The organism is Streptomyces sp. NPDC056486 (assembly GCF_042795295.1).
Taxonomy (GTDB): Bacteria; Actinomycetota; Actinomycetes; order Streptomycetales; family Streptomycetaceae; genus Streptomyces.
On the sequence record NZ_JBHTSF010000005.1, the window covers coordinates 1 to 57,671 of the forward strand.

Sequence of the window (57,671 nt, forward strand, 5' to 3'; positions counted from 1 at the left end):
GTGTGCGGCGAACGCGTCGCACACCCCGCTTCGGCATCTGCGCGTCAGCGCCCCACCGCGTACCCCTGCATCCCGCGCGGGTTGGCCGCCGCCGAGAGCACCCCGGTACGCGGATCACGCGCCACCGCGCACAGCCGCCCCTCCGACCAGGGCTCACCGACCGTCACGTCGTGCCCGCGCCGCCGCAGCTCCTCGATGACGGCCTCGTCCATGCGGGACTCGACGGTGACGCTCCCGGGGCGCATGCCGCGCGGGTAGAAGGAGCCGGGGAAGCTGTCGTTGTGCCAGTTCGGGGCGTCGATGGCGCCCTGGAGGTCGAGGCCTCCGCGTACGGAGCCGCGCAGCGCGACCGCCAGGAAGAAGTGCACCTGCCACTGGTCCTGCTGATCGCCGCCGGGCGTACCGAACGCCATCACCGGTACGCCGTCCTTGAGCGCGAGCGACGGTGTCAGGGTGGTGCGTGGACGGCGGCCCGGCGTCAGGGAGTTGGGCAGCCCCTCCTCGATCCACGCCATCTGGAGGCGGGTACCGAGCGGGAAGCCCAGTTCGGGGACGACCGGGTTGGACTGCAGCCAGCCACCGCTCGGCGTGGCCGCGACCATGTTGCCCCAACGGTCGACGATGTCCAGGTGGCAGGTGTCGCCGCGGGTGGCGCCGTCCGCGGAGACGGCCGGTTCGCCGGGCACGGGTGAGGTACCGCTCTTGGCGACGGTCGGCTCACCGGCGCCCGCTCCGGGCAGGCCGAGCGCGTCGAAGCCGGGCTCTCCCGCGGCCACGGCGCGTGCGTGCTCGGAGATCTTCGCGGTGCGCCCGCGGGGGCTTCCCGGGCGCAGCTCGTGCGACGCCTTCTCGCCGATGAGCGTCCGCCGCTCCTCGTTGTACTCCGAGGACAGCAGGTCGGCGACAGGGACCGTGCCGGCGCCTTCCGCATCCCCGTACCAGGCCTCGCGGTCCGCCATGGCGAGCTTGCAGCCCTCGATCAGCAGGTGGACGTAGTCGGCGGAGCCGTAGGCGGGCAGGTCCGCGAGTGCGGAGGGGAGCACGGCAAGCTGCTGGAGGAAGGCCGGGCCCTGGCTCCAGCCGCCCGCCTTGCACAGGGTCCAGCCGTTCCAGTCGTACGTGGCCGGGGCCTCGTAGCTCGCCTCCCATCCGGCGAGGTCGGCGGCCGTCAGCGTGCCGGTGTGCCGGGATCCGCTGGTGTCCATCGTGGGGATGGCCGCCTGGCGGATCAGCGCCTCGGCGATGAACCCTTCGCTCCAGATCTTCCGCGCGGCCTCGATCTGCTCGACGCGCGAGCCGTCTCCCGCCTCCTCGATCACGCGGCGCCAGGTCGCGGCGAGCGCCGGGTTGCGCAGGAGTTCGCCGGGGCGCGGGGAGTGACCGCCGGGCAGGTACACCTCGGCCGACGAGGGCCATTCGGCCTCGAAGAGTTCGCGTACCGTCTCGACGGTCTCACCGACGCGCTCCACGGGCGAGTGCCCGTCCTCGGCGTACCCGATGGCGTACTTGAGGACATCGGCGAGGGACTTGGTCCCGTGGTCGCGCAGGAGCACCATCCACGCGTCGAAGGCGCCCGGCACGGCGGCGGCGAGCGGACCCGTGCCCGGCACGAGCTCAAGGCCGAGCGAGCGGTAGTGGTCCACGGTCGCGCCCGCGGGCGCGACGCCCTGCCCGCACAGGACCCGCACCTCGCTCTCGGCGGGCGCCAGGATGATCGGCACCTCGCCCGCCGGGCCGTTGAGGTGCGGCTCGACGACGTGCAGGACGAAGCCCGCGGCGACGGCCGCGTCGTAGGCGTTGCCGCCGTCCTCCAGGACGGCCATCGCCGACTGCGAGGCGAGCCAGTGGGTGGAGGACACCATGCCGAAGGTGCCTTGGAGGGTCGGCCTAGTGGTGAACACGAGTGCTGCTCCTAGCGTGCGGTGCGGGTACTGGGGATCGTACGTAGGGTCGGCGCGGCGGCCGCGTCCGGAGCCGTGCCGTCGTCCGCGACCAGGTGGCAGGAGACCTCACATCCCTCGCCGCCGGGAAGCACGCGCAGCTCGGGCACCTCGACCCGGCAGCGGTCGACGGCCAGCGGGCAGCGCGTGTGGAAACGGCACCCCGGCGGCGGGGCGAGCGGGCTCGGCAGTTCGCCGCTGAGGACGATGCGCTCGCGGGTGCGCTGCAGCGCCGGGTCGGGCACGGGCGCGGCGGAGAGCAGGGCCTGCGTGTAGGGGTGTTTGGGGGCGGCGAACAGCTCGGCGGTCGGTGCCTGTTCGACGATCTGGCCGAGGTACATGACCGCGATGCGGTCGGCGAGGAACTCCACGGCGGCCAGGTCGTGCGTGATGAACAGGCACCCGAAACCGCGGTCCCGCTGCAGATCGGCGAGGAGGTTGAGGACCGAGGCCTGGACGGAGACGTCGAGGGCGGAGGTGGGCTCGTCGGCCACCAGGAGGTCCGGCTCGACGGAGAGAGCGCGGGCGATGGAGATGCGCTGGCGCTGCCCGCCGGAGAGTTCGTGCGGATGCCGGTCGGCGTGCTCGGGGCGCAGGCCGACCTGGGCGAGGAGTTCCGCCACGCGCGCGCGTGCCGCGTCCTTCTTGGCGATGCCGTGCAGGCGCAGGGGTTCGGCGATGATCTGCCCGACGGTCATGCGCGGGTCGAGCGAGGAGGAGGGGTCCTGGAAGACGAGGTGGAAGTCCTTGCGCAGGGGCCGCAGGGCGCGCCGCGAAAGGCGGGTCACATCCGTGCCGTTGATGCGGACGGTGCCACCGGTGGGCTCGTCGAGCCGTACGGCACACCGCCCCACCGTCGACTTGCCGCTCCCCGACTCCCCTACGAGTCCCACGACTTCACCCTTGCCGACGGTGAGCGTGACACCGTCGGCGGCGCGCACGATGCCACCGCTACCCGCGAAGTGCCGCTCCAGACGGGTCAGTTCAAGAACGGGTGTCGGGGTCACTGTCCGGCCTCCTGGGTGGTGGTGGGCGTGAGCGCGGGGCTCTCCTGCGGGTGCCAGCAGGCCGCCCGGTGTACGGCATCGGCTCCGGCGTCCAGGGAGACGGCCTTGAAGCCCGGCCTGCTCGTCGTGCACCGGTCGTCGGCGTGGGCGCAGCGCGGGGCGAAGGTGCAGGCGTCCGGCTGCGCGTCGAGGCTCGGCACCAGGCCGGGTATCTCCGGCAGGCGCCGCTTGCCCTCACCGCCGGGGCGCAGGACCGCGCCGAGCAGACCGCGGGTGTAGGGATGGCGCGGTTCGGCGAACAGCTCGTGCACCGGGGCCTGTTCGACGGGGCGGCCCGCGTACATGACCAGGACGCGGTCGGCGGCGTCGGCCACCACGCCCAGGTCGTGGGTGATCAGCACGATCGCGGTGCCGAGCCGTTCGCGCAGGGACTGCAGGACTTCGAGGATGCCCGCCTGGACGGTGACGTCGAGCGCGGTGGTCGGCTCGTCGGCGATCAGTACGGACGGGTCGCAGGCGACCGCGATGGCAATCATGACGCGCTGCCGCATGCCGCCGCTGAGCTGATGCGGGTACTCGTCGACACGCTGGGCGGGGGCGGGGATGCCCACCAGGTCGAGGAGTTCCACGGCACGCGCGCGTGCCTCCTTCTTCGACAGGCCCTGGTGGCGCCTGAGCACCTCTCCTATCTGCCGGCCGATGGTCAGGACCGGGTTCAGCGAGGTCATCGGCTCCTGGAAGATCATCGCGATGTCCTTGCCGCGGACCCTCCCGAGCTCCTTCTCGCTCGCGCCCGCGATCTCGGCCCCGCCGAGCCTGATCGACCCCTCGATGTGCGCGGTGGGCGGCAGGAGCCCCATCACGGCCATCGCCGTGACGGACTTGCCGCATCCCGACTCGCCTACCACCGCGAGCACTTCGCCCGGTGCGACGTCGTACGACAGATGGTCGACGGCGTGCACGGTGCGGGTGTCCGAGCGGAAGGAGACGGACAGGTCGCGCACACTCAGTACGGGCTCGGTCATCGGGTGGCTCCTCGGGGGTCGAGGACGTCCCGCAGGCCGTCGCCGAGCAGATTGAACGCCAGGGTGGCCGCGACTACGGCGAGTCCGGGGAAGACCGCCATCCACGGCGCGGGCGCGAGGAAGGACTGGGCGCCGGAGAGCATCACGCCGAGCGACGCGTCCGGTGGCTGCACGCCGAGGCCGAGGAAGCTGAGCAGCGCCTCACCGATGATCGCGGCGGGGATGCCGACGGTCGCCTGGACGGTCAGCGCGGACGTGGCGTTGGGCAGGATGTGCCGGAAGAGCACGGTGGCGTCGCCGCCTCCGTTGGCGACGGCGGCCGCCACGTAGTCGACGTGTCGCAGCCGCAGTGTCTCCGCGCGGGTGATGCGGATGACGGCCGGGATCTGCGAGATCCCGATGGCGATGGTCGCGTTGGTGAGCGAGGGGCCGAGCACGGCGGCGAGCCCGACGGCAAGGACCAGGAAGGGGAAGGCCAGCATCGTGTCGGTGAGCCGCGAGACGACGCTGTCGGTGAACTTGCCGTAGTAGCCGGCGAGCAGCCCGAGGGGTACGCCGACGACGAAAGCGAGCGCCACCGCCAACACGCCCACCTGCATGGACGCCCGCGCCCCGTACACGACGCGGGAGAGCTGGTCGCGGCCGAGGTCGTCGGTGCCGAGCCAGTGCGACCAGCCGGGCGCGGCAAGGGCGTTGGCGAAGTCGGGGCGCGCGGGATCGTAGGGCGCGACCAGTGGCGCGAGGAGCGCCGCGAGGACGAACACGGCGGCGATGATGCCGCCGGTCATGGCGAGCCGGTTCTTGCGCAGGGCGCGCAGCTTGCCGCTGCCCGCGCTCGCGGAACGTATCCGCCCCAGCGTGGTGAGCACTGCTGTCGTCACCGGGCACCTCCGAGCCGGATGCGCGGGTCGATGACCGAATACGCCACGTCGACCAGCAGGTTGATGAGGATGTACGCGGCGGATGTGCAGAGCACCACGCCTTGCAGGGTCGCGTAGTCGCGGGTGAAGACGGCGTCGATGGTGAGCTTGCCGAAGCCGGGCAGGACGAAGATCTGCTCGGTGACGACGGCGCCGGAGATGAGGTGGCCGAGCTGGAGCCCGAGCACGGTCACGACCGTCACCAGGGAGTTGCGCAACGCGTGCCCGCCGATGACCTCGCGCCGGGAGAGCCCCTTGGCCCGCGCGGTGCGCACGTAGTCCGCGGAGAGCGAGTCGAGCATCGCCGCCCGCGTCTGGCGCATCACGACGGCCGCGAGACCGGAGCCGAGAACGATCGAGGGCAGCACCATGCGGCGCAGGTTGTCGAGCGGGTCGGTGGCGAACGGTACGTATCCGGAGGCCGAGAAGACCGGCACGGCGATGGCGAGTCCGAGGACAAGGACGATGCCCAGCCAGAAGGTGGGGATGGAGAGGCCGAGCAGGGCGAGGGCGTTGGCCAGCCACTCCTCCGGCTTGCCGCGCCGCACGGCGGCGACGATGCCCGCGCCGATGCCGACCACGACCGCGAGCAGCAGAGAGAGGGCGGCCAGTTCGAGGGTGACGGGCAGGGCGGCGGTGATCGCGCCGGCGACGGGAAGGCCGGTGCGTGAGGAGGTCCCGAGGTCGCCGGTGACGGCATGCCCGATGAACCGCCCGTACTGGACGACGATGTTGTCGTCCAGGCCGTAGCTCGCGCGGATCGCGGCAAGCGCCTCAGGGGTGCGCTCCTCACCGGCCAGCGCGAGCGCCGGATCGCCGGGCAGGGCGCGGATACCGGCGAAGACGACCATGCTGACCAGGACGAGCGTGATGAAGGACTGCCGGACCCTGGTGACCAGATAGGAAGCCATGGGACTGAGGCGCACCGGGCTCAGCCGAGCGACGCGCAGACGCGCAGAGTTCAGGCTCATCGGGCGTACCCCGCAGTCGTGACGCGGACCAGGCCGTCGCTGTAGACGCGCACGCCGGCGACGTTCTTGCCGGTGACGACGTAGTTCTTCTGCCGGTAGAGGTAGATGAGCGCTCGCCGCTCAATGGCGCGGTGGGTCAACTCTCCGTAGATCTTGGTGCGTTCGTCCGGGTCGGCCTCGGCACGCCCGCGCTCGACCAGCCGGTCGATGGCCGGGTCCGAGAGTCCGTAGGCGTTCATCGCGCCGCGCGTCTGGAGGAAGCTGGCGATGTTGCCGTCCGGGTCGAGCCGCCCCGACCAGCCGCTGAGGAAGGCGTCGTAGTGGCCGGAGTCGGTCTCCTCCAGCATCGTCGCGTACTCGGTGGGGCGGAGCGTGACGGCGAACCCGGCTTCCTTGGTCATGGCCTGGATGACCTGGCCGAGGCGGCTGAACTCAGGTGCCGTGGACACCTTCAACTCGATGCGGACGGGGGTCTTGACCCCGGCCTCCTTGAGGAGCTGCTTGGCCTTGGCGACGTCCCGCTCGGGGCAGGTGGACGCTTTGACGCCGGGCGCGATGGCGGACTCGGGCGATACGGGGCCGCAGGCGGGCTCGTACATGCCCTGGAAGACGACCTTGTTGATGAGGTCGCGGTCGACGGCGAGCTCGAAGGCCTCACGGACCCGCGGGTCACGCGCGAAAGGTGTGTCGATGCGCCCCGGCTTCTTCCCGAGGCCCTTGACGTTCCCGACGTTGAAGCCGATGCCCTGATAGCCGAGCGAGGGCGAGCTGAAGAGCTGGAGCTTGGGCTCGGTCAGCGCGCTGCGTACGTCGACGGGCGTCATCTGGTCGCCGACCTGGATGTCGCCGGAGCGCAGGTTGGCCAGGCGGACGTTGCCGTCGGGTATCGGCTTGTAGATCACCTTGTCGAGGTGGACCTGGTCGGCCGCGTAGTAGTCGGGGTCCTTGGCGAGCACGATGCGGTCGCCGCCGACGCGCTCCACGTACTTGAACGGGCCCACGCAGGAGGGGTGGTTGGTGAAGTTCTTGCCGTACTTCTTGAGCGCGGTGGGCGACATCACCATGCCGGAGCGGTCCGCCAGGACGGCCGTGAGCGGGACGTAGGCCTGCTTGAGCGTGAGCTTCACCGTGTACGGCCCGGTCGCCTCCGCGTCGGCGAGCGGCGCGAGTTCGGTGGCGCGCGCGGAGCCCGCGAGGTCGCGGTGCCTCAGCAGCGAGGTGACGACGGCGTCCGCGTCCAGCTTGGTGCCGTCGCTGAACTTCAGGTCCTCGCGCAGGCCGAAGGTGACGGTGCGGCCGTCCTTCGACGTCTTGGGCAGGGCCCTGGCCAGCTGCGGGATCACGGTCCCGTGCTCGTCGATGTCGTAGAGCTTCTCGCACATCCCGGCGAAGACCGTGCGCCCCACGAGGGTCTGCGCGAGGGTCGGATCGAGCTTGTCCGGGTCGGAGAGGAGGGCGACGGTGAGCGTGCCGCCGTCGCGCACGGGACGGTCGTCGGTCATGCGCGGACCGCCGACCTCGGTGGCCGAGGACTGCAAGGAGCCGCAGCCCGCCGTTGTGGACATCACCAGGGCAACTGCCGCCAGGGCAACCGCTTTTCGGCGCACGGGTAGGTACCTCCGCCAGGGTGGTTCCGGGCTGATCGTGGACGATCAAGGAATACGGCAGAACGTATTTCGCATACAGTCCGCACACAAGAGGCCCGTCCGGATGCCGGACCGGATTTGATGAAGATTGAATAACCGGGTGCGACAAATGGATGGGCGCTACATGCAGCGGACTTTCCGTCCATCAGGGGACGACGTGCGCATCCCCACATCCCCTCGCGACCGGCCTCGCCGGGCCGTTGTCAGTGCGCCGCGCTACTCTCCGCGCAACTGACCGTTCACCCCGTTCCGGGAGGTTTTCATGGCCTCGCGCCTCAACCCGTACCTCAGCTTCGGTGGCGATGCCCGCCAGGCTCTGGAGTTCTACAAGGAGGTCTTCGGCGGCGACCTCGCCCTCAACACGTTCGGCGAAGCCGGGCACCCGGGCACCCCGGTTGCCGACAACATCATGCACGGCATGCTGGAGGCCCCGAACGGCTTCACCCTGATGGGCGCCGACACCCCGCCGGGCATGCAGCACAACCCGGGCAACAACTTCTCGGTGAGCATCAGCGGGGACGACGAAGCCGAGCTGCGCGGCTACTGGGAGAAGCTCTCCGCCGACGGCTCGGTGGCCGTGCCGCTGGAGAAGCAGATGTGGGGCGACGTGTTCGGCATGTGCACGGACCGCTTCGGCATCCCCTGGATGGTCAACATCAGCCAGCCGCAGAGCTGATCGTCCACGCTCGTGACGGGCGGCTCCGGCGACCGGGGCCCGGCCCCGCCGGGAGCCCCGGTCGCGGGCTCTGAGCAGCGCGCCTACGGTGTGACGGGGATGTCTTGTGTGGCGGGGGCGTCTGGAGGCACCGATGGACCGCTCGCCCGCGCCGGACCCCTTCGATGCGGTGGACACCGCAGGATCCACCGCATCCGCTCCCCCACATCCCAGCGGCGGGAGCCACGAGCACCGCTGGCTGATCCTCGGCGTCGTGGGGATCGCCCAGCTGATGGTGGTCCTCGACGCCACGATCGTGAACATCGCACTGCCGTCGGCCCAGCGGGACCTAGGGTTCAGCGACGGCAACCGCCAGTGGATCGTCACCGCGTACGCACTCGCCTTCGGCAGCCTGCTGCTCCTCGGCGGGCGGATCGCCGACCTGGTGGGCCGCAAAGTGGTCTTCCTCGCCGGTCTCGGCGGCTTCGCGCTCGCCTCGGCCCTCGGCGGCGCGGCGACCAGCTTCACCATGCTGGTGGTGGCCCGCGCCCTCCAGGGCGTCTTCGGTGCGCTCCTCGCGCCCGCCGCGCTCTCCCTGCTCACCACGACGTTCACGGACCCCAAGGAGCGGGCCAAGGCGTTCGGCATCTACGGCGCCATCGCGGGCGCGGGCGGCGCGGTCGGCCTGCTCCTGGGCGGCGTACTGACCGAGTATCTGGACTGGCGCTGGTGCCTGTACGTGAACCTCATCTTCGCGGTGCTCGCCATGCTGGGCGGCGCCCGGCTGCTGCACGGCGGCAGGCCCGCGGACCGGCCGAAACTGGACGTCCCCGGCACGGTGCTCGTCTCCGCGGGTCTCTTCTGCATCGTCTACGGCTTCTCGAACGCGGAGTCGCACGCCTGGGGCGACGTACAGACCTGGGGATTCCTGGTGGTCGGTGCCGTACTGGTGGCCGCCTTCGCCTGGTGGCAGACGCGGGCCGCGCATCCGCTGCTTCCGCTGCGCGTGGTGCTCGACCGTGACCGTGCCGCGTCGTTCCTCGCCATGTTCATCTCGGGCGCCGGCATGTTCGGTGTCTTCCTGTTCCTGACGTACTACCTCCAGCAGATCCTCGGCTACACACCGGTCAAGACGGGGCTCGCGTTCCTGCCGATGGTCGCCGTCATGGTGGTCATCTCGGTCGTCACGACCAACTCGCTCGTGCCCCGGTTCGGCGCGCGGCCGATCGTGCCCCTCGGCATGGGCCTCGCGGCGGCCTCGATGGCCTGGCTCACCGCCCTCGACGTGCACAGCACCTACGCGGCGCACGTACTGCCGCCGCTGCTCGTCGCCGGTCTCGGCCTCGGTCTGGTCTTCGCCCCTGCGATGAGCATGGCGACCGCGGGCGTCGCCGCGCATGACGCGGGTGTCGCGTCGGCGATGGTCAACACCAGCCAGCAGGTGGGCGGTTCGATCGGCACGGCCCTGCTCAACTCCCTCGCGACCAGCGCCGCGGCCAACTACCTCGTGGGCAAGCAGCCGACACCCGAGGTACAGGCCCAGTCGGCGATGGAGAGCTACTCGACCGCGTACTGGTGGTCGGCGGTCTTCTTCGCGGTCGGACTCCTCGTTACGGTCGTGCTGTACCGCCGGGGAGCTCCGGTCCACTCGGACGCGGACGGCGCAGCGGTGCACATGTAGGGCGGTGGGGCGATGGCATCCGTATCGGAGGCGACCGAGAACGACGGCGCCGACGGCGCCGACGGTGGTGTCGCGCTGGCGTCGGCACGGGGCCGCTGGGTCCTTGCCTGTGCCGTCCTGGCGTCCGGAATGGCGATGCTGGACGGCACGGTGGTGAACGTCGCCCTGCCCACGCTCGGCCGCGACCTGAACACCTCGATCGCGTCCCTGCAGTGGGTCGTCAGCGCCTACATGCTCACGCTCTCGGCTTTGCTGCTGCTCGGCGGGGCGCTCGGCGACCGCATCGGGCGGCGGCGCACCCTGGTCATCGGCGTCGTGTGGTTCGCCGTCGCCTCCGCCCTGTGCGGGCTCGCTCAGAACGTGGGGATGCTCATCGCGGCGCGGGCCTTGCAGGGCATCGGCGGTGCGCTGCTCACGCCGGGTTCGCTCGCCCTCGTGCGGACGTCGTTCCGGCCGAAGGACCAGGCGCGTGCGGTGGGCGCGTGGTCGGGGCTCGGCGGGGTCGCGGGCGCCATCGGGCCGTTCCTCGGCGGCTGGCTGATCGACGGTCCTGGCTGGCGGTGGATCTTCCTGATCAATGTGCCGCTGGCCGCGCTCGTGCTCTTCGCGGTCCGCCATGTGCCGGAGAGCCGGGCCGAAGGCGCCATGGAGAAGCCGTTCGACGTGACGGGGGCGTGTCTGGCGGCGCTGTTCCTTGCGGGCATCAGCTTCTCGCTGATCGGCGCATCGGGCGATTCGTCGAAGGCTGCGGCCCTCCTGCCCGGCCTCGGCGGCCTCGCGGCGGGCGTCGCGTTCATCGTGGTAGAGCACCGCCGCCGCAACCCGATGCTGCCGCTCTCCCTCTTCCGCTCCCGCCTGTTCAGCGCCGCCAACGTCATGACGCTGTGCCTGTACGCGGCCATCGGCGGGCTCTTGTTCATGCTGCCGGTGCAGTTGCAGACGACCCTCGGCTACGACGCGCTCCAGGCGGGCACGGCGACGCTCCCGATCACGGTCCTGATGCTGCTGCTCTCAGCCTCCGCGGGCGATCTGTCGCGGCGGGTCGGCCCCACGCTGCCGCTGGTCGCGGGCCCGTTGATCGCGGGCGCCGGAGCGCTCCTGATGCTGCGGATCGAGCCCGGCGCCTCGTACGTCACTGCGGTTCTGCCCGCGGTCGTGGTCCTGGGCCTGGGGATGGCCGTTTTCGTGGCACCACTGACGGCCACGGTGCTCGCCTCGGTCGACGCGGGGCGCGCGGGCCTGGCGAGCGGCGTCAACAACACCGCGGCACGGGTCGCCCAGATGCTCGTCGTCGCCGCGCTGCCGCTCGCGGTGGGCCTCTCCGGGACGGCGTACACGGATCCGGCCGCGCTGAACACGGCGTTCGGCAAGGCGGCCGCGGGCTGCGCGGGCCTGTTCGTCCTCGCGGCGGCGACGGCGGCGGCCTTCATCCGCCCGCGTCCGGACTCCTGGCACGAGGAGACGGGGAACACGCCGCGCTGTAAGGCCCATCTGGGTCTCAACGCGCCGCCGTTGGAGCCGGGGAAGGACTGTGCGGGATGAGCGTCCCTGCCAGGCAGTTTCAGACCGTCGCGTCGGGCGCGTCACGCACGAAGAGAGTGACCGACACACTCTCCTCGAAGCCGTTGCGCCGCATCAGCGCGGCGGACGCGGTGTTGCGTGACTCGACGTCCGTCACGACGGCGGTGGCACCGGCGGCGGTCAGCGTCGCACAACAGGCCTGCACCAGATGGCTGGCGACGCCCTGCCCCTGATAGGCGGGGGCGCTGGCGATCCACTCCAAGTTCCCCCAGTCCGTACGCTGATCGAATCCCATCGAGCCGCAGACGAACCCGGCGAGAGCGTCACCGTCGAGCGCCACCCAACAGGAGGACGCGTCCGCGTCCATGTGCCCGGCGATCGCCGAGAGGGACCAGGACGTGTACGGCTTCACCGAGGTGTCGTACAGCTCGCGTCCCAGGGCGAGGACGTCGGCCAGATGGGTGGCAGCCATCCGTTCGAGGGCGATCGGGGACTGCTGGTGGACGGCGGCGGCGGACATGGGACCTCCCAGGGGACTGACGCCGGGACCTGCACAGAGGCGGGCACGGTGGCCGACTGCCTCTCACGCTATGAGGGCCCGGGGCGTGGCGCACGCCGGGAACGGCCGCCACCAAGCCCCCGGCCGAACCGAGGAGCCCTTTAACAGGCCTCTGCCGCAAGCGCCTATCGTGGGGCGCATGTCCGCTCCTGAGCTGATCCGCATCGTCTCCCGTTCCTCCCCCATGGCCCTGGCCCAGGTGGAGCGCGTACGCGCCGAACTCGCCGCGCTGCACCCCGGCATCCGCACCGAGGTCGTGCCGGTCACGACCTCCGGAGACCGCTGGATGGGGGACCTCGCGAAGCTCGGCGGCAAGGGTGCGTTCACCAAGGAGGTCGACGCGGCGCTGCTCGCGGGCGAGGCGGATCTCGCGGTGCACTGCGTCAAGGACGTACCGGCGGACCGGCCGCTTCCTGCGGGCACCACCTTCGCCGCGTTCCTCAAGCGGGACGACATCCGCGACGCGCTCATCCACCCCGGCGGTCTCACCCTGGACGAGCTGCCCGCGGGAACCCGCATCGGCACGTCCTCGGTGCGCCGCATCGCCCAGCTCGCCGCCTCGCACCCGGAGTTGGAGTGCGTGCCGATGCGCGGGAACGCCGGGCGCCGGATGGAGAAGCTGGCCGCGGGCGACGCGGACGCACTGCTGCTCGCGGTGTCGGGGCTCGAGCGCATCGACCGCATGGACGTGGCCACCGAGGTCCTTTCGGTGGAGACGATGTGCCCGCCGATCGGCGCGGGGATCCTGGCGCTGCAGTGCCGCGAGGACGACACGGAGACCATCGACGCCGTGTCGGGACTCGGCGACCCCGAGGCCTGGCGGGAGGCCACCGCCGAGCGCATGTTCCTGCATGTGCTGCAGGGGCACTGCAACTCCCCCATCGCCGGGTACGCGCGCTGCGAGCGGGGCGGCGACCTCTCGCTGCGCGCCCGTGTCTTCACCCCGGACGGCAAGACGGTCCTCAACGCCCACGAGTGGGCGGGTCCGCTCGACCCGGCGACGCTCGGCACGTCCGTGGCGGTGACGCTGCTCCGCCAGGGCGCCCGTGAACTGATCGACTCCATCGCGCACTGACGGCGCTCGTACGGCGACTCAACCGGCGTCCCCTGCGAGGGCTCACACGACGGTGACCTGCACGCCGACGGCGGCGATGGCGTCGAGTTCTCCCCCGGGCGCACCGGCATCGGTGACGAGGGTGTGCACACCGACCGTCGGGCAGATCTTGGCGAACGTCGCCCTGCCTATCTTGGTGTGGTCGGCGACCACGACGGTGCGGCCGCTGTGCCCCGCGAAGGCACGGTCGGTGGCCGCCTCCAACTGGTCGTGCGTGGTGCACCCGTGGGCGGCGCTGATGCCGTCCACGCCGAGGAACGCGATGTCCGTGTGGTGGTCGGCGAGGGTCTTCTCGGCGATGGGGCCGACCAGTTCGTAGCTCTCGCTGCGGGCGGTGCCGCCGACCACGATCAGGGTGACGGTCGGGCGCAGGACGAGGGCCGCCGCGATGTTGACGGCGTTGGTGACGATCGTGACGGGGCCGCGGTCCGCGAGCAGACGGGCCACTTCGGTGGTGGTGCTGCCGCCGGTGAGACCGACCACCGCACCGGCGGGGACCAGGTCGGCGGCGGCCTGCGCGATGGCCTGCTTCTGCGGGGAGCGCTGGTCGACCCGGTGCTGGAGCGGCACCTCGATGCTCAGGCCGCCGAGGACCGCGCCGCCGTGCGTGCGCTCGAGCAGCCGCTGATCGCTCAGCTGCGCCAGGTCACGGCGCACGGTGGCCTGCGAGACCCCGAGCAGCCCGGCCAACTGCTGCACGTCCGCGCTGCCCTGGGCAGAGACGTGCTCAAGTATCCGCGCATGGCGGTCGCTTCTCAGCACTGGGCGAGCATAGTCCCCCATCGGCGTTCCGAGCAGACTCTCGCAGAACTACTGCGCGTTTCTGCGCGATTTCGCCAAGTGCTCCTCAGTCCCCTTCTCTTGACATGACTGAAGCTGCTCGATTAACTCCCTGCACGCCGATGTCGAGCACTCGGCGCAGAGGTACGCCTAGCCGGTAGTTGGCCTCGGCCATGAGCCCGGACTAAGTCGCCAGGACCCTTTTGTGTGTCCGAGGCGGGGACGTGCCCTCAGATATCTGGAGCTCTGAGATGAGCCTCAACCGTGTTACGCGCAGGGGTATCGCCGCGTCAGCGGCCCTCACCGCCACCGCTGCCGCTTGCCTTCTCGCCCTCCCTTCGACGGCGTCCGCAGGCCCGTCCGACGTCGCACTGCCGCCGGCCCATGCCGGGTTCGACTACCAGATAGGCGGCGCGTACACGCCGCCGTCAGGGGTCAAGGTCGTCAGCCGGGACCGGACGGCGGCCCCGGCGCCCGGCCTGTACAACATCTGTTACCTCAACGCCTTCCAGGCCCAGCCCGGGGCCGAGGGCGACTGGGACGCCGACCTGCTGCTGCAGGACGACAACGGCGACGTCGTGTACGACGGCGACTGGGGCGAGGCCGTCCTGGACATCCGCACCGCCGACAAGCGCAAGCGGATCGCCGCCAAGGTCGGCGGCTGGATCGACGGCTGCGCCGACAAGGGCTTCCAGGCCATCGAGCCGGACAACTACGACACCTTCACCCGCTTCCCGGACCTGCTCACCGCCTCTCAGGCCAAGTCCTTCATCAAGCTGCTCTCCGCGCGCGCCCACGAGCAGGGCCTGGCCGCCGCGCAGAAGAACACCCCGCAGCTGGCCGACGCGCGCGACGAGACCGGTCTCGACTTCGCCGTCGCCGAGGAGTGCGGCGTGTACGACGAGTGCGGGGACTACACCTCCGCGTTCGGCGACGACGTCGTGGTCATCGAGTACACGGCCGACGGTCTGCGCAAGTCCTGCGCGGGCTGGGGCGACAAGCTGAGCATCGTGCGCCGCGATGTCGACGTGTCGCCCGCGGGCAGCAGCGGATACGTCCGCAAGACCTGCTGACCCACACCTTCCCTGCCGTGTGACGTCCCGTCCCATGGCCTTCCCGCGCCACGGGCGCTCCGATCCCTCTGGAGGTAGTGATGGCTGCAGTACCCCGAGCGCCGGGAGAACCCTCGCGGCGCAATGTGCTGCGCGCAGGTGGCGCGGCGGCGTTCGTGGCCGGGGGCGGGGGCGCCCTGGCCGGCTGTGGGACGGGGCCCGCCGACGGGGTGGGCCCCGACGGGCGGGTGACCATTCAGCTGTGGCACGGCCAGACGGACTCCGCCGCCAAGGTCATCAAGGGCCTGGTCGCCCAGTTCCACCGCGCCCATCCGGACATCAACGTCGACATGGGCGGCGGCGTGCTCGCCGACGCCATGCTGCAGAAGATCACGGCTGCGCTCGCCTCGGGCTCGTACCCCGATATCGCCTACGTCTTCGGCTCCGACCTGGCCAGCGTCGCCCGGAGCCCCGAGGTCGTCGACCTGACATCGCACGTGCGCGACGCGCCGACGCCGTGGCGCAACTTCTGGGCGCCGGCCCGCCAGGCCGTCACCATCAACGGCCGGGTCAGGGCGGTGCCCGCGGTCCTGGACTGTCTCGCCGTGGTCTGCAACAAGAAGCTGTTCGCCGAGGCCGGGGTCGACCTGCCCGAGGCGGGCTGGACCTGGGAGGAGTTCACCGACACCGCGCGCCGTCTGACGGATGCCTCCGAGGGACGGTTCGGCACCGGCTGGCCCGGCACAGGGGACGAGGACACCGTGTGGCGGATGTGGCCGCTGGTATGGGACCTGGGCGGCGACGTGATCGGCGAGGACGGACACAGCATCGGCTTCGCGAAGGAAGGCGTGCGCGCCCTGGAGGTCGTACAGGACCTGGTGCGCGACAAGAGCGTCTACATCGACCCCAAGCCGGGCAGCGAGCAGATGTACCAGGTCTTCCTGTCAGGGCGGATGGGCATGGTGCCGACCGGGCCCTGGCAGCTGCCGGACATCACCCAGGCCAAGATCGACTACCACGTGGTGCCCCTGCCCAGCTTCAGCCGTCGTCCTGTGACCATCTCGGGCCCCGACACCTGGACGGTGTTCGACAACGGCTCGGCCCGGGCGGCCGCGGCACGCACCTTCGTCACCTGGCTCAACCAGCCAGGACCGGACAGCCGGTGGGCCGTCGAGGCGGGCAGCCTTCCGCTGAGCCGCCGCAGCCAGGACCGCCCGGCCTGGCGCGAGCACACCGCGCAGATGCCGGGGCTCCCGGTGTTCACCAAGGCGCTCGCCTCCGCGCGCGTACGTCCGGTGCACCCGGCCTACCCCCGTATCTCCCAGTCCCTCGGGCAGGCGGTCGTCTCCGTGCTGCTCGGCCGCAAGAGCCCCGCCGACGCGGTGCGTTCCTGCGCGAGCGAGGCCAACGCCGCCCTCCTGATACCGCGTTGAGGACACCGACATGCCATCAGCTCCCCGCCCGCTGACCCTGCCGCCGGATCCGGACGGCCAACGCGCCCTGCGTCGCAAGCGCCGCGGCGAGACCGCCACCGCCTGGGCGTTCGTCTCCCCCGCGGTGCTCGTCATCCTCGGCCTGAGCGTCCTGCCGGTCGTGTGGTCGCTGCTCCTTTCCTTCCAGGCCAACGACCTGGTCACGCCGAGCCGTTGGGTGGGACTCGACAACTACCGCGCCCTTGCCCAGGACCCGAACTTCAGCCAGGCCGTGCGCAACACCCTGCTCTACACGGTCCTGTACGTGCCGCTGAGCATCGTCATCGGACTCGCCCTCGCCCTGGCCCTGAACCGGCGGATCCGCTTCGTCGGCCTGTACCGCACCCTGTTCTTCGTGCCGTTCGTCATCTCGGCCACCGCCCAGGGCGTGCTGTTCTCGTTCATCCTCGACCCCGACTTCGGGGCGGCCAACTCCGTCCTTCACCGCCTGGGGATCTCGCCCCAGGGCTTCCTCACCGACTCGTCGCAGGCGCTGTTCGTGCTGGTCGGCATCACTCTGTGGAGCGGCACAGGCCTGTGCACCGTCATCTACCTGGCCGGGTTGCAGGACGTCGATCAGTCACTGGTCGAGGCGGGCCGCCTGGACGGCGCGGGGCGGTGGCAGCTGCTGCGGCACGTGACGCTGCCCACGCTCACCCCGGTCAGCACGTTCCTGCTCCTGTGGCAGACCATCCAGGCCCTTCAGGTCTTCGACCTGGTCTATGTGACCACCAAGGGCGGCCCCCTCGGCTCGACGACGGTGATCGTCTACTTCATCTGGGAGCAGGCCTTCAAGAACTTCACCGCCGGGTACGGGGCCGCGTCCGCCTACGTCCTGGCGCTGGCCCTGTTCGTCGTGGCCGCCGTGCTGCGCGTGGCCCGCGGCCGTGAGCGCACTCCTCGTACGAAAGCAGCCGCCTGATGACCGCGACCACCACCGCGCCCAAGGCCACCGCACGCCGGGCCGCCGCGCCCGCCGCCCTGCCCCACCGCAGATTCCGCCTGCCCTTCAGCGCCTGGCACGTGGTGCTCGCGCCGCTTGCGCTGCTCTTCGCGGTGCCGCTGATCTGGCTGCTGCTCAGCTCGGTGATGAGCAACGCGGAGATCAACCGGTTCCCGCCGGCGCTGTGGCCCTCGCGCATCGACCTGGGCGGCTACAGCTACGTCCTTGGCAACGCCATGTTCCCGCGCTGGCTCCTCAACTCGGCGATCGTCTCCGCCGTCGCGGTCTCCTCGAACCTCGTCTTCGGCGCCCTTGGCGGGTACGCGTTCGCGCGGATGCGCTTTCGCGGCTCGCGGGCGCTGCTCGTCCTGATGCTCGCGACGATGGCGGTGCCCTTCCAGCTGACGATGATCCCCACCTTCCTGGTGATGAAGAAGCTGGGGCTCATCGACACCCTCGGCGCGCTGATCGTGCCGTCCCTCGTCACGCCGTTCGCGGTGTTCCTGCTGCGGCAGTTCTTCCTCTCCCTGCCCAGGGAGCTGGAGGAGGCCGCCTGGATCGACGGCTGTTCGAGGCTGCGGGTCCTCTGGTCGATCGTGCTGCCCCTTGCACGGCCCGCGCTCGCCACGGTGGCCGTACTGACCTTCCTCACCACGTGGAACGACCTGACCTGGCCGCTGATCGCGATCAACCACGACACCCAGTACACGCTGCAGCTGGGTCTCACCACCTTCCAGGGGCAGCACCACACCCGCTGGTCCGCGGTGATGGCGGGCAACGTGATCACCGTGCTTCCGGTCCTGATCGCGTTCCTCTTCGCGCAGAAGGCCTTCATCCGCTCGGTCACCTCCAGCGGCCTCAAGGGCTGACCGCCCCGCCTCCTCTCCCCCGCACGATCCGAAGGAACTCAAGGAACTCGATGCCGTACTCGTACGACCTCCTCGTCATCGGGGACGCCAACCCCGATGTGATCCTGGGCCCGCTCACCGGCCCACTCGCCTTCGGCCAGCACGAACAACTCGTCGACACCGGGTCCCTCACCCTCGGCGGCTCGGCCGCGATCATGGCCTGCGGGGCCGCGCGCCTGGGCCTGAAGGTGGCCTTCGCAGGGCGTGTCGGCGACGACGACGCCGGCCGCTACATGCGCGACGCGCTCAATGCCCGCGGAGTCGACACCCGGGCCCTGAAGGTGGACACCTCCCTGCCGACCCCGCTCACCGTCGTGCTCACCCAGGACGACGACCGCGCCATCCTCACCTCTCCGGGCACCCTGACGGCCGTCAGCGGCGACGACGTCCCCGCTGAACTCCTCGCGGACGCCCGCCACGTCCACACCGCCTCGTACTTCCTGCAGCCCCGCCTCGCCGCCGATCTGCCCCGGCTCCTTCGCACCGCGCGCGAGCACGGCGCGAGCACGTCCCTGGACACCCAGGACGACCCGTCGGGGCGGTGGGACCCGGCAGCTCTCGAAGCGGTCCTCGCCCAGACCGACATCCTGCTGCCCAACGCCCAGGAAGCCCTGCACCTCGCCGGAACGCCCTCCGGCAGCCCGCAGAAGGCGGCCGAACTGCTCGCTGCCCGCGTCCCGTTGGTGGTCGTCAAGAACGGCGCCGATGGCGCCCTGTGCCACGACGGCCGGACGCTGCTCACCGCACCGGGCCTCCCCATGACTCCCCAGGACACCGTCGGCGCCGGAGACAGCTTCGACGCCGGTTTTGTCGCCGCCACCCTCGACGGCCGAACCCCGCACGAGGCACTGCGGTTCGCCGTCGCCTGCGGATCCCTCTCGACCCGCGCCCACGGCGGCACCCGAGCCCAGCCCACACGGGACGAAGTCCTCGCCCACACCACTCCGAGCGGAGCGCACGCCTCATGACCCACCCCAAGATCACCTTCATCGGCGCAGGCAGCGTCGTCTTCACCCAAGGCCTGCTCGCCGACCTCTTCGCCTTCCCCGAGCTGAAGGGCGCCCACATCGCCCTGCACGACATCGACTCCGAACGCCTGGCCACCGCGCAGGCCGCGGCCGAATACATCGCCGACCACCTGGGCGCGCACGCCGTCATCTCCAGCCACTCGGACCGCCGCGAGGCCCTCGCGGGCTCGGACTTCGTCATCAACATCGTGCAGGTCGGCATGGGCGAGGCCACCCGTACCGACTTCGATGTCCCCGCAAGCCACGGGGTGCGCCAGACCATCGGGGACACCCTCGGCATCGGCGGCATCTTCCGTGCGCTTCGCACCTTCCCGCTCCTGAAGGCACTCGGCGAGGACATCACCGAGGTGTGCCCCGACGCCTGGCTCCTGAACTACACCAACCCCATGGCCATGAACATCCAGTACCTCACCGAGGCCACGGGACTGACCAAGGTGGTGGGACTGTGCCACTCCGTGTACTGGACCATGCGCGACCTGGCCGAGCTGGTGGGCGTTCCGTACGAGGAGATCACCTACCGGGCGGCGGGCGTCAACCACCAGGCGTGGGTCCTTCGCTTCGAGCACCAGGGCAAGGATCTCTACCCCCGGCTCGACGAACTGATCGCCAAGGACGAGCAGTTGCGGCGCCGGGTGCGCGTCGACATGTACCGGCGGCTCGGCTACTACCCCACCGAGACCAGCGAGCACTCCTCCGAGTACGTCCCCTGGTACCTGCACCACGACAGCGAGATCGAGCGCCTTCGCCTGCCGATCGGCGCCTACCTCGGCATCGTCGACGAGAACGTCGCCGCCTACCACCAGACCCGTGACGCCCTGGCCGCGGGCGAACCGCTCACCGTCGAGGGCACCATGGAGTACGCCCCTCAGATCATCCACAGCATCGTGACCGGGACCCCGCGCACCGTCTACGGCAACGTCCCCAACCACGGCCTGATCGACAACCTCCCGAGCCACGGCGTGGTCGAAGTTCCCTGCCTCGTCGACGCCTCCGGCATTCAGCCCACCCGCGCGGGATCCCTGCCCCCGCAGCTGGCCGCGCTCAACCGCACCTACCTGAGCATGAACGACCTGGTCGTCCGCGCCGCCGTCGACGACGAGCCGCGCCACATCCGGCACGCGGCGATGACCGACCCGGCCACTGCCGCGACGCTTCCCGTGGAGCAGATCTGGCGGCTGTGCGACGACATGGTCCGCGCCCACGGGGACCGGCTCCAGCCCTCCTTGCGACGGCTCCTCGGCGACTGACCGGCCGCCACCGACCTCCACTTCCTCCATCCCCCGGACCGAGAAAGCACCCTCGATGTCACTGACAAGCCAGGAAATCGACACACAGCCGCAGTGCTGGGAGTACGCGCTGAAGCAACTCCCCGAATACGCCCAGGCGTTGCCCGCCAAGGGCGAGCGGGTCGCCGTGATCGGCTGCGGTACGTCGCTGTTCATGGCCCAGGCCTACGCCCACCTGCGGGAGGAGCTGGGGCACGGCCCCACCGACGCGTTCCCCGCCTCCGCGGCCTGGCTGCACCGCCCCTACGACCGCATCCTGGCCCTGACCCGCTCCGGCACCACCACCGAGATCCTCACCGCCCTCGCGACGGCCCCCGCGTCCACGCGGGTCACCACCCTCACGGCAGTGCCCTGGTCGCCTGCCGCGCACGCCGCCCACGACGTGATCATCCTCGACCACGCCGACGAGCAGTCCGTCGTACAGACCCGCTATCCGACCACGCAGCTGGCGCTCATGATGGCCCACCTCGGCCACCACCTCGACCAGGCGCTGACCGACGTGACCACGGCCCTGAGCGCACCGCTGGATCCCCAGCTGCTCGCGGCGGAGCAGATCACCTTCCTCGGTGCGGGCTGGCACACCGGGCTCGCGCACGAGGCGGCGCTCAAGGTGCGGGAGGCCGCGGCCCATTGGACCGAGTCCTACTCGCTGATGGAGTACCGCCACGGCCCCATCGCGGTGGCCGGTCCCGGGCGGGCCGTGTGGAGCCTGTCCCCCCTGTCCGCGGGGCTCACCGCGCAGATCGAGGCCACCGGCGCACACTTGCGCGCCCCGGAACTCGACCCGCTCGCGGAACTGGTGCTCGCCCAGCGTCTGGCCGTGCGGCTCGCCGAGGACGCGGGACGCGACCCGGACCGTCCTGCCCACCTGACCCGCTCCGTCGTCCTGGCCTGACCTCCGGTCCATGACCTCGTGAGCGCTCACCCGCGGCGGCCGGTCTCCCCTGTCCGGCCGCCGCGGCCTCGTTCTCGGCCTCGGCCTCACCTCGACCTCAGCCTCGGTCGATATGCCACGTAAGATCGACATCACGACACATTTCCGCACGGTCTTCCCGAAGGCCGCGCGCACCGGACTCAAGCCGTACTCAAGCCGCACTCAAGCCGCACTCAAGGGCGGCAGCCCCGCTGCTGCCGTCCCGAACGAAAGCCTTCGATGCACCGCCCGTACCGCCTGCACCGCTCGCACCCCGGCCTGCTCGCCGCCTGTGCCGCCGCCCTCTTCCTGGCCACCGCCTGCGCCACCGACGACGGCAAGGACACTCCGGCCACGGCAACGGACCGGTCGGATGCCGTGCGCCCGCCGAAGGCCGACGCCGTCTTCGACTACCAACTCGGCGGCCCCTACGCGCCCGACGACGCCGTACAGGCGGTCTCCCGCGACCGCTCCGCCAAGCCGGCCAAGGGCCTGTACAACGTGTGTTACGTCAACGCCTTCCAGACCCAGCCGGGCGAAGCCATCGGCTGGTGGAAGAAGAAGCACCCCGACCTGCTCCTCAAGGGCGACGACGGCTCCCTGGTGATCGACGACGACTGGGAGGAGCCGCTCCTTGACATCTCCACGCCCGGCAAGCGCCGGGAGCTGATGAACGTCGTCGGGCCGTGGATCGACGGCTGCGCGAAGTCGGGCTACGACGCCGTGGAGCCCGACAACCTGGACTCCTACGAGCGTTCCGACGATCTCCTCACGACCGAACACGCCGCTGCCTTCGCCAAGTTGCTCGCCGAGCGGGCACACAGCCGCGGTCTGGCGATCGCCCAGAAGAACACCACCGACCTCCTCCCCGAGCGTGGCCGCATCGGGTTCGACTTCGCCGTCGTCGAGGAGTGCGCGGCGTACAAGGAGTGCGGCGACTTCGCCGACGCCTACGACGACAAGGTCTTCGCGGTCGAGTACACGCGGGGGGACTACCGCACCGCCTGCGACGGCTGGGGCGCAGACCTCTCCATCACACTGCGCGACCGCGACGTCCGCCCCGAGGGCACGAAGGGATACGTCTTCGCACAGTGCTGACGGCGCTTCTCCGCTCCTGCCCGTTTCCCCCTTCCTCGTGCCCGAAGGGGGCATTCGGGCTGCCCGGGTTGGCTCAAACCCCCTTATAGGCAACGGAATTCTGGATTCCAGCCACAGACACGGTCGGCAGCCACTATCCAGGTAGGTGATGTGCTCACGCCAAATTAGGAAAAAGAGGTAACCGTATGGCGATACGGACCACGCACCGCTCCCGTCTGGCGGGGGCCACGCTCGCCGTGACCACCGGAGTGATCTGCACCCTGTCGGTGCAGCCGGCCGGGGCCGATGAACCGGTCGCGCGCCACTGCGTCCTGGACGCTTCCACCGGAGAACAGCGCTGCTTCGGCACCTTCGACGAAGCCATCGACCGCGCCACCGACGGACGCGTCACCGACGCACCGGCCTCCCCACGGGCCGCCGTCACCTCGTCCGCGTTCCGCGCGACCATGTCCAAGGCCTCGGCCTCGGCCTCGGCCAAGGAAGACACCGCGGCGGCCGGGGACGTCGTCCAGGGAACGTTCTTCAGCGATCCCGGCTACTCGGGTGACACGCTCACCATCAGCGGTCCCTCGCTGTGCGAGAAGGACGGCTGGGTCAACTGGCAGCACGACCTCGGCGACGACTGGAAGAACCGCATCTCCTCGGTACAGCCCTGGGGCAACTGCGCGATCTGGCTCTACCCGGAGCCCAACCTGGGCGGCGACCGCGACGGGCCATTCGACGAGAACACCGCCGACGTCGGCCAGATGATGAACGACCGCACCCAGTCCATCGGCTTCAGCTAGAGCGCTGCCGCGCTCTCACGCACGCCGTACCCCCCACATGCTTCACCTTCCCCCCACTGGAGATCACACATGATCACCCGTACCCGTCTTACCGTCCTGTTCGCGGCGATGGCCACCGCGGGCGGCATGGCCCTCGCGCCCGCCGCGCAGGCCGACGAAGAGGCCCCCACCATCCGCGAGCTGCTCGACAAGTGCGACAACGGCACCGACTCGTGCGTCTTCCACCCCGAAGGACCCGGCACCGACTCGATGGGCGATGCGCACCAGGTGGGTGACAGCGCCTACAACTGCACCCCGGACCTGCAGCGTTCCAGCATCTCCTGGGCCGATACGACCGGCGAGTCCAACAGCGTCGGAGTCTCGCTCAGCGCGGAGTACGGCTTCGCCGAGGTCTTCAAGGTGAGCATCGAGACCTCCTACGGACACACCTGGGAGAGCTCGCACACCGAGACCGACACCACCAACGTCGACGTCCGCCCCGGCGAGGTCGGCTGGGTCACGCGCGAGTCCCAGATGCAGCAGGTCAAGGGCACCTATGAGCTGCACTTCGAGGACAAGTTCCACGGGCACTACATCTGGTACGCCCCCTTCGACGCGACGGGCCCCAAGCCGGACGCGCCGAGCACCAAGACGCAGCACACCCGCCCGATGACGGAGCAGGAGAAGGCCGAGCACTGCGGCTGACGCACCACCCCATCGCCTCTCCCGGTCCGTGCCGGGAGAGGCCCCCGTCCTGAGGGCCGGGTGCGGACTGTCGCCCACCGCGCAGGCGGTGCTATGCCGGTAGAGGCGACAGCGGCCCAGCCGGGCAGGGCGCGCTGCGCCCCGCCCGGGAGGACGCCTGTCCATGAAGCCCGCAACGGATCTGATCGTCGCGCTCCTCCTCACCGACGGGCCGTTGCCGGCCCTCTCCGCTTCCCCTCCGCCTGATCCGCTCATCGCCGCGGCATCGGCGCTGGCGACGGGCGAGCCGAAGCGGGCCCTGCGTCTGCTCGACGGAGCGCAGGGCCCGCGCGCCGAAGCGCTGCGGATCGCCGCCCACACCCTGGACCTCAACTGGAGCCCGGGCGGGAGCGGGGCGGTCATGTCGCAGGAGGAGATGGAGCGGGCAGGCGTGGCGCCGCCCCGGCCGTCGGATCCTGACGCGGCTCTCGTGACCCTCGTCGCGGCCCGCTTCATCCCCTTCATGCAGTCGGCCCGCAGCATCGCCGACAACTCCCGTACCGGCGGCGCGGAATGGGCGGCCGACAACGTCATCTCGGAACTGCACCGGCTGGGCGACGAACTCGACGCCACAGGTATCCGGCACGTGCGTTGCGCTCATCGGCTCGCCGTCGCCGACCTGACACGGCGGGCGGGTCGCTCCGCCGAAGCGGCGTCCGCTCTCGACGCCTGCCGTCGTGCCGCCGACGGCGATCCCCTGGTGACCGCCCAACTGAACGTCCTGCAAGGGGACTTCATCCTCACCCCCGAGTCCCATCCGGAACTCCTCGGGCTACGGCTCGATCCCCTCGCGGCACCCGGCACGACGCCCGCGTCCCTGGACGTGGCCGAGGCCCACTACGCGACGGCTGACATCCTCTACGGCCGGACGTCCGCCCCGCGCGGCGAGGCCGCTGTGGCACTGCGCCGGGCCCACCTCGCGCGCCTCTCCGGAGAGCGCACGGCTCGCGTCCGGCACCTGGACCGTGCTCGCGGCCTGGCCTCGGGCGCCCTGGCCCAGGTCGTCGCCGCGCACCGGATGCTCGACGACATCGAGGAAGGGGACGATGTGCCGTGGCACGCTCTGGCGGACATCGCCGCATGGGGCCGGGGAGACGGCAGCACCAGCTTCGTACGCGGTCTGGTCCGGCTCTTCGTGGCCCGCGCCGCGGCCTGGCGGGAGGCGGGCCTCACCCTTGCCGCCCTGCGGTGCCTGCGCTCGGCACGCCATCTCGTCGGCTCGATCACCGCCCCGCCGGAGAGTGAACTCACCGACCGGGCCTATCTCGATCTCGTCGACCGTCTCAACTTCCGCAGCGCATCGGCCGTACTCCTCTGTGCCGATACCGCGCGCGCCACGCAGGCGTTGCGCGCTCCCGGCGCCGACACCGGGACTTGGCTGCGCGCCGCGGACCTTGCGATGTCGCTCGACGGTGCGGTGGAGGCCCTCGCAGACCCCGACCTCAAGGCTGTCTCGGCGGCACGCCTCGGCGAGCTCGCGGCCGAGGCCGGAAGGCTCGCCGACCCGTGGCCCCCGGCCGCAGCGGCGGCGGACGCCGTGCGCGAGAGCTTGCGCCGGTCACCCGCGCTGCTCCTTCGCCACCGGGCGAGGAAGGCGCAGCAGGCCGGGTTCCGGGACGAGGCACAGGCCCTGTTGCAGGAGGCACTGGACCGCTCGTACGACGATGCTCTGCTACGGGTGGTGCTTCTCTACGAGCTGGAGCGGCGCGACGAGGCCCATTCCCTGGCCATGGCGCTGTACCGGAGCGGCGGGCTGCACCCGGATCACGCGGTCAGTCTGTTCCTGCGTCTCGGCGATCCGCGCACGGCGCGCGAGGCACAGGAGCAGCTCGCCCGCACCGGCCCCATGGGCTCACCGGAGCGGCCCTGGGAGGGCCAGGCCCGCCGCGCCGAGCTCGCCGAGGCCCTGGGCGATCACGCCATGGCCGCGGCGCTCGGCGATGAGGCCGTGTCCCGGTTCGAGGAGTGGTCGGATCGGCTCGTACGGGATGTGCTGCGTACGTCGATGACGGACAACATGGACGTGGCCTCGATGTACCACACGGCGGTCCGCGCCCACCTGGGTCTGTCCGCCGCGGCCTTGGACCCCAAGGTCGCGGACGCCGAACTCGCCGCCGCTTTCGAGCTGTCCGACCGCTGCAGGGGCATCGGGGCCGAGGTGCTGCGTTCGCTGGACGACCTGCCCGCGGGGCCACCGCTGGACGCGGCCCGGCGTTGGCTGCGGGCCGGTTCGGCCTGGGCCGCCGTCTACGAGGGTCTTGTCGAATCCGTCACCGGCGACCCGGCCCGTACGCCTTCGTCCACCGAGCTGCGACGCAAGGTGCTGGCCGCCGAGGACGACCTGGAACGCGCCGAGGCCCAGGTCACCCGGCTCGCCCCCGGGCTGATCCGCGGCAGTCGGGGCGTCGGGGCCCGGGCCGCGCAACTCGAGTCGATCCGCGGGAGCCTGGCTCACGACGAACTGCTCGTCATGTACGAGACGTCCGACGAGGATCTGCTCACCTGGGTGGTCGACCATGACGGTGTGCGGCACATCCCGCAACACGTACACCATCGGGACCTGGCCTGCGACATACGGCGCTTCCACACCGTCTGTGCGACCGGGCGGCGGGACCCCATGGCTGCGGCAGCGCTGTCCGGGCGGCTGCTGCGTCCGGTGCGTGAGGCACTCGGCGGGTGCCGTCGCCTGTTCGTGGTGCCCCATCGGGCCCTGGCCCTGGTGCCGTTCCACGCCCTGCCCGTCGCGGGCGTTCCGCTGGGCGAGCGGTGCGCCGTCTCCCAGCTGCCGTCTGCGGCACTCGTCACCCGGCCGCGGAGTGGCATGGCGCCCCCTGCCGGCGAGTCCGTGCTCCTCGTCGGCGACCCTGTGTACGCGGCCGACCGGGAGCTGGCGAGGCTGCCCGGCACGGCGACGGAAGCAGCGGCGATCTCCCGGTTGCTCGGCGCCTCACCGCTCCTGGGCGCGGCAGCCACCCGCGAGGCCGTCGTCGGGGCGGCACCCGGCTGTGCCGTTCTCCACCTCGCGACGCACGGCGTGCTGTACGAGCAGGGCCCCAACCGGAGTTACGTCGCCCTTGCCGGCCACGACCGGCTCACCGTCGGCGATATGACCGGGCTCCAGCTGGCCGCTGAACTCGTGGTCCTTTCGGCGTGCCACACAGGGCGCGGCACGGCGACCGCCGGGGGTGACGTCATCGGTCTCGTCCGCGCCGCGGTCGCCGCGGGTGCGCGCAACGTGGTGGTCTCACTGTGGCCGGTCGACGACGAGGCCGGGGCCGTGCTCATGACGTATCTGTATGAGGAACTGGCCTCGGGCAACAGCAGGTCGGTGGCGCAGGCGCTCGCGTCGGCGCAGCGACGAGTACGCCCGTTGAACGCGTCCGGCCGGCGGGAGGCTTACGACAGGTTGCGTGAGCCGGCGGGTACGGCGACCGCGGCGACATGCGCCAGGGACGGACGTGTTCCGTCGGCGGTGGCCGAGGACTCGTCCGACCTTCCCTACTTCTGGGCGCCGTTCATTCATGTCGGCGTCTAGGACTGTTCCGCGTGGAATGCGTAAGTGCCATGCTTGCCGGGACAGCGTGCGTCAACGGGGGCTGCCATGCGTCAACGGGCACTGCTCATCGGGTCTCAGACCGGGGTGCTGCGCGGCGTGCACGCCGATGTGGAGCTCATGGCCGGTTCACTCTCCTCCTTCGGGTTCGAGACCACCTGCGTCATGGAGGGCGGCGCCACGCGGCAGGGGATCATCGAGGCCTGCCGGGGGCTCATCGAGGACACCGTCAGCGGGGACGCCGCGGTCGTGTACTACTCGGGCCACGGAGGCCGCGCCCGCAACCCGCTGCCGGACCGGGACGGACCGGACTGGCTGCAGTTCCTCTGCCCCACCGACATCGGCTCCGCGCCCCCTGGCGAGTTCCGGGGACTCCTGGCCGACGAACTGAGCCTTTTGCAGCAGCAGTTGAGCGAGCGAACCACCAACGTGACGACGATCGTGGACTGTTGTCACGCCGCCCGGATGGCACGGGACGAGGGACAGGTCCCCAAGGCCGATCCGCGGGTCGACGCGAGCATCTGGGAAGCGGCCCACGGTGTCTGGCAGGCGGCGCGCGCGGCGCCGAACCGGCTGCCCGCGGCCGAGTCGAATCCGTCGGTCGTACGGCTCGTGGCCTGCGCGCCCGAAGCGAGCGCCTACGAGATCGACGTCCCGGACATCGGCGGCGTACACGGCCTGCTGACCGCCACCCTGGTCCGTATCCTGCGCAGGCCCGGCAGCGCCCGGCTGACCTGGCGAGGGCTCATCGGAATGCTCAGGCCCGCCGTTCTGGACGTCGTCCCGTTCCAGCGCCCGGAGGTGGAAGGGCCCGCGGACCGGCGGCTGTTCGACGGATTCGAGGAGCGGGCGACGGGTGTGCTGCCCGTGCTCGTCGGCCGGGGCGCCGCGTTTCTGGAGGGCGCGGAACTGTTCGGGATCGGGATCGGTGACACGTACGCGGTGGTGGCCGCCGACGGCGACGCGACAGCGCCCCTTGCCACCGCGGTGGTGGACCAGGTGGCGGCCGGGAGGGCCCGGCTGCGGCTGGACGCGTCCTCGCTCGCCGCGCTGCCCGCCGGAGCCGAAGCGCACCCCCTGGAGGTGGGCCTCGCACGGCGCCCGGTAGCCGTACGGCCGCCGAACCACGTCGCACGCGACACGGTGGCCGAGGCGCTCGGCTCATCGCCCCACCTGCGCGTCGTCGAGAGCGAAGGTCCGACGATGGCGACCGTGGCGCTCGACGACGGGCTCTGTCTGCTCGACGCCCAGGGCGAACCCTTGTGGGCCGGTCCACGTCCGGTCACGGACGCCGCGGTGGACCGGCTCGGCGCCGACCTTCGGCAGCTGGCACGCGCGGCGCATCTGCGCGCCCTGGCATCGGGCTCCGGCACCGACTCCCTCCCCGACGACGTGACCTTCACGTACGCCCGGCTGATGGCGGACGGCGGGGAGGAGCGTCTTGACCCGAGCGGCGAGCATCTCTTCAGCGGTGACGAAGTGGTCGTACGCATCCACAATCAGGGCACGCGGCACCGCTATGTCTCCGCGTTCGACATCGGGCTGCTCGGCGCCATCTCTCCGCTCACCACCACGGAGCCCTCCGGAGTGGGTGTCGCCCCGGGCGCCACGTACGAACTGTTCCGCCTCCCGGGGACTCATCAGCTGGCCGGGGTACAGCTGTTCTGGCCCAATGACCTGCACCGGGGCACGCCCCGGCCGGAGTCGTTCGTCTGCGTGGTCACCGACCGGCCCCAGGACTTGTCCCGGCTCGCGCAGTCCGGGATCGGGCAGCGCGGCGCGGGCGGTTCGGCGCTCCAGCGGCTCCTCGACGACCTCGTCGTCGGTGTGCGGGACGCCCGGCCTGCGGACAGCGGTCAGGCGCGCGTGCGCTATCGCGTGACGCGGTTCGACTTCCATCTGCATCCCGGCGCACGCCCTGGCGCGGAACCCGCCTTCGACATCGATGAACGGCCTTCCGCGTCGTTCCGCCTCGTCGCACCACGAGCCGCGGGCCCGGTGCCGGACCGTGTGGCCGTGCGCCTTCGCGAGGTGGTGGTGCCTCGCGACCGGGCTCTGCTCTCCGCAGCCGTACGCATCGACTCACTGGTCGTCACGGGGGCGCCGCCCGGCGATGAACCGTACCGGTCGGCCACGTACCGGACCGACGCAGTGCGCGACGGCGAGCGACTGCCATCGGACGACATGCCGCTGTACGAAGGTCCGGTGCGCGGCTTCCTCGATCTGGCGCTGTGGGTTTCGCCCGACGACGGCAAAGCCCCTGACCTCGCCCGCTTGTTCCGGACGGAAGCGCTGAGCGGTGAGGTCGGGGATGCCACGGCGTTCCTGGCGGGTCTCGGCGAGTTCCCGCTCCGGGCGGCCACGGCGGCGGACGTGATGGGAGCCGTCGCCGCCCTGATGCGTACCGGCGCGGGCCTGCTGGAGAGGGCCACCGGCCGGAGCATCGGCGTCTTCCGCACGTCGTTGCTGCCGCACGAACGGTTCGGTGCGAGTGACACCGCGGGGCGGCACCCGGCCCGTGAGCTGCTGAAGGCCCGGGACATGTGGTTCTCGTACGAGGTTGTCGACGTCAGCGGGCATACGCCCGAGAGGAGGTAACACGGGGTGGCGTACCAGCAACGCATCGACCGGCGTCGGCCCGGTTGCTTCCTTTTCCTGGTCGACCAGTCGTGGACGATGCACGAGGCGATCGGCGGAGGTTCGCAGGTCCCCAAGGCGCAGGCCTTGAGCGAGACGGTCAACGAGATCCTGTACGCCGTGCTCATCGAGTGCACCAAAGACGTGCGCGAGGAGGAGCCGCGGCACTACTTTGACATCGGCGTGATCGGCTACGGCGGACCCGGCGGGGTCGCACCCCTGGTGGGACGGCAAGGACGGGATCCGCTGGTGCCCAGCGCCCAACTGCCCGGATACGCACGGGTGGAGACCCGCGAGAAGCTCCTGCCCGACGCGGAAGGCCGGTACCGCCCGGTGAGCCGCAGGACCATGGTGTGGCTCGACCCGGTGTGGCAAGGCTCGACCCCGATGTGTGCCGCGCTCGGCTACACACACCGGGTGCTGAAGCGGTGGGTGGCCCACCACCGCAGCTCCTTTCCCCCGATCGTCCTGCATGTCACCGACGGCATGGCGACGGACGGGGATCCCCGCCCGGCCGCGGCTCGGCTGCGCAAGCTGGGTACCGCCGACGGCAGGCTGCTTCTGTTCAACCTGCACCTCTCCGCGCGGGGCGAGGACGCCGTGTACTTCCCCGCGCACCAGGCCCGGTACGCCGATCCGGCCACTCAGCTGCTCTTCGAGATGTCCAGCGAGCTGCCCGTCAATCTGGTGGAGGAGGCCGGGTACGCCCACCGCATCGCACCGGGAGCCCGCGGATTCGTCTACAACGCGGACGTGCCGGAGCTGGTCGACTTCATGCGGATCGGCACTGCGACGACCGGCCGGGTACGAGCGGCGTGACACCCTCCGGGGCAGTGAAGCGGCTCACGCTGGCCGCCACCGCCATGGCCGTGCCCAAATCCCCCACGGAACCCAGCGAGGACGCGTGGGCCTTCGACCCGGTGCCCGGGCGGGTCGCCGTCTCCGACGGCGCGTCACGGGCCATCGGCTCGGGGGCATGGGCGAGGTGCTTGGTGAGCCGCTTCGTCGCGGCGCCGCCCGAGGAGTTCGACGCACCCTCGTTGTGCGGATGGGCCACGAGGGCGGCCGAGGAGTGGGTCGCCTCCTTGCGGGTGCCCGAGGACGCCCCGCCGTACGTACAGGACGCCGCAGCGCGGGGCAGCTTCGCCACCTTCCTGGGGATCGTGGTGGATCCCGGGCCGAGCGGCACAGGCAGCGTGTGGTGGCGTGCGGTGGCCATCGGCGACACCTGTCTCGTCGCGCTGCGCGATGACACCGTGGTCACTTGCTTCCCGCTGGACCGGCCCGACCTGTTCACCTCGGCCCCCTGCCTGCTGCCCACGTCTCCCGGCCGTATCGCGGACTCCGTGGCGGACGCGGTCACGGCGCACGGCGCGTGCGGGGCCGGTGACGTGCTTCTGGTGATGACGGACGCCTTGGCCCGGTGGGCTCTGGAGCGGTCGGCGCACGGGGGTGAGGTATGGCGATTCCTGAGCCGGGTCGCTCCCCAGGGGTTCGAGAAGAAGGTCCATTCGCTGTGGGTCCGCGGGGAGTTGGACTCCGACGACATCACCCTCGTGCGCTGCCGGGCCGAGTCCGGTCGCTGATACCGGGGGATACCGGGGGTGCGTCGGAAGGCCTCAGGGGCTGAGCTGTGCCACCAACTCCTCGGGTCCCGACGCCATTTCGGCCGCCCGGGAGCAATCGGCGGCCAGCGAGCGGGCCATGGACGCCACCCGGGGGTCCGGGGACTTCTTGAGCCGGCGCCAGATGTCGGTACGGCCCGGGCGCGCGAAGTCGGCGGCACGGAACACCAGGTTCTCCTGGGTGTGGAGGTCCCACAGGGCCGGGTCGGCGGCCACAGCCAGGATGGACACGAAGATCACGGAGGCCGGGAAGGAATCCAGCGCGACTCCGCGCAGTTCCGGACCCTGCCCCGGATGCTGGTAATCAGGGTGCCCGGCATCGGCCCTGGGCCATTCATGGGGCCCCGGCACCCACACACCGTCCAGGTCGACCAACTGCAGCCGGAGATCGCCGTCGACCAGGACATTGCCGTGCTGGAGATCGCCGTGCCCGATGTGCGAGCGACGCAACTGGCGGATGGCGACACGCCAGTTGGCGGCAAGATGACGCAGAGCGCGGGGATCGCCGATGCGCCGGGAGACGGCGATGTCCAGAGTGTCGCCGGGCACCCAGGGCATCAGCACCACCGGCCACCACACGCCGCTCACCAGGACTCCGCGCTCGACCCAGGTCGCCGGGGTCAGGGCAGGACAGGAGTGCGTTTCGAGGTACCGGCTCAGCGCGCCGTAACGCCGGGCACCGTCGGCCGGTGCGCGCGTCATGCAGCGCACCGCGCACGGGCCGCGTGAACCGAGAAGCCGGAAGACCACGGCGTTCCGCCCCGAACTGGTTCGGGGCATGCCGCGACGGTCGAGGTCGAGCACGCCATCGGCGAGACTCGGGTCGGTGAAGGCCGTACGCAGGTCCTGCACCGCCTCGGCGTACTCGGTCTTCGACGGCAGGCGTGCCGACCGCCCCGCGGAATCGCTCACCCCCGGTACACCACCCGGCCCGGCAGCTCACGTCCCTCGACACGTGCCCACAGCCGCAGCCCGGCGAGGACCTGGCCCTTGCGTCCCCCGGCGTCCAGCGGGATGTCGTTGCCGCCGGTGCGCTGGCGGGCGTCGCGGTAGGCGGAAGGGGCGAGGGCCTTCACGTCGACGTCCGCTCCGCCGCCCTGTACTCGGCGGCGCAGCGCCAGTACGGCGCGCTGGGAGGTCTCGGCCACCTCGGCCCACCAGCTGCCGGGGGCGGCGGGCGGCAGATGGACCACGGAACACAGCGCCTCGTCCACGGCGAGCGCCGCCCGCAGCGCCGTCGGAGAGTCCTGGGGGGCGCGGGCGTACCGGGTGAGGCGCTGGAAGACCTCGTGCCGATAGGCATCGCGGTACTCCTGGGTGCTCAGGGGAAGCGTGCCGCGGTGGGTGAGACTTTCCAGGCAGTGGTGCAATTGCCCGTCAATGCCTGCCAGTCCGGACACCCACCCGGCGAGCTGGACCCACACACCCAGCGGCGTGCTGCTTTCCGCGCCCACCACCAGTTGGGCCCCGGCGACATCGGTGGCCTCCGGCGCCCAGTCGGGCCTCGCGCCCGCGGCGTTCAGTCGCACACCGGGTGCTCCGAAGCGGGGCAGCGGGGGAATCAACACCTGCTCGCGCTCGTGCGCCCACCACTCGATCCACTGCTCACCGGCCTGGGCCGCCGCGGCCGCCACCGGAAGCTGTGCCCGGTCCCGCCACTTCGCCGCGTAGGAGACGGGCAGTCGGAGCAGTGTGGTGTGGAACCAGAGCCACAGGGCGGGAGTGTCGGCGGCCCCGGGGAGCCGGAGCGGGCCGAGGTGGTCGGCGGCTTCCGCACTGTTGACCAACTCCGTGCTGAGGGCGAGGAGTTCCGCGTCGGCCCCGGAGGCACTTTCTGGTGCCCGCGTCGGAACAGGAACGGCCCAAGCGCCGGATTGCCCAGGACCCCCCGCCTCCCCCTGCTCGTCCGTTCCCGGCGCCAGCAGGTTCTCCACCTCCCGCAGGGCCACCCGGCACTGCTCGGCGCCCTGGTCATCGGGCCAGGCCCGGAGCAGCTCGTTCAAGGTGGTGTGCAACCCGGTGAGCTGGGCCCTGGCCACGGTGCCGAGCCGCGACCCCGGTGCCATGCACAGCGCGCGCAACGCGTCCACGGCGCTCAATGCCTGCCGTTGAACGGATCGCGCTCGGCGATGTGCTCGGTCGTGGCGTCGTCCATGGTCACGCGGAACACCGACCCCGGGTTGGTCCACATCTCCCTCACGGAACCCGCCTCCCAGTACGGCACCGGCAGCCGGTGCACCCGCAGACTCCCGTGCTCGTCGAGCGTGGCCACGTACTTGCTCCCTCCGTGCGCCGGCTCCGGTCCGTTCCATCCTTCCGTCGGCGCGAGCCCGTTGCGCGGGGCCGGGACGGCGTCGATGCGTTCCATCTCCCGGTCCGGTTCGCCGGGCCTGCGCAGATAGAAGATCCAGCCGTCGTGTCCGGGGGGATCGAGCGGCTTGCTCTCCATCCCCCGTACGGCGGCCTGTCGGGGCGCTCCTGTTCCCCGGAACCACTTGTCGAACCGGTCACCCGGCGGGGCGCCGGTAGTGGCACCGTCCGGGAGCGGCGGCGGATCGGCCGGTTGGCTCCAGGGGTTCTCGGTGAGCCTGAAGACGACGGTTCCCGCGTCCGGCCGGTCCCCTGCCACCCGGTTGTCGGCGACGATCTCCAGGGGTGTCCACGGTGCGTCCTTCCCGGCGCCGAGATCCACCCGGATGGGCGCCGCACCGCCCACCTCGTACTGGGGGCCACCGCGCGCCAGGTGGATGTAGAGGTTGAGGTCGGCGTCGACCTCCAACTGGAACTTCGCCTGGTTCACCCACTCTTCCATGTTCAGTACGAATCCCGGTTCCTCACGGGTCACCCAGGCATCGGGGTCGAAGGAGCCCCACGACACCCATTTGGGGCCGGTGTTGCGGTGGATGCGCAGGCTCTCGGTGAGGTTCCCCCACTCGCTGCGCACCGCCCAGGCCCCGTCAGGGCCGATGGGGCTCAGCTCCGTGCTCATCGTCAGGAGGGCGTGGGTCGGGTCGCCCGCTTCCAGCTGGAAGGTGGGGCCGAAGTCGCACGGCAGGTAGTAGCTGAGGTTGTCGACCTCTATGCGCAAGACGTATCGGCCCCGGCCCAGTACGCCGTGGGCAGTCTGCTCGGCGTGGGCGAAGCGGCGGATGTGGTAGCCCCAGCACGCCCCGATCGACGTGGCGAGTTTGCCGTACTCCTCCTCCACCTCGATCCCCGCGGGATTCCAGCGCACCTCTGTCTCCTGGCGCAGCCTTCGTTCCAGGGAACGGCGGACCAGGGGCATCTGGCTGCTCTTGCCGGTGAGGAAGATCCGGTCGAGCTCCTGGTTCTCCTTCAGAGCGTTCTTCGCGAGGGAGGCGACGAGATCCGTGATGTCCCGCAGAGGGGATTCCATCAGGCTCTCGAAGGTCTCCATGTCCATCCGCGGCGTCCACTCCGCGCCCCCGTCCCCGGTCGGCTCGGTCGCACCGAGGCCACCCAGGACGGCGTCGAGTGTTTCGGGAAGCGGCAGGTACGCGGTGTCCCCCGAGCCCAGCCGGATCTTGGCCTCCTCCGCGATCCGCCAGAGCAGCCAGAACGTCTGCTCGGACTCCTCGCGGGGCCCGCCGAGGACACGGTCCCCCGCCCAGCGCGTGGGGACGACCTGCTCCACGAGGTCGTGCGGGTACTTCTCGTCGTCGGAGCTCCTGTACAGGAGTGATCCCTCCACGTACCGCCCGTCCTTGACGTACTCATCTGCCTTCTGTGTCGTGGCGAGGATCAGCTCGTAGCGGTCGGGCCACCGGGTCAGGAGATGGTCCGCGAAGGCCGCCTTGTACCAGCGGAAGAGGTGCAACGTCATGAGGTCGCCGCCGAGCTGCAGATTGCCGGTCGAGCCGAGCAGCGTCGGGGTCAGGACGTAGAGGCGGCCCGTGAACCTGGTGTCCTGGCCGGGCAAGGGCTCCGGGGTGCCGTCTCGCAACTGCAGGTTGATCACGGCGAGATCGGTGGTGCCGCCGCCGACGTCGACCACCAGGATGTTCTGCCCCCAACGGTCCGTGCCGGACACCGGACGGCAGCGGGCACGGAACGCCTCGACGCCCGCCGCGAAGTCCCCGCCGAAGTCCCGCATGATGAAGAAGAGCGCCGCCGCCACCGCCTCGTCGAACCGGGTGTCCACGATCGTGACACCAAGACCGCCGACTCCCTCGGCGCCGGTTCCGACGAGTTCACGCAGCCTGCGGCGCACCGCGGGCGGGGCGACGGTCGGGTAGGTCATGACGACATGGTCGATCTTTCCCTGGTGGAGCTCCCTGGGGTTGGCGCCGATGTACTCGTCGCCCTGGTCCAGCAGGTACCGGAGCCCTTCCCGGATGAGGTCGTCGGCGGTGGTCGCGGAACCGTCCGGCCGCGTCAGCAGTTCCGGCAGCGCGTGGTTGCGGGCGAGGTACTGCTTGAGGCCCCTGTACGCATGCGGCGCGCTCCCGTGCTGCGTGCCCACCGCGACGCGCTCGTTCCCCATCCGCACCCGCAGTTCGGGGAAGGTGTCGACCACCTCGATCCGGCTGGCGAGCTCGGTGCCGCCCGACTGGTCGAGATCGGCGGGAAAGAGCCGCAGCACGTCCAGCGGAACCTTGCTGAAGGCCCGGTCGTAACAGGCGTGGAGCCTGGGAGCGACAGCACGCCGCAACCGTTCGTCCCGAGCCGCGAGCCGCACTTCGAGGGCGGTGTAGAGCGCGTGCAGCCAGGCCTCACCGCCATATCCGCCCTCCAGGGCTTCGGCCAACGCGCGCACCGGATCGTCGCCGGGTTCCGCCTGTGAAGTACCGTCGCCCTGCACCAGCTGGCGCACGGCGTCGCCGAGCAATTCCTGCCACTGGGCCTGTTCGGGTCCCGGCGTCGAAGGGTCGCGGAGCAACGCGACGAGTTCGGCGCGCAGCCTCCGCTCCTGGTCCCGGGACATGGCGCGCACGGGGAGCTGCTGCACGTCGTGGATCGTGACCGTGGAGTTGGTCGTGCCGAAGTCCACTGCCGCAAAGCCGAGATGGCGCACACCGCCGCTCGGGACACGCTCCGTGCGCTCGCCCCGCGGGGCGCCGACGGTCTCGGACGCGGGACGCGCCGTGTGCTTCGGGGCGGGTTCCGGGACGGACTCCGGGGCGGGTTCGGCCACCGGCTCGGACCACTGGCCGGGGTCGTACCACTGCTTCGCCGACGGTTCATCGGGCAGCTCGGCCGGAACCAGATGGAGCATGGTGGCGAGCTCGACCGTGCGATGGATGGTGCCCACGGGACGTCCGGTGAGCATGTTCATTTCGTGGTAGGTGATGCGCAACGTGAGGGGCAGGTCGATCCGGCTCGGCGGAGCGGGCAGCGTCACGGAGCCGGCGCCGCGGAAGACGGCGGGCTCGTCGACGACCTGCCCAATGGCCTCGCTCCACAGCTCCCGCACGGCGGTGAGATGCGTCCCGGACAGGTCGGGAGGCGCGACCACCTCGAGCGTACGAATGAGCGCGGCGCTGCCCGGCGACGGCACAAGGCGCAGTGCGGGCGGTTCCAGCGCGTTCTTCGCCCCGGTCAGGGTGAAGCCGTTCCCGTCGGGATCGGCCACACAGTAAGGTCCCGACGCGACGAATTGGGCGTGCAGTCCCATGTCGGTCTCCCTGAGTCAGGCCTGTGGGCCCGGGTTGTGGGCGTGCGGGGCGTGGTACCCGGAGCCCGGGTCAGGCATGGCGTCAAGGCGACCGGCCAGATCCAGAACCGCGGCTGTAGCTGAGTCGCCGTCACCCCTGAGGCCGGACACGAGAAGGTCGAGGGTGTCGGGGGCGCCGACGGCCTCGTCGTACGCGTCGATCAGACCCTTGGCTTCGGAGGCCAACGCGATGTGTTCCGCCGCCAGTTGCTTGTAGACCAGGCTCAGGAGCGCGGTGACAAGCTCACGCCGGATGCGCACCGCGTGCACGATGTGCCGTTCCCATGGGTCCCGGCCGTCGGGTGACTCCGGGTGCCAGGGGAAGCCCCGGTCGAGGCGAAGGGGGTAGGCGGCGTCCGCCTCGGCCAGGTCCGGGTCGGGTGACGCCGTCTCGCGGAGCGCGTCGCGCCACACCTCGATGTCGGTCATGTCCTGCAGCACCATCAGAAGGTCGGCGTGCTCCTGCAGGACGGCGCCCCGTTCCTTCTCCCGCTCGATGGCCCTGTCCCACATCTGGAACAGCTCGTACAGGGAGCCCCTGTGCCGTTCGAGGCGATCCTCGTGCGCGGCGCGCACCCAGTCGCGTACCAGCGCGAGGAGTTGTTCATAGCACTGCCGGAACAACGGCAGCAGCGCCTCGGGCTCGGCCGCTGCCGCCGCCGGGCTCCGGGCATCCGCCCGGCCGGATTCGGCGATCACGAAGTTTCGCGCCCTCGCGCGTTCCCGCACCCTGCGCCGCAGCGCCTCGTCCGCCGCGGTCCTGTCACCACGCCTCACCGAGATCAACTGCTTCTCGCGGTCGACGGCCGAGAACAGCTCCTTCCAGAGCGGCCAGCTCGAGACCATCGTCGCGGCTTCACCGTCGATGTACTGACGGAACTCGTCGTCGGCCCAGACATTGCCGGGCCCCATGCCGACGACCAGACTGTCCCGCAGATCTCCGAGCGACCTCCGGGTCTCGTCCAGGGTTCGCTGGATCTCGCGGTATTCGGGCGGATACTTCTCCTCGGGATGCGCCGCCTGTTCCCTGGAGACCAGCTCCACGCGCATCCGGTCCACGACCCCGGCCCGTCGTTTCACGGCCTCGTACCGGATGTACCCGCCGTACTTCTCGGCGTGCCGGGTGAGTTGCCTGCGCAGCAGACCCAGCCCGCCGTCGTCGGCGAACTCGCTCAGAGCCGAGCTCAGTGGCGATCCCGGATCGTCTGCCGCCAGGCGTGCAGCCACCTTCGCCCACAACTCGGTGACCTGCGATCGCGCCTCCGCTCCCGATCGCAGCCGCGCCCGCAGTGCCTCATCGGGCCGTGCACCCGACGACTTGGAAAGCCGGTCGAGCCCCACCATCGCGGACACAAGGATGAGCTGCTTGCGCTGGCCGGCCGGAAGGAGCCGGTGTGCGGCCTCGACGATCTTGTTCAGAACAGCCGTGTCCGGCAGCCCCCTCAGCCGCTGCTCCTTGAGACGTTCGGGCGAGTCGAGGAGCGCCGCCTTCAGAGTCGGCGGGTCCACAGGCATCTGGTCGAAGCGACCACCCGCGACGAGCAGGCTCTCCCGCAGCACCTTGTCCGACCTGCGCTCCCGGCCGTCCCCCGTGGGTTCGCGGAGCATGTCGAAGAAGTCCTGCTCATTGGCGACCGGTCCGCGCTGGCCGTTCATGAGGACGAGCACCGTGTGGATGTCGCGCAGCTCACGACGGCTCAGGAACCTGTCGCGCTCGCCGGACTCGGGGCTGTTGAGGCCGGGAAAGTCCATCAGGGTGAGGGCGCCCGCGCCCGCCAGGTCCCAGATGCCGGGCGGCACCCCCACCCGCAGTTCGACCCGCCTGATCAGCGGTACGCAGGCGGCGAGGACATCGTCAGCGATCCGGTTCCCCTCCCCCTCCTCTGTGGCAGAGCGGGCCAGGCTGTCGCCGCCGGCCTCCAGTTTCACGTCCGGCAGTGACATGGCGCGCTTGGCCTGGGCCTCCGAGAGGTCGTAGCGCCGTCCGAGCATCGGCGCCCCGGCCTCGTACGCCCTCTGCAGCAGTCCCACTTCGGCAGCGACCGCACGCATCTTGCCGCCGAGACCGGAGCCGTACCTGTCGCACCACTCGACCAAGGGCTCCCAGCCGGTGCGGTCGGGCCGGGCCGCTCGGAGCGCCTCCGACCGCTGATCGGGCTTTCCTTCGAGAGTGGCCAACTCCTCGAGCCTGTGGTGCAGATGAGCCATGAGCTCAGCGACCTCGGCGCCGGTGCAGTACACGACGGCCCGCCCTTTGAGGCTCGACTCACGCTCGCCCGCGGTGGACTGACCCACGTGAATGGCGGTGACGTTCCCCGTGGTCGCCACGTCGCTCACCGACAGCAGCCCCGGCAGGCCGAGGAGCGCCTCGATCAGCAGAGACTTCCCCGCGCTGAACTCCCCCACCACGCCGACCGAGAGCGGCCCGCGCGCCTCCCCCAGCATCTGGGCCACAGCGGCCCTGAACTCCTCGCGTCCCGCGTGCAGTTCACGGTCTTCCGCAGCGCCGTCCGTCGGAGTCCTGTCCAGGGCTTCCAGCATCTTGCCCGCCCACTGAACATAACTGTTCATGTCCCTGCCCATGGTTCTGGGCCTCCCCCCGCGCCACCCCCGGCAAGGATCGTCCGGTCACGGTGGGAACCGCATCAATCCCTGGCACTCGAACTCGACGCTGAAGGCAATGTGTCGCGCCCACAGCCACGCGACAACCGTCTGTGTCAGATTGCCTGAATTAGCTCGCAGTTGTATGCACCTGGGCACTTCGCTGGCACTCTCGACCCATGGCCGCGCCGAGCCAGGGACACCAGGGGGACCCGTACGCGCCGGACCCTGGCGAGTACCAGATCCCCTACTTGTGGGTTCCCCGGCCGGACGAGACCCCGATCTCGGCCCCGCCCCCTGGGCCGGACGCCTACTTCGACCTCCCGTCATCACCGCATCCGCATCCGCATCCGCGTCCGGACAGACGCCGTCCGCGCCGGTGGCTGCGCCGCACCGTGCTTTCGGTCCTCGCCGTCGTCGTCCTCGCGGGCGCCGGAGCGACTGTCGCCAAGATGGACCTGACGCCATCGGACCTGTTCTCGACCTCGGACGAACCAACCAAGGAGCCGACCGACACCATAGATCCGACCGACACCCCCACCCCCACCCCGACCCCGACCTCGGAGGTGACCGACTGGAGCGATCTCAGCATCGGGGAGTGCGCCGCCTCCATCGGTGACGAACTGCCTCTCGTCGTGGACTGCGACTCGGCACACGAACTGGAAGTCTTCGCGACGTTCTTCCCTGCCGCGGACTTCCCGGGCTACCCCGGGGGCACCGTGGCCGACGCCTACGTCAACCGGGAGTGCGAGACACGTTTCGACCGTTTCTGGAGCATCTACGAGGGCGATGAGGATCTCGACTGGGATTACGACACCATCACCGCTGCGGCCTGGGAGGACGGGACTTCCGTGAACTGCTACCTGACAGACGATGTGAGCGGCTCGCTGTACGGATCCGCGACCGAGGAGGTCTACGGGGACCTCCAATGACCCGCACCCGACCCGCGTCAGTCAGTTCTGCTGGTTTCGCTGGTTCTGCTGGTTCTGCTGGTTCTGCGAGTGAGGCCGTGCGGAGTCCGGCTTCGCCGCCGTGTGGACGGTGGGTGATGTCGTGTCGGCGACGACGCTGGGTGCGATGACCTCACCGTGAATGACCTGAGGCGTCGGTGCCGCCTGCCCGGCGGCCTTCTCCTCCTCGCCCTTCTCCTTCTCCTCCTCGCTCTTCATCGCTTTGGCCTCGGCCTTGAGGATGCGGGCCGACTTGCCTGCGGAGCGGGCCAGTTCAGGAAGCTTCTTGGCGGCGAGGACGAGGATGACGACGACGAGGATGACGGCGATTTCACTCAGTCCGAACACTTCGGTCCTGTCTGCGTCTGGGCCCGCGCCGGGTGCGGCGCGAGCCAGGAGGAGCCCTGCCGCCCGCATGCGCTGGGGTGGCCATGCGGGCGGCGGGGGTCGGTGGACGTCGCCGGACGGCTGGTCCGTGACATCAGGTGCCGAAGGCGGGCACGGTCAGACGTCGACACCGAAGTCGGAGGCGATGCCGGACAGGCCGGACGCGTAACCCTGGCCCACGGCACGGAACTTCCACTCCGCACCGTTGCGGTAGAGCTCGCCGAAAATCATTGCCGTCTCGGTGGCGGCGTCCTCGGACAGGTCGTAGCGGGCGAGTTCCGCCCCGCCGTCCTGGTTGACCACACGGATGAAGGCGTTGCGGACCTGGCCGAAGCTCTGGCCCCGGTTCTCGGCGTCATGGATGGACACCGGGAAGACGATTTTCGAGACCTCGGCGGGCACGGCCGCGAGGTTCACCTTGACGGCCTCGTCGTCGCCCTCGCCCTCACCGGTGAGGTTGTCACCGGTGTGCTCGACCGAACCGTCCGGGCTCTTGAGGTTGTTGTAGAAGATGAAGTGCCGGCTGGAGGGAACCTTCCCGGACTCGTCCACCAACAGGGCGGAGGCATCGAGGTCGTAGTCGGTGCCCGTGGTGGTCCGCACGTCCCAGCCCAGGCCGACCACTACGGCCGTGAGGCCCGGGGCCTCCTTGCTGAGCGAGACGTTGCCACCCTTGGCCAGGGAAACTCCCACTGCTCTCCTCCTCGGTGTCTCCGGTCAGGCCCGCGGCACGAACCCGCCTAGAAACTACAGCACTGTAGAGACAACGGGAGCGGACTTCGGATGACCGCCGTACCGAATCGGCCACGCGTGACGTCGAGAACGCCGACGGTGCGTCACTTGCGCGAGTTGCCGAACAGGAGGCGGTAGCCGATCAGCAGCACGAGCGCTCCGGCGATGGCCGATCCCCACGTGGTGAGATCGAAGAACTGCCGCTCCACCGGCCGGTCCAGGAACCGCGCCGACAGCCAGCCCCCGACGAAGGCCCCGGCGATTCCGATGACCGTCGTGCCGATGAGTCCGCCCGGATCCCGGCCGGGCAGCACGGCCTTGGCTATCGCGCCGGCCAGCAGTCCGAGAATGATCCACCCGATGACACCCATGGGTCTTGTCTCCTTTTCGTCGTTCCTCGCCTGTTGTGCAGGGAGGGGTGCCGGAGCAGCGTAGCTTCTACGCGTCTGTAGAAGATGTGAACACGGTGGAGTGCGCTGCTCTCGGCACAGGAGCGGATCGGCAGGGACCTCGCCGCGCGAACGCGCGGGGCGGTCGTTCGTCGACTTGCCTACCCCTCGTCTCCCTCTTCCTCTTCCTCGTCGCCCTCGAAGAAGTCGCCCACCTCGTCGACGACTTCGGCCGCGACCATGCCGCCGACCACACCCACCGCGAGCCCGGCCGCACCCGCGGCGACGACGGTGCCCACGCCGGGACCCGAGCGATGGTGGCCGTCGTGGCCGTGGTGGTGGTCACCCTGACCGTGAGCCGAGTCGTGGGGATCGCCGTGTCCGTACGAGGTATGCGAGGCGTAGGACGCCCGATGCTCGACCAACTGCTTGATCCAGCCGTCGACGAGTGCGTTCCAGTCCTGATGCCCGACCCCGTCGTGGCCGACGGTGAAGCGGGTGACGGAGTCGTGGCCGCCCGAGAAGAGACCGCCGCGCTTGTCCGCCTCCAGGATCACTTCCATGCCGCCCGGGTAGGACAGGAAGGTCAATTCGATCTCGTTGACCGCGTGGGCGTACTGAGGGGACGGGGTGAGTTCGATCTCCTGATAGAAGGGGAGTTGCTGTCCGGTGCCGCCGATGTGGCCGTACTCGAGGTCGGCGGACCTGAAGCCGAAGCCGAGCTGCCCCAGCGCCTCCAGGATTGCCTCCTGTGCGGGCAGCGGACCCACCGCGAGCGCGTCCAGGTCACCCTTGTCCTTCGCGCCCGCCACCGACAGCTCCGTGCGCACCCCGAGGACGATGCCGAGCCCCTGGCCGTACAGCTCCGTGATCGGCGTCTCCCACGGCAGCGTCACACTGAACGGGACGCTGCGTTCCTCGCCTTCAGCGAGCCGGAACCCGCCGCCCACCGTGAACCGGTCGAAGACGACGGCGCCTTCGCTCTCCCCGTCCTCGTGCTCGGCCTCGGCCCGGGCCACCAGCTCAAGGGTGATGTGCTCGATGTCGAAGTCGCCGCTGCCACCCTTGAGTTGAACCTGCCCGTTGAGGTCGCCGCCGGGCAGGACAGCACCCGGATCGAGGACCGTATCGACCGTGGGCCCGCCCACGCCGAGCGAGCCGAGCAGCCGTTTGAACACCATCGTGGCGTTCACCCCTTATGTGCGTGTGATTCTCGTACTGAGGAAGTGCTGAGCAATGCGAGAGGCACGCGGCAGGGGACGCGGAAGCGCGGGAGAGCAGCCGTGAGCGCCCTCGCATTTCTACAAGCGAGTAGAAGCATAGGGCTGTCGAGCGTGCTCCGGGCGGCATCCGGTGACATGGCGGACGACGCGGCAGCCAGGCCAGGTGGCATGGGGCCTAGGGTGGGGCGCATGAGGGATCAGGGGACGGAAATGGCACATGGGGTGTGTCCCGGCTGCGGGGGCAGCGAGGTATACGAGGGGCAGGCCCATTACGGCCAGGCCAACCCGAACGTACGCCTGAAGTTCGGGGCGATCCGCGGACGGACCGTCCCGGTGTCGGCGCTGGTGTGCGCGGACTGCGGCCGCCTGGAGTGGCGACTCGCTCTCGACGCGGACGCCAAAGACGACGTACGACGGCACTTCACCCACGTACAACCTGAGTAGCCGACGTGGCGCCCCTGGTGCTGCGCCACCCACCTGCCGGTAGCGCAGCCCCAGGGTACTCAGTACCTGTTGTGCTGGTCAGTCAAGGACCAGGTCGCCGAAGTGCACCGCGGTGGCCTCTTCGTGGACGACGTTCAGTGCATCGTCGACGGGGCCGTCCGCGGCGGCGACTCCCGAGCCGCCGAGGACGGCGATGGCGGCCAGAACCGTGGCGGTGACAGCTGTGCGCAAGCGCATGGGGCAATCCTTTGCTCGTGGTTGCGAAGATCGAAAGAAGGCCTATCCCACCCGCTCCGGCCGCACACAGGTCCGGGCCAAGCCCACTCGTCTGCAGGTGTTTCATGCGGCCGAGCGTGGTCACGCGCGCCGCTTCGCGCAGGTGCTCAGTCCGGCACGGCGAGGAAGCGACGGGCGCCGCGCAATGTGGTGTGCAGCCCGAGCTGGGTGGCACGGCTGTCGAGGCGTACGTCGTTCGCCCCGGGAAGTCCGCTGCCGGCCCGCAGGCCCGAGGGCAGCCGGGAGGCGTCGAGCCCGTCCCGCTCGGCGATGAGAGTGCCCAGCTCGTGACGGCTGATGGCGTCAGCCCCTGCCACATGGTGCACGCCGTCCGTGTCGCAGGACGCGAGTTCCAGCAGGGCGGCGGCCAGATCGGCGACGTGCACCGGGCAGCGGATGTCGTCGCTGAACAGGACGCCGTTCCGGGTCCCGGCAGCAAGGTCGTGCACCATGCGTACGTGGGCAGACTGCCGGTCGTGCCGGTCGCCGATGATCAGCGAGGTGCGAGCGACGACAGCCTCCGGGTGCACGAGGCGGACGCCTGTCTCCGCTGCGGCCTTCGCCGCGCCGTAGGGGGTGACCGGGTCGGGGAGGCAGGATGCGTCGTAGTGGACGCGGGTGCCGGAGAACACCGCGTCGCTGGACACGTGGACCAGGCGGCTGCCGTACCGTGCCGCGACCATCGCCAGGCGGACGGCTCCATCGGCCGTGACCGCCCAGTCGGATCCGCCGCTCGTCGCGTTGACGATGAGGCGCGGGCCCACCTCGGCCACGACTGCTTCGACGCGCTCAGGGTCCCGCAGATCGAGAGCGTGCCACGTGGCCTCCGGAGCGCTGCCGGGTCTGGTGGCGAAGGTCGCGGCTGTCCTGTGCCCGGCCGCTGCCGCCCGGCGGACCAGCTCGGAGCCCAGGAACCCGCTGCCACCGACGATCAGGACTGTCATGACGCGACACGGTAGGGGATCCCGCGCCCGAGGTGGCGGAAGCTCAGGCAAGCCGCCACAGATGATCCGCCGTGCCGTTGTCCTCGAACTGCACGACCTGCGCGCTGTTGGCCGTCGACATGCCGTCCACCCCGAGCACCTTGCCGCTGTGCCGGTTGTGGAGCAGGAACCAGCCGTCCCCCTTGTCGACCTTCTCCCAGCGCAGATGCTCGGCTCCGCTGTCGGTGAACTGAACGGACCTGGCCGAGTCGGCCGTTGACGCCCCTTCGATGCCGAGCACCTTGCCGCTGTACCCGTTGCGCAGGGTGTACCGGCCATCGCCCCGGTCGATGAGCTGCCACGCGTGGTCGCCGGTGCCGGAGTTGTCGAACTGGACCACGCGCCCGCCGTCGTCCAAGGACATGCCGTCGACCGCGAGGACCTTGCCGCTGTGCCGGTTCTCGATCCGGCGGTAGGGCGGCTCGGGCGTCCAGGGTTCGCCGTCGGGGGTCGCCGTGGGGAACGCGGTGACGCGCAGGCGTGCCGCGCCCATCGGAATGAGCGTCACCTCCTCCTTCGCGCCGGTGGCACGGGCCGGGCCCCGCTGCAGGGGTGCCACCACGTGCTCGTCGTCAGCGATCCAATCCTCCAGGCGCCGTGCGCGGGCACGGATGCGTACCGGTACGCCCTCGTGCGTGAACGGGTCGCCGGTCAGTGGTCCGGGGTCGGCGGTGAAGGAGAGGTCGTTGCCGGGGTCGGGGGCGAGCGCGTAGTTCCACGGGGTGGTCGCGTGCACCGCTTGGTGGGGGAAGGCGTCCGTGCCCGCGTACCGCTCGTAGGACTCGCCGATGCGCAGGGAGTACGTCAGGGGGCCGCGGTCGACGCTGATCGCTCCGCTCTTCCAGGTGCGTACCGTCGTGCTCTGCGGCAGCCTCAACGTGACGCGGTCACCGTTGCGCCAAGTCCGCTCGACCTCGGCGAAGGCCGGTCCGTCCGGAGCCTTCAACCTGCTCCCACTCACGGAGAGTTGCGGCCTGTCGCACCAGCCGGGTATACGCAGCCGGAGCGGGAAGCGCACCGGCTTGTCCATGGTCAGGGTGAGGGTGACGGTCTCCTTGAAGGGGTAGTCGGTGTCCTCGGTGATCGTGACGGATGTGGCACCGTCCCCGACTTTCGCCGTGACCCGGCTCGGCGCGTACATCGCCGCCGCCAGGCCGCGGTCCGGGGTCGCGAGCCACAGCTCTTCGGTGAAGTACGGCCAGCCCATGCCGTAGTTGTGCGGGCAGCAGCGGTACTGGTCGACGCCAGGCTGGAAGGACTGCATCGCGAACCCGTTCTGGAACTGCCCTTGCGTCTTGCGGGTGTTGTCGAGGTCGACGCTGTTGGCGCTGGTGACGTAGTGGATGCCCGTTCCGGCGGGGTCGGTCGCCGCGGGCAGCATGTTGAAGGCCAGCTCTTCGCACAGATCGGCCCAGACCGGGTCGCCGGTGATGCGGGTGAGGAGCTCATGGCTGGCCATGAACTCGACGGTGCCGCAGGTCTCGAAGCCCTGGCGGGGGTCGCCGAAGCCGGGGCGCGCGTTCTCGTCGCCCGCGAATCCGCCGCCGGGGAACTGTCCGTACGTCCCGATCGCGGTCGCGTAGTTGCGGTACGTCGCCCGGGTGTGGGCCGCCTTGCCGGAGCGCAGGGCGTACTGGGCGGGCTCACGGAATCCCTGCGCCACATTGACGTTGTGCCAGTCGGCGACGCCGCCGGCCCAGTCCACGCCGTGGGTGTGCATCTTGTCGGCGAGGTCGAGCAGGAAGCTCTCCCGGGTGCGGTTGTAGGCCCAGAAGGCGACGTCAAGACCGTCGCCCCACCGCTTGGAGACCCAGCTGGAGTCGAAGGCGCCGGGCCCCTGTGCGTTCATGAAGCGCATGAAACGCAGAATGAACGGCATGATCCGCTTGTCGCCGGTGAATTCCTCGTGCGAGCGCAGCGCCTGAAGGAGCGGCAGGTAGGGCCAGAAGTCGGGGCCGCCGTTCAGCTGGGTGCGCAGCCTTCTCGGGCCGAAGAACCCGTCCGCTTCCTGGGTGGCGATGATCGCGTCGATCCACCGGCGGCTCTGTGCCAGGGCGGTGCGGTCCGAGGTGAGGGCGGCGAGGTCGACGTATCCGCGCAGCCAGTACGTCACTTCCTCCCACCCTGCCTTGTCCGGGTGCACCCAGCCGGAGTCGTCGAACGTGAGGAAGTGCGAGATCTCCGCGTACCGCCCGAACAGGCCGCCGAGCAGGAGGTCGAGCTGTCCGCGCAGCCAGCCGCGCGCGGTGACGCTGCCCACCGGAAGCTTCTGGAACGCGTTGGGGGCCAGGGGTGCGGCGTTCGGGCCGTACAGACCGCCGCGCGCCGGGGTCGCCGCCCGCGCGGCAGGGCCGGTGACGGCGGCCATCCCGCCGGCCGCCCCGAGGGTGATCGCGCCGGAGCGCTGGAGGAAGTGACGTCGGCCGAGCTGCGTCATGAGGAGGTACCGTCCCGTCGTCGTCCGTGTTCGCTGGTGGCTGCCGTGCAGGGCGCTTTACAACGTTGGAAAACTGCGGCGTACGAAATCCCTGTCGCGTCCTGCGTGGCACGCGGGCGACAGGGCAGTTGGCATCTCAGCACCGAGTGACGGGATTGTCCAGAGGGAGGGATGGGACAGGCCGTCCCTCCCTCCCCCTCTCCTGCTCCCCCCGGGTTCTCACCAGTCGTGAACGGTTCCGTCCTGCAGCCGGTTCACCGGCAGGTAGGCCGCTTCGTAGGGGTGGGCGGCCGCAAGCTCCTCGTCCAGTTCCACTCCGATGCCGGGCTCCTCGCCCGGGTGCAGGTGGCCGTCCGTGAACGTGTAGGCGTGCCGGAAGACCTCATTCGTGAGACGGGTGTGGCCCGAGTACTCCTGGATCCCGAAGTTGTGCACGGCGAGGTCCAGGTGCAGGGCCGCGGCCATCCCCACCGGGGAGATGTCCTCGGGGCCGTGCACCGCGCTCTTGATCTGGTACTGCGCGGCGAAGTCGAACAGCTTGCGCAGCGGCGTGACACCCCCGAAGTGAGTGACCGCTGAACGTACGTAGTCGATCAACTGCTCGGTGATCAGATCCTGATAGTCGTGCACGGTGTTGAAGACCTCGCCGATGGCCAGCGGCGTCGAGGTGCGCCGGCGCACCAGTCGAAGGGCCTCCTGGTTCTCGGCCGGGGTGCAGTCCTCCAGCCAGAACGGCCGGTACGGTTCCAGGTCCTTGCCGAGCCTGGCGGCCTGGATCGGGCTGAGCCGGTGGTGCGCGTCGTGGAGCAGCGGGAGCTCGGCGCCGAACTCCGCGCGGACCGCCTCGAAGACGGTGGGCGTGTGGCGCAGGTAGGCGTCGGTGTCCCAGTCCTCGACGAGGGGGCTTGCCTGCTGGTGCAGGACGGGTTCGCCGCCGTCGTCGGTGCTGTGCACGCCGTACACGGCCTTCAGACCGGGGATGCCCGACTGGATCCGCACCGCGGGGTAGCCCTCGGCCAGCCTGGCCCGTACGGAGTCGAGGAGTTCGGGGATGTCGCGGCCGTTCGCGTGCCCGTACGTGCGGATGCGCTCCCGGCTGGCGCCGCCGAGGAGTTGGTAGAGCGGCAGGCCCGCGGCCTTCGCCTTGATGTCCCACAGGGCGACGTCGACGGCGGCGATGGCGGCCATGGTGACGGGGCCGCGCCGCCAGTAGGCCCCGCGGTACAGGTACTGCCAGGTGTCCTCGATCCGGTGCGGGTCACGGCCGATGAGCAGGGGCACGACGTGGTCGGTCAGATAGCTGACCACGGCGAGTTCCCGGCCGTTGAGGGTGGCGTCGCCGAGTCCGGTGAGGCCGTCGTCGGTCGTCAGCTTCAGGGTGACGAAGTTGCGGCCCGGGCTTGTGACGACGACCTTCGCGTCGACGATCTTCATACAGGTGCTCTTTCCGGTGCGTTGCGGATATGTGGATTGGCGGGGCTTTCTGCTCAGCCCTTGGTGGCGCCCGAAGTCAGGCCCGCCACCAGGTACTTCTGTCCGACGACGGCGGCGATGACGACGGGGACGGTGATGAGAGTGGCGGCGGCCATGAGACCGCCCCAGTCGGTGCTGGCGTACGAGATGAAATTGAAGAGGGTCACCGGCACGGTCTGGGTGCGGTCGTCGGCGAAGACGAGCGCGAACATGAAGTTGTTCCAGCTGAAGACGAACGCGAGGAGCGAGGCGGTCGCGGTGCCGGGTGCGGCAAGGGGCAGCGAGATGCGCCAGAAGGCGCCGAACGCGCTCAGGCCGTCGGTGCGTGCGGCTTCTTCGAGTTCGACCGGCAACCCGGCGAAGAAGCTGATCATGATCCACATGATCAGCGGCACGGAGACGAACATGTGGCTGAGCACGAGGACGGTGTAGGAGCCGACGAGCCCCATCTGCGCGAACAGGTAGTACCAGGGCACGAGAAGCGAGATCGCCGGAACGATACGGGCGACGAGGATGAGTGAGCCGGTGCGGTGCATCCCGAACCGGCCCACGGCCCACGCGGCGGGCACGGCGATGACGGCGGAGAGCACCGTGGACACCACCCCCACAAGCAGGGAGTTGCCCATGGAGCGCACGATCTGCCCGGCTTCCACGATGCTGCGGAAGTTGTCGAGGGTGGGCTTGAACCACAGACCGACGCTCGGGTCGGTCACCTGCACGTTGGTCTTGAACGCGGCGGCGAACATCCACACCAGGGGCAGCGCGAAGATCAGGGTGACGAAGGCGATGGCCGTGCCGCGCAGCCATGTCCACTTCCGGCGCCCGCGGGCAGCGGGCGGGGTGGGCGGGCTGGTCGCAGTGGTGACGGTGGAACTCATGCGTTCTTCCTTCCGCCGCGGCGGCGCAGCAGGACCACGACACCGATGATGAACAGCGTGAACAGGACCAGGACGGCGGCGGCCAGGCCGTACTCCTGGTAGTCGAAGGTCAGCCCGTAGGCGTAGACGTTGAGCGTCTCCGCCTCGAAGTCGGAGCCGCCGCCCGCGCCCTTGGTGGCGTAGAGGATGTCGAAGGTCTTGAGCGCGTCGACGGCGCGCAGGACCAGGGCCGTGGCGAGCGTGGGGCCGAGCATCGGCAGGATGACGTAGCGGAAGCGCTGCCAGGCACTCGCGCCGTCGACGAGGGCGGCTTCCTCGGGCTCCTCAGGAAGGGTGGTCAGGCCCGCGAGCAGGAGCAGCGTCATCATCGGCGTCCACTGCCATACGTCGATGAGCATCAGCATCGGCAGTGACTGGCTCACCGAGCCGAGGAACTCCTGGCGGGGCAGTCCGATGCCGGCGAGCAGATGGTTGGCGATGCCGTTGGTGGGGTCGAGGATCAGCAGCCACAGGACGCCGATCGCGACGGGGGTGGCGAGCAGCGGGATGATCAGAACGGTGCGCACCAGGCGCATGCCGCGGAACGGCTTGCGCATGAGCATCGCGAGCGCGAGTCCGAGAACCGTCTCCAGGACCACGGCGCCGATGGTGAAGACCAGGGTGCGGCGCGCGGCGGGCCAGAAACGGCGGGCATCGCCCAGGGCGTCGGTGAAGTTCTGCAGGCCGATGTGGCGCTTGTCGGCGTTCACCGCGCCGAACGCGTCGGTCAGGCTCAGGTCGAGCGTGAAGGCAAGGGGGAAGACGATCATCAGGCCGACGAAGAGCAGCGCCGGGGCGAGCATCGCCCACTTCAGCCGCCGGTTGGCCTGCTCGAAGGTGCGCGGCGGCCGGGTGCCGCGCGCGCCCTTCCCCGGGGGCGGGGTGGCGGCGCGGGCCGGGGAGACCTCGGTGGCGGCCATCAGGACTCCTTGTGGCGGTTGTCGCGTACGAGGAAATCGGCGAACTCCGCGTCCGCGTCACGCATGACGGGCCCTACGGACTCGCCGAGGATCGACGCGACCAGCGGACGGCCGACGATGTCCCTGGCCCGGCCGACCTGGAGGACCCGCGGCCGGTCGTAGCCGAGACCGCGTTCGGCGTTGAGCCGCATCGACTCGGCGAGATCCTTCGGGAAGGCCTTCAGAGTCCGGGGGTCGGCCCATACGGAGCTGCGGGCGCCCGGGATGCCGTCGGACTGGAGAGCGGCGGACATCTCAGGGCCCGCGGCCCACCTGATGAACTCCCAGGCGTCGTCGCGCAGGAGGGAGAACTTGTTGATGCCCAGGCTCCAGGACGGGATGTTGTGCGGCTTGGCGCCCGCCGGGCCCGCGGGGAAGGGCGCGAAGCCGACGGTCTCGCGTACGCCCCGCGTCGCGACCTTCGGGTCGAGGAAGCTGCTGTAGATCGCGTCGGCGTCTATGTAGAACGCGGCTTTGCCCTGCGCGAAGATCGGCATGGCCTGTTCGAGGCTCATGTTGGTCGCTCCCGGCGGTCCCGCTCTGCCGAGGAGCCCGCCGTAGTACTCGTAGGCGGCCAGTGCCTGGCGGCTCCCGATGCCGGACTTGCCGTCGATGAGGAAGTCGCCGCCGTGCGAGTACAGGAAGCTGGACCACTGGGACACGGCGCCGCTGCGCTGCCCGCGGCCGACGTATCCGTAGAACCCCTTCTTCTTCTCCGTGAGTTCCAGCGCGGACGACATCAGGGCGTCGAGGGTGCGCGGCGGTCCTTCGACGAGGTCCTTGCGGTAGTACAGCGTGGGGCGTTCGGTCACCACCGGGACGCTCAGCACCTTGCCCTGCGCCACGGACGCCTCGCGCGGTGCCTTCTGGAAGTCCGCCCAGGCGAACTCCTTGTCACCCTCGACCCGGTCGGTGAGGTCGGCGAGCCAGTCGTTGTGCGCGAAGACCAGTTGTTCCTGGAGCGCGCGCACCATCATGACGTCCACGTCGGTGCCCGACGCGTTGAGCTTGACGTTGTAGCTGCTCGACAGTTGGTCGGCGGTGAGCAGGGTTATCGAGACCCGGCGTCCGATCCGCTCCTCGAACTCCTTCGTCCGCCGCTTGATCGCCTGCGACCACACATGATTGATCGCCATGATCCGCAACGGGCTGCCGTCCGAGGGTTTGCCGCCCTGCGGCGAGCAGGCGCTCAAGGCGCCCGCGCCGACGGCTCCCGCCGCCCCTGCGGCCAGCCTGCCGAAGGAGCGCCGGCTCAACAGCTGGCTGCTCGTGGACATCGTTGTCCTCGTCTCTGTTATGGGTGTCCCGGTGGGGTCTACGTCTCCCGAACCACTGGTCCAACTGGTAGGACCAGTTGAGTCTGACGGGACCGTAACAGGACACGAACGCCCCCGAACAGACCCTGAGAGAAAGATCCACACAACAGAACGGTCACGCCGCCCCGTCCAGCGCGAAGGGCGGCTCGAAGGGCGGCTACTCCCCCGCTCTGCCGCCCGCCCGCCGGACCTCCGCCTGCCCGAGGAGCGTCTCGATGTGGTTGCGCGCCATGATGTCCACCTGCACATCGAGGTCCGCCCCGTACGTACGCAGGCCGAGCATGAGGTGCTCCCGCATCCGCACGGCCGCGAGTTCCTCGTCCCGCGCCTCGATCGCCTCGAAGATCTCCGGGTGATGCGGCACCCCGGGCTCCCCGATCGAGGGGTCCGAGTTGGAACGGAGCATCATCTCGAACATCATCCCGCTGATCGACGACAGCATGATCCGCAGTACGGGATTCTTGCTCGCCACCGCGATCGCGTCATGGAACTCCATGTCCGCCTGCGCCTTGACCACGACATCCGTGGCCGACTCCAGGGCGTCACACGCGCCGCGCATCACCGCGATGTCCTCGTCCGTGGCCCGCCTGGTCGCCAGTTGGACCATCTCGACCTCCAACGGAAGCCGCGCCTCGATGAGTTGACGGACCGTGGGGCGCCCGGCGCGGTACAGCGCGTCGTACCCCCTGGCCTGCCCCGAGCTCTGCTCACGCACGAAGGAACCACGCCCCGGCGCGACCTCGATGAGGTGCTGCGCCTCAAGACGCCGCAGCACCTCCCGCACGACATTGCGGCTGGAGCCGAACTGGCCCGCGAGCTCGCGCTCGGAAGGCAGCTTGGCCCCGACCGCGATCTCACCGGACCGGATCTCGTGTTCCAGCTGACGTGCGATCCGCTCCGTCAGCAGGCCGCGCTCAGCGGGATCGGAAAGACGACCCGGCTGCGCGGAATCCGGCGGCGGCGAAGGAGCGGACGACTGCATGGTCGCAGCGTACAACCCGCTCCGAAGCCTTGATCACCTCGATCACCTCGCGGGGTCCTCGCACCTCAGGCCGGGGGTACGGCCCCTCGCGCGCGTCACGTACAGCCGAGGATCGCGTCGATGCCGCCGGACCGACCTACTGCCCCAGCTCCGTGAGCATCTTGAGCATGGCCTGGGACGTGTCGCCCTCGGAGTCGGTTCCCTGGTCCATCTCTATGCCTTCGAAAGTGACGGGTTCGGTGCTGCGGACGTACATGGCCTGCTCGTACTCGGCAAGCGCCGCCTCCACGTCGTCGGGGCACGCGGCGAGGATCCTGCCGAGTTCGGCGCCGTCGAGCATGGCCAGGTTGGCGCCTTCTCCGTTCGGGGCCAGGAGGTGGGCGGCGTCACCGAGCAGGGTCACCCCCGCCACCCGGTCCCACCGATGCCCGTGCGGCAGAGCGTAGAGAGGGCGCAGAACCGGCGCGATGTCGCCGTCGGTGATCAGCGCGGTGAGCTCCGGCGCCCAGCCGTCGAACTCCCGCGCGATCCGCGCGGCCGCGGCGGAGGCATCGGCGAAATCGATGGCGGCGAACCAGTCCAGTGGCTCGACCAGCCCCACATAGGCGTGCAGAGTGTCGCCCCTCTCCCGGTGAGCGAAGAGCTCCCTGCCCGGCATGGTCGCGACCATCGCCCCACCGCCGACCACCTTCGCCGCGGCGGGGTGCCGGGTATCGGCGTCGAACAGGTAGGTCTCGACGACCGACTTGCCGGTGTACTCGGGTATGGCGTCGGAGAGCAGCGGCCGGACCCGTGACCACGCGCCGTCCGCGCCGACCAACAGGCCGGTGACGACGGTGCCGCCGTCGGCGAACGTCACCTCGTGACGGCCCTCGCCGAGGGTACGAGTACTACTGACCTTGTGCCCGAACTGGACGGTACCGGCAGGGAGCGAATCGAGCAGAACCTGCCGCAGCTCGCCGCGCTGCACCTCGGGGCGTCCCCCCGATCCGTCGTCGGCCTTGTCGAACAGGACGGCCCCGTCCGGGTCGAGAACCCGCAGGGCCTGACGGCCCTCCAGAACGAGACCACGGAACTCGTCCATCAAGTCGGCTGCCTCAAGGGCGAGTTGTCCGTTGTAGTCATGGATGTCGAGCATCCCGCCCTGCGAACGCACCGCCGGGGAGGACTCCGCCTCGTGGACCGTGACCGGAATTCCATGGAGGTGCAGGACGCGGGCCAGGGTGAGTCCGCCCAGCCCGGCGCCGATGATCGTGACGGGGGTGTGCATGGTGGCTCCTCGAGGTCGGGACCACCAGTGATCTCCGGCGGCCGCTTCCGCGAAGGTCCCAGGACCCACCGACACGCCACCGACACCGGATCGACAGCTCCCGTCAGACGACCGACACCCACCGCCGTGGCTCCGGCGGTCGTCACGGGCGGAGTCAGTCCGAAGGCGTCGGCTCCGTAGTGATCAGTCCCTGCCGGTAGGCGACGCCCACCGCCTCCGTACGGCTCGCCGCTCCCAGCTTGGCGAGGATGTTGGAGACATGGACGCTGGCCGTCTTGGGGCTGATGAACAGCTCCTCGCCGATCTGCCGGTTGCTGCGGCCGACGGCGAGGAGACGCAACACGTCCTGCTCACGGGCCGTAAGTACCGCGGCACGGTCCCTGGCGGGCACCGCCAACCGGCCGCGGCGCACCAGAGCGTCAAGACGTTCACGCAGGAGAGTGGCGCCGAACCGGTCGGCCTCCTGGCGCACCGCGTCGACCTCGACGGCAGCCTCCTCGCGACGGTCGGCCGCAAGCAGGGCCTCGGCAAGCCGCAGCCGGCAACGCGCGCGTTCGTAGGCGTCCCCGTACGCGAAGGCGGTCATCGCCTTCTCCCAGGCCGCCGTATCAGGACCGGACACGGCTCGCGTCCATTCGGCTTCGGCGCGGGACAACCAAGCCTGCCCCTCCGGCCCCTGTGCCATACCGTCCTCGCCTCGCGCGGCCGAAACCCGCGCCTGTTCCACGAGTTCGGTCGCGGTGTCCGCCCGACGCTTCGCCCCCTCCTCGTCACCGCGCATACGCAGCTCGGCCGCCGAATCGGCCACCGCGGACAGGGCCAGAGCGACGAGCCGGACCGTGGCGTCGGGCAGCGTGCCCGTGTCATCGGTGAGGGAGCCGACAGTGTGCCGCATCGCCCGCACCGCCTCGTCCGGGTCCCCGCGCCACGCGGCGGCATCGATCCCCACGATTCCGGCGACCAACGCGTTCTTCCAGTCGAAGTGCCCCTCCAGCAACGCTCGGGCACGCTCGACAGCACTGAAATCGCCGCGAGCCAGTGCCACGTACAGCCCGGGACCGGCCGTGAAGCCGCCCGTGCCGGAGTACGTCCCGGCGTCCTCGGCCGCGCCGCGCGCGCACTCGTCCCAGTGGCCGAGCGTGTACTGCACAAGGAGTCGCAGGTAGCGCATCTCCAGCGCATACGGCGAGGACAGCAGCCCGGAACGCCGGGCCCGGTCCAGGCCCTCCGCCACCCATGGCAGGCATTCCTCCAGCTCACCGACTTCGACGCTGCCCATGGCCAGGTTGAACAAGGCGCGCATCTCCACGTGCGCGTTGCCGGCCCGCAGCGCAAGACCCCGCGCCTCTCGCAGCTGCTCCCTGCCCTCCGGGGTGCGACGGTTGCTGTCCGCGTGGACCATCATGGAGATCAGAAGGTCGGCCCGCGCGTCGTCGACTGCCAACTCGGCGGCGACCCGCAGAGCCTGCCGGCCGACCCGTCGCGCGTTCTCGTCCTCGTCGCTCTGGCGCGCGGCGACCATCATGTACGTGGCCGCCGCCCACACCCATGTCGCCGAAGGGGGCTCGGCGGGGATCAGGGAGAGAGCCTCACTGCTGTGCGCGATGGCAGCCGGCAGGTTGTCGACGTTCAGCAGGTTCCCGGCGAGCGTGTAGCGGACACGGGCCGCGAGCTCCAAGTCGGCGTCCTGACCGAGACCGGCAAGCGCGGACCGCGTGAGCGAGACGGCGCGGTGCAGTTCCCCGGCGTGGGCGGCCGCCGCCGAGGCACGCAGCGTGAGCGTCACGGAGTCCGTACCGGCCGGCCGGCCGGAGGCGTTGACCGCCGACCACAGATCGAGGGCCGCTTCGATGTGCCGCAACTCCTCTGCGGGAGCGCCGACGCGCTGCGCGTGGTCGGCGGCCTCCAGGGAGGCGGCGAGCGCCTCGGGCAGGTCATGGTTCTCACGGAAGTGGTGAGCGCGCTCGGCCGCGCTGCCGGACTGACGGCCCCGCTCGGCGAGCAGGCGCGCGAACACACCGTGCAACCGGGCCCGTTCACCCGGCAGAAGATCGGCGTAGACCGCCTCCCGCGCGAGCGCGTGCCGGAAGGAGTACGTGTCACCCTCGCCAGGAACGAGCAACTGCCGCTCCACGACCTCGCGAAGGACCGCCTCCAGCTCCTGCTCGGGCAGCCCGACGGCGTCCCGCAGCAGATCATGACTGACACGGCGCCCGGCGACCGCCGCGGTACGCAGCACCTGCTGGGCGGTGTCGGACAGCTGCTCGACCCGGATGAGCAGAACGTCGGCAAGACCGCTGGGCACACCACCGGCCGGCGCGTCCGTGGCCGCGACCAGCTCCTCCGCGTAGAAGGCGTTGCCCTCGGCGCGCTCGACGATCCGATGGATGGTGGCGTCCGGCAGCGGACGATCCCGCAGTGAACGCACAAGGCGGGCCACATCCGCGTCGGGCAGCGGTTGAAGCTCAAGACGTTCCACGGCGGGCAGCCGCACCAGCTCGGCAAGCAGGGGACGCAAGGGGTGGCGACGGTGCAGGTCGTCCGCGCGGTACGAGGCGAACACCGCGAGCCGGTGGTCGGGCGAGCCGCCGGCCGGCCGCTTGAGGACACCTCGGCTGAGCAGGAACCGCAGCAGGTCGCGGGAGGACTGGTCGGCCCAGTGCAGGTCCTCGATGACCAGCAACAGTGGGGCGATGTCCGTGAGTTCGGCCAGCAGAGCGGCCACGTCCTCGAAGAGCCGGAGCCGCCTGTTCACGTCTCCCACGGCTTCCGTACCGCCGCCGAGCAGCCCCTCCGCCACCGGATGACCGCTGAGG

At 70.4% G+C, this 57,671-nt stretch carries 46 protein-coding genes (1 of these 46 running past the window's edge); 20 read left to right on the forward strand and 26 right to left on the reverse strand.

The window, feature by feature from the left end; translation table 11 throughout:
• Window positions 1–44: 44 nt before the first annotated feature.
• Genes ACFQ7F_RS04090 through ACFQ7F_RS04115 form a run of 6 tightly spaced genes read right to left on the reverse strand, consistent with a single transcriptional unit; the run spans window position 45 to window position 7,470 of the window.
• The gene (locus ACFQ7F_RS04090; protein ID WP_383265721.1) at window positions 45–1,901 is read right to left on the reverse strand and encodes a gamma-glutamyltransferase family protein; all 1,857 of its coding nucleotides are present in this window, start codon (window positions 1,899–1,901) and stop codon (window positions 45–47) included.
• Window positions 1,902–1,912: 11 nt separating this feature from the next.
• The gene (locus ACFQ7F_RS04095; protein ID WP_383265723.1) at window positions 1,913–2,947 is read right to left on the reverse strand and encodes an ABC transporter ATP-binding protein; all 1,035 of its coding nucleotides are present in this window, start codon (window positions 2,945–2,947) and stop codon (window positions 1,913–1,915) included.
• Window positions 2,944–3,972, reverse strand: a complete 1,029-nt coding sequence (locus ACFQ7F_RS04100; RefSeq protein WP_383265726.1) for an ABC transporter ATP-binding protein — start codon at window positions 3,970–3,972, stop codon at window positions 2,944–2,946. Before ACFQ7F_RS04100 ends, ACFQ7F_RS04095 begins: the two co-directional genes overlap by 4 nt.
• On the reverse strand, window positions 3,969–4,841 hold the full coding sequence (locus ACFQ7F_RS04105; protein WP_383266040.1) for an ABC transporter permease: 873 nt from the start codon (window positions 4,839–4,841) through the stop codon (window positions 3,969–3,971). Before ACFQ7F_RS04105 ends, ACFQ7F_RS04100 begins: the two co-directional genes overlap by 4 nt.
• 8 nt (window positions 4,842–4,849) lie before the next feature.
• On the reverse strand, window positions 4,850–5,803 hold the full coding sequence (locus ACFQ7F_RS04110; protein ID WP_383265728.1) for an ABC transporter permease: 954 nt from the start codon (window positions 5,801–5,803) through the stop codon (window positions 4,850–4,852).
• A gap of 56 nt (window positions 5,804–5,859) precedes the next feature.
• Entirely contained in the window at window positions 5,860–7,470 is a 1,611-nt protein-coding gene (locus ACFQ7F_RS04115) for an ABC transporter substrate-binding protein (protein ID WP_383265730.1), read from the reverse strand.
• Window positions 7,471–7,771: 301 nt separating this feature from the next.
• Here ACFQ7F_RS04115 and ACFQ7F_RS04120 point away from each other — a divergent pair, with 301 nt between their 5' ends.
• The 3 genes from ACFQ7F_RS04120 (at window position 7,772) to ACFQ7F_RS04130 (ending at window position 11,387) form a co-directional block, all read left to right on the forward strand.
• Entirely contained in the window at window positions 7,772–8,185 is a 414-nt protein-coding gene (locus ACFQ7F_RS04120) for a VOC family protein (RefSeq protein ID WP_383265733.1), read from the forward strand.
• Window positions 8,186–8,318: 133 nt separating this feature from the next.
• The gene (locus ACFQ7F_RS04125; RefSeq protein ID WP_383265736.1) at window positions 8,319–9,845 is read left to right on the forward strand and encodes an MFS transporter; all 1,527 of its coding nucleotides are present in this window, start codon (window positions 8,319–8,321) and stop codon (window positions 9,843–9,845) included.
• Between the two features lie 12 nt (window positions 9,846–9,857).
• On the forward strand, window positions 9,858–11,387 hold the full coding sequence (locus ACFQ7F_RS04130) for an MFS transporter (RefSeq protein WP_383265739.1): 1,530 nt from the start codon (window positions 9,858–9,860) through the stop codon (window positions 11,385–11,387).
• Between the two features lie 19 nt (window positions 11,388–11,406).
• Here the strand turns inward: ACFQ7F_RS04130 and ACFQ7F_RS04135 are convergent, their stop codons facing one another.
• Window positions 11,407–11,886, reverse strand: a complete 480-nt coding sequence (locus tag ACFQ7F_RS04135) for a GNAT family N-acetyltransferase (RefSeq protein WP_383265742.1) — start codon at window positions 11,884–11,886, stop codon at window positions 11,407–11,409.
• Between the two features lie 178 nt (window positions 11,887–12,064).
• Between ACFQ7F_RS04135 and hemC the strand changes: the two genes are divergently transcribed.
• Entirely contained in the window at window positions 12,065–13,000 is a 936-nt protein-coding gene (hemC, locus tag ACFQ7F_RS04140; protein ID WP_383265745.1) for a hydroxymethylbilane synthase, read from the forward strand.
• A gap of 42 nt (window positions 13,001–13,042) precedes the next feature.
• On the opposite strand, the gene ACFQ7F_RS04145 is transcribed toward hemC, so the two are convergent.
• The gene (locus tag ACFQ7F_RS04145; protein ID WP_383265748.1) at window positions 13,043–13,801 is read right to left on the reverse strand and encodes a DeoR/GlpR family DNA-binding transcription regulator; all 759 of its coding nucleotides are present in this window, start codon (window positions 13,799–13,801) and stop codon (window positions 13,043–13,045) included.
• 269 nt (window positions 13,802–14,070) lie between these two features.
• Between ACFQ7F_RS04145 and ACFQ7F_RS04150 the strand changes: the two genes are divergently transcribed.
• The 14 genes from ACFQ7F_RS04150 (at window position 14,071) to ACFQ7F_RS04215 (ending at window position 31,803) form a co-directional block, all read left to right on the forward strand.
• The gene (locus ACFQ7F_RS04150) at window positions 14,071–14,892 is read left to right on the forward strand and encodes an endo alpha-1,4 polygalactosaminidase (protein WP_383265751.1); all 822 of its coding nucleotides are present in this window, start codon (window positions 14,071–14,073) and stop codon (window positions 14,890–14,892) included.
• A gap of 80 nt (window positions 14,893–14,972) precedes the next feature.
• Entirely contained in the window at window positions 14,973–16,304 is a 1,332-nt protein-coding gene (locus ACFQ7F_RS04155; RefSeq protein ID WP_383265754.1) for an ABC transporter substrate-binding protein, read from the forward strand.
• A 10-nt stretch (window positions 16,305–16,314) separates the two neighbouring features.
• Window positions 16,315–17,265 (forward strand): carbohydrate ABC transporter permease, encoded by a 951-nt coding sequence (locus ACFQ7F_RS04160; RefSeq protein ID WP_383265757.1) that lies wholly within the window; start codon window positions 16,315–16,317, stop codon window positions 17,263–17,265.
• On the forward strand, window positions 17,265–18,155 hold the full coding sequence (locus ACFQ7F_RS04165; RefSeq protein ID WP_383265761.1) for a carbohydrate ABC transporter permease: 891 nt from the start codon (window positions 17,265–17,267) through the stop codon (window positions 18,153–18,155). Before ACFQ7F_RS04160 ends, ACFQ7F_RS04165 begins: the two co-directional genes overlap by 1 nt.
• 50 nt (window positions 18,156–18,205) lie before the next feature.
• On the forward strand, window positions 18,206–19,162 hold the full coding sequence (locus tag ACFQ7F_RS04170; RefSeq protein ID WP_383265764.1) for a carbohydrate kinase family protein: 957 nt from the start codon (window positions 18,206–18,208) through the stop codon (window positions 19,160–19,162).
• Entirely contained in the window at window positions 19,159–20,469 is a 1,311-nt protein-coding gene (locus ACFQ7F_RS04175; RefSeq protein ID WP_383265767.1) for an alpha-glucosidase/alpha-galactosidase, read from the forward strand. The genes ACFQ7F_RS04170 and ACFQ7F_RS04175 overlap by 4 nt, the downstream gene beginning before the upstream one ends.
• A 55-nt stretch (window positions 20,470–20,524) precedes the next feature.
• The gene (locus ACFQ7F_RS04180; protein WP_383265770.1) at window positions 20,525–21,403 is read left to right on the forward strand and encodes an SIS domain-containing protein; all 879 of its coding nucleotides are present in this window, start codon (window positions 20,525–20,527) and stop codon (window positions 21,401–21,403) included.
• A 258-nt stretch (window positions 21,404–21,661) separates the two neighbouring features.
• Complete coding sequence (locus ACFQ7F_RS04185) at window positions 21,662–22,519, forward strand: endo alpha-1,4 polygalactosaminidase (protein ID WP_383265773.1); 858 nt, start codon at window positions 21,662–21,664, stop codon at window positions 22,517–22,519.
• A 185-nt stretch (window positions 22,520–22,704) separates the two neighbouring features.
• Window positions 22,705–23,304, forward strand: coding sequence for a hypothetical protein (locus ACFQ7F_RS04190; RefSeq protein WP_383265777.1), 600 nt, complete (start codon window positions 22,705–22,707; stop codon window positions 23,302–23,304).
• Between the two features lie 69 nt (window positions 23,305–23,373).
• A complete protein-coding gene (locus ACFQ7F_RS04195) occupies window positions 23,374–23,988 on the forward strand; it encodes a hypothetical protein (RefSeq protein WP_383265780.1) in 615 nt (204 codons plus the stop codon).
• A 163-nt stretch (window positions 23,989–24,151) separates the two neighbouring features.
• The gene (locus ACFQ7F_RS04200) at window positions 24,152–27,562 is read left to right on the forward strand and encodes a CHAT domain-containing protein (RefSeq protein WP_383265783.1); all 3,411 of its coding nucleotides are present in this window, start codon (window positions 24,152–24,154) and stop codon (window positions 27,560–27,562) included.
• 66 nt (window positions 27,563–27,628) lie between these two features.
• A complete protein-coding gene (locus ACFQ7F_RS04205; protein WP_383265786.1) occupies window positions 27,629–30,178 on the forward strand; it encodes a caspase family protein in 2,550 nt (849 codons plus the stop codon).
• A 6-nt stretch (window positions 30,179–30,184) separates the two neighbouring features.
• On the forward strand, window positions 30,185–31,036 hold the full coding sequence (locus tag ACFQ7F_RS04210) for a vWA domain-containing protein (RefSeq protein ID WP_383265789.1): 852 nt from the start codon (window positions 30,185–30,187) through the stop codon (window positions 31,034–31,036).
• 14 nt (window positions 31,037–31,050) lie between these two features.
• Window positions 31,051–31,803: a hypothetical protein gene (locus tag ACFQ7F_RS04215; protein ID WP_383265792.1), complete on the forward strand. Its 753-nt coding sequence runs from the start codon at window positions 31,051–31,053 to the stop codon at window positions 31,801–31,803.
• 33 nt (window positions 31,804–31,836) lie between these two features.
• Here the strand turns inward: ACFQ7F_RS04215 and ACFQ7F_RS04220 are convergent, their stop codons facing one another.
• The 4 genes from ACFQ7F_RS04220 to ACFQ7F_RS04235 are packed head-to-tail and all read right to left on the reverse strand — an operon-like array spanning window position 31,837 to window position 40,087.
• Window positions 31,837–32,754, reverse strand: a complete 918-nt coding sequence (locus ACFQ7F_RS04220) for a hypothetical protein (RefSeq protein WP_383265795.1) — start codon at window positions 32,752–32,754, stop codon at window positions 31,837–31,839.
• Window positions 32,751–33,932 carry a hypothetical protein gene (locus ACFQ7F_RS04225; protein WP_383265797.1) on the reverse strand — a complete coding sequence of 394 codons (1,182 nt, stop codon included), beginning with the start codon at window positions 33,930–33,932 and terminating at the stop codon, window positions 32,751–32,753. The genes ACFQ7F_RS04220 and ACFQ7F_RS04225 overlap by 4 nt, the downstream gene beginning before the upstream one ends.
• A 5-nt stretch (window positions 33,933–33,937) precedes the next feature.
• Window positions 33,938–37,477, reverse strand: a complete 3,540-nt coding sequence (locus ACFQ7F_RS04230; RefSeq protein WP_383265799.1) for an Hsp70 family protein — start codon at window positions 37,475–37,477, stop codon at window positions 33,938–33,940.
• Window positions 37,478–37,492: 15 nt separating this feature from the next.
• A complete protein-coding gene (locus ACFQ7F_RS04235; protein WP_383265802.1) occupies window positions 37,493–40,087 on the reverse strand; it encodes a dynamin family protein in 2,595 nt (864 codons plus the stop codon).
• Between the two features lie 209 nt (window positions 40,088–40,296).
• On the opposite strand from ACFQ7F_RS04235, the gene ACFQ7F_RS04240 reads away from it, so the two are divergent.
• Window positions 40,297–41,049, forward strand: a complete 753-nt coding sequence (locus ACFQ7F_RS04240; protein WP_383265805.1) for a septum formation family protein — start codon at window positions 40,297–40,299, stop codon at window positions 41,047–41,049.
• 21 nt (window positions 41,050–41,070) lie between these two features.
• On the opposite strand, the gene ACFQ7F_RS04245 is transcribed toward ACFQ7F_RS04240, so the two are convergent.
• The 4 genes from ACFQ7F_RS04245 to ACFQ7F_RS04260 form a co-directional block, all read right to left on the reverse strand.
• The gene (locus ACFQ7F_RS04245) at window positions 41,071–41,415 is read right to left on the reverse strand and encodes a twin-arginine translocase TatA/TatE family subunit (protein WP_383265808.1); all 345 of its coding nucleotides are present in this window, start codon (window positions 41,413–41,415) and stop codon (window positions 41,071–41,073) included.
• A gap of 156 nt (window positions 41,416–41,571) precedes the next feature.
• On the reverse strand, window positions 41,572–42,147 hold the full coding sequence (locus tag ACFQ7F_RS04250) for a TerD family protein (protein ID WP_383265811.1): 576 nt from the start codon (window positions 42,145–42,147) through the stop codon (window positions 41,572–41,574).
• Window positions 42,148–42,290: 143 nt separating this feature from the next.
• Entirely contained in the window at window positions 42,291–42,557 is a 267-nt protein-coding gene (locus tag ACFQ7F_RS04255) for a GlsB/YeaQ/YmgE family stress response membrane protein (RefSeq protein WP_383265814.1), read from the reverse strand.
• Window positions 42,558–42,736: 179 nt separating this feature from the next.
• Window positions 42,737–43,756 carry a sporulation protein gene (locus ACFQ7F_RS04260; protein ID WP_383265817.1) on the reverse strand — a complete coding sequence of 340 codons (1,020 nt, stop codon included), beginning with the start codon at window positions 43,754–43,756 and terminating at the stop codon, window positions 42,737–42,739.
• Between the two features lie 252 nt (window positions 43,757–44,008).
• On the opposite strand from ACFQ7F_RS04260, the gene ACFQ7F_RS04265 reads away from it, so the two are divergent.
• On the forward strand, window positions 44,009–44,242 hold the full coding sequence (locus ACFQ7F_RS04265) for a hypothetical protein (protein ID WP_383265819.1): 234 nt from the start codon (window positions 44,009–44,011) through the stop codon (window positions 44,240–44,242).
• Between the two features lie 78 nt (window positions 44,243–44,320).
• On the opposite strand, the gene ACFQ7F_RS04270 is transcribed toward ACFQ7F_RS04265, so the two are convergent.
• The 10 genes from ACFQ7F_RS04270 to ACFQ7F_RS04315 form a co-directional block, all read right to left on the reverse strand.
• A complete protein-coding gene (locus ACFQ7F_RS04270) occupies window positions 44,321–44,479 on the reverse strand; it encodes a hypothetical protein (protein WP_383265821.1) in 159 nt (52 codons plus the stop codon).
• Between the two features lie 146 nt (window positions 44,480–44,625).
• On the reverse strand, window positions 44,626–45,462 hold the full coding sequence (locus ACFQ7F_RS04275; RefSeq protein WP_383265824.1) for an SDR family oxidoreductase: 837 nt from the start codon (window positions 45,460–45,462) through the stop codon (window positions 44,626–44,628).
• Between the two features lie 43 nt (window positions 45,463–45,505).
• Window positions 45,506–47,938, reverse strand: coding sequence for an RICIN domain-containing protein (locus tag ACFQ7F_RS04280; protein ID WP_383265827.1), 2,433 nt, complete (start codon window positions 47,936–47,938; stop codon window positions 45,506–45,508).
• Between the two features lie 219 nt (window positions 47,939–48,157).
• A complete protein-coding gene (gene manD / locus ACFQ7F_RS04285) occupies window positions 48,158–49,372 on the reverse strand; it encodes a D-mannonate dehydratase ManD (RefSeq protein WP_383265830.1) in 1,215 nt (404 codons plus the stop codon).
• A gap of 53 nt (window positions 49,373–49,425) precedes the next feature.
• Complete coding sequence (locus ACFQ7F_RS04290; RefSeq protein WP_383265832.1) at window positions 49,426–50,289, reverse strand: carbohydrate ABC transporter permease; 864 nt, start codon at window positions 50,287–50,289, stop codon at window positions 49,426–49,428.
• Window positions 50,286–51,248, reverse strand: a complete 963-nt coding sequence (locus ACFQ7F_RS04295; RefSeq protein WP_383265834.1) for a carbohydrate ABC transporter permease — start codon at window positions 51,246–51,248, stop codon at window positions 50,286–50,288. Before ACFQ7F_RS04295 ends, ACFQ7F_RS04290 begins: the two co-directional genes overlap by 4 nt.
• On the reverse strand, window positions 51,248–52,564 hold the full coding sequence (locus ACFQ7F_RS04300; RefSeq protein WP_383265837.1) for an ABC transporter substrate-binding protein: 1,317 nt from the start codon (window positions 52,562–52,564) through the stop codon (window positions 51,248–51,250). The genes ACFQ7F_RS04295 and ACFQ7F_RS04300 overlap by 1 nt, the downstream gene beginning before the upstream one ends.
• A gap of 196 nt (window positions 52,565–52,760) precedes the next feature.
• The gene (locus ACFQ7F_RS04305) at window positions 52,761–53,585 is read right to left on the reverse strand and encodes a FadR/GntR family transcriptional regulator (RefSeq protein WP_383265840.1); all 825 of its coding nucleotides are present in this window, start codon (window positions 53,583–53,585) and stop codon (window positions 52,761–52,763) included.
• A gap of 136 nt (window positions 53,586–53,721) precedes the next feature.
• Window positions 53,722–54,855 (reverse strand): FAD-dependent oxidoreductase, encoded by a 1,134-nt coding sequence (locus ACFQ7F_RS04310; protein ID WP_383265843.1) that lies wholly within the window; start codon window positions 54,853–54,855, stop codon window positions 53,722–53,724.
• Between the two features lie 154 nt (window positions 54,856–55,009).
• Window positions 55,010–57,671 carry the 3' portion of an AAA family ATPase gene (locus tag ACFQ7F_RS04315; protein ID WP_383265846.1) on the reverse strand. 290 nt of this gene lie beyond the right edge of the window, so the window shows 2,662 of its 2,952 coding nt (coding positions 291–2,952); the start codon falls outside the window, past its right edge; its stop codon occupies window positions 55,010–55,012.

Coding starts and splice junctions, on each gene's coding strand:
- ACFQ7F_RS04130 (WP_383265739.1), top strand. CDS start 9,858: ATGGCATCCGTATCGGAGGCGACCGAGAACGACGGCGCCGACGGCGCC.
- ACFQ7F_RS04295 (WP_383265834.1), bottom strand. CDS start 51,248: ATGGCCGCCACCGAGGTCTCCCCGGCCCGCGCCGCCACCCCGCCCCCG.
- hemC (WP_383265745.1), top strand. CDS start 12,065: ATGTCCGCTCCTGAGCTGATCCGCATCGTCTCCCGTTCCTCCCCCATG.
- ACFQ7F_RS04110 (WP_383265728.1), bottom strand. CDS start 5,803: ATGGCTTCCTATCTGGTCACCAGGGTCCGGCAGTCCTTCATCACGCTC.
- ACFQ7F_RS04300 (WP_383265837.1), bottom strand. CDS start 52,564: ATGTCCACGAGCAGCCAGCTGTTGAGCCGGCGCTCCTTCGGCAGGCTG.
- ACFQ7F_RS04265 (WP_383265819.1), top strand. CDS start 44,009: ATGGCACATGGGGTGTGTCCCGGCTGCGGGGGCAGCGAGGTATACGAG.
- ACFQ7F_RS04165 (WP_383265761.1), top strand. CDS start 17,265: ATGACCGCGACCACCACCGCGCCCAAGGCCACCGCACGCCGGGCCGCC.
- ACFQ7F_RS04180 (WP_383265770.1), top strand. CDS start 20,525: ATGTCACTGACAAGCCAGGAAATCGACACACAGCCGCAGTGCTGGGAG.
- ACFQ7F_RS04240 (WP_383265805.1), top strand. CDS start 40,297: ATGGCCGCGCCGAGCCAGGGACACCAGGGGGACCCGTACGCGCCGGAC.
- ACFQ7F_RS04255 (WP_383265814.1), bottom strand. CDS start 42,557: ATGGGTGTCATCGGGTGGATCATTCTCGGACTGCTGGCCGGCGCGATA.
- ACFQ7F_RS04280 (WP_383265827.1), bottom strand. CDS start 47,938: ATGACGCAGCTCGGCCGACGTCACTTCCTCCAGCGCTCCGGCGCGATC.
- manD (WP_383265830.1), bottom strand. CDS start 49,372: ATGAAGATCGTCGACGCGAAGGTCGTCGTCACAAGCCCGGGCCGCAAC.
- ACFQ7F_RS04190 (WP_383265777.1), top strand. CDS start 22,705: ATGGCGATACGGACCACGCACCGCTCCCGTCTGGCGGGGGCCACGCTC.
- ACFQ7F_RS04260 (WP_383265817.1), bottom strand. CDS start 43,756: ATGGTGTTCAAACGGCTGCTCGGCTCGCTCGGCGTGGGCGGGCCCACG.
- ACFQ7F_RS04160 (WP_383265757.1), top strand. CDS start 16,315: ATGCCATCAGCTCCCCGCCCGCTGACCCTGCCGCCGGATCCGGACGGC.
- ACFQ7F_RS04305 (WP_383265840.1), bottom strand. CDS start 53,585: ATGCAGTCGTCCGCTCCTTCGCCGCCGCCGGATTCCGCGCAGCCGGGT.
- ACFQ7F_RS04290 (WP_383265832.1), bottom strand. CDS start 50,289: ATGAGTTCCACCGTCACCACTGCGACCAGCCCGCCCACCCCGCCCGCT.
- ACFQ7F_RS04150 (WP_383265751.1), top strand. CDS start 14,071: ATGAGCCTCAACCGTGTTACGCGCAGGGGTATCGCCGCGTCAGCGGCC.
- ACFQ7F_RS04230 (WP_383265799.1), bottom strand. CDS start 37,477: ATGGGACTGCACGCCCAATTCGTCGCGTCGGGACCTTACTGTGTGGCC.
- ACFQ7F_RS04125 (WP_383265736.1), top strand. CDS start 8,319: ATGGACCGCTCGCCCGCGCCGGACCCCTTCGATGCGGTGGACACCGCA.
- ACFQ7F_RS04100 (WP_383265726.1), bottom strand. CDS start 3,972: ATGACCGAGCCCGTACTGAGTGTGCGCGACCTGTCCGTCTCCTTCCGC.
- ACFQ7F_RS04175 (WP_383265767.1), top strand. CDS start 19,159: ATGACCCACCCCAAGATCACCTTCATCGGCGCAGGCAGCGTCGTCTTC.
- ACFQ7F_RS04195 (WP_383265780.1), top strand. CDS start 23,374: ATGATCACCCGTACCCGTCTTACCGTCCTGTTCGCGGCGATGGCCACC.
- ACFQ7F_RS04155 (WP_383265754.1), top strand. CDS start 14,973: ATGGCTGCAGTACCCCGAGCGCCGGGAGAACCCTCGCGGCGCAATGTG.
- ACFQ7F_RS04270 (WP_383265821.1), bottom strand. CDS start 44,479: ATGCGCTTGCGCACAGCTGTCACCGCCACGGTTCTGGCCGCCATCGCC.
- ACFQ7F_RS04170 (WP_383265764.1), top strand. CDS start 18,206: ATGCCGTACTCGTACGACCTCCTCGTCATCGGGGACGCCAACCCCGAT.
- ACFQ7F_RS04135 (WP_383265742.1), bottom strand. CDS start 11,886: ATGTCCGCCGCCGCCGTCCACCAGCAGTCCCCGATCGCCCTCGAACGG.
- ACFQ7F_RS04185 (WP_383265773.1), top strand. CDS start 21,662: ATGCACCGCCCGTACCGCCTGCACCGCTCGCACCCCGGCCTGCTCGCC.
- ACFQ7F_RS04275 (WP_383265824.1), bottom strand. CDS start 45,462: ATGACAGTCCTGATCGTCGGTGGCAGCGGGTTCCTGGGCTCCGAGCTG.
- ACFQ7F_RS04120 (WP_383265733.1), top strand. CDS start 7,772: ATGGCCTCGCGCCTCAACCCGTACCTCAGCTTCGGTGGCGATGCCCGC.
- ACFQ7F_RS04235 (WP_383265802.1), bottom strand. CDS start 40,087: ATGAACAGTTATGTTCAGTGGGCGGGCAAGATGCTGGAAGCCCTGGAC.
- ACFQ7F_RS04200 (WP_383265783.1), top strand. CDS start 24,152: ATGAAGCCCGCAACGGATCTGATCGTCGCGCTCCTCCTCACCGACGGG.
- ACFQ7F_RS04205 (WP_383265786.1), top strand. CDS start 27,629: ATGCGTCAACGGGCACTGCTCATCGGGTCTCAGACCGGGGTGCTGCGC.
- ACFQ7F_RS04310 (WP_383265843.1), bottom strand. CDS start 54,855: ATGCACACCCCCGTCACGATCATCGGCGCCGGGCTGGGCGGACTCACC.